The organism is Stenotrophomonas sp. YJH_SMC_40 (genome assembly GCF_059368615.1).
The window spans coordinates 338,837-396,507 of the sequence record NZ_JCAFRX010000006.1; the positions used below are offsets into that span (position 1 = coordinate 338,837).

The following is a 57,671-nucleotide window of genomic DNA, read 5'->3' on the forward strand; positions in this document are numbered from 1 at the left end:
AGAATCTGCGCAAGCGCGCCGGGCTGGCCCAGTGACGCCGCGACCGAACTGGCGTCGGGTGCGCCAGCGCCAGCCTGCGCGTTCGCGTAACCAACCACCACGCCACGGTACAGGCCCCACAGCAGGCCGCTGACCAGGCTCAGGCCGAACAGGGTGACAGCGGCGATGCCCAGGTCGATGAAGAACCCCGCCAACGGCGAAACGGCACGCGGCGCGGCAGAAGCCGGCGGAACCGGGGGCGGAGCGGAGACCGGGGCGGATGCTGACATCAGGTACCTGTGTTCAAGAGTCGAAGGCCGGCGCGCCTCCCCGCGCGCCGGCCGTGTCCCGATTGTGTCAGATATCCAGGTTTGCGACCTTCAGCGCGTTGTCTTCGATGAAATCGCGACGCGGTTCGACGACATCGCCCATCAGGGTGCTGAAGATCTGGTCGGCTGCGACAGCGTCCTCGATACGCACCTGCAGCAGTCGGCGGGTTTCCGGATTCACCGTGGTGTCCCACAGCTGCTCCGGATTCATTTCACCCAGACCCTTGAATCGCTGGATCTGGCGGCCGCGCTTGGCCTCCTCGAGCAGCCAGTTCTGTGCCTTGGCAAAGCTGTCGACTTCGATCGACTTGGCGCCGCGGGAAATGGTCGCGCCTTCGCGGACCAGACCGTGCAGCAGCTTCGATGCCTGGTGGATCGCGCGCAGTTCGCCGCTTTCGAAGGCCGACATCGGCAGCACCTGGATGTGCTGTTCGCCCATGTGGCGACGGGTCACCAGCACAGCGGCCGGGCGCTCGTCGTTGGCTTCCTGCAGTTCCAGCGTGAAACGCGGGCTGCCCAGGCTGCCCTGGTTGAGGCGCTTGGCCAGTGCATCCAGGCCCTCGCCTTCGCCGGCAGCGCGCAGGCTTTCCAGGTCCATCGGTACGAAATCGACCAGCGCTTCAAGCAGGTTGCGGTCGTAGCGATGTGCGTTGCGCTCGATCGAATCCAGCGCGGCCGCGTAGGCCAGCAGCAGCTTTTCCAGCGCAAGGCCTTCGATGCCGGGCTCGCCGGTGGCCGGCACCAGCGCAGCGTTTTCCACCGCGCTGCTGGCCAGGTAGCTGTCCAGCGCCGGGTCGTCCTTCAGGTACAGCTCCTGCTTGCCCTGCTTGATCTTGTACAGCGGCGGCAGGCCGATGTAGACGTAACCGCGCTCGATCAGCTCCGGCATCTGACGGTAGAAGAACGTCAGCAGCAGGGTGCGGATGTGGGCGCCGTCGACGTCGGCGTCGGTCATGATGATGATCTTGTGGTAACGCAGCTTGTCCGGGTTGTACTCGTCTCGGCCGATGCCGGTGCCCAGCGCCGTGATCAGCGTGCCGACCTGGTCGGAGGACAGCATGCGGTCGAAGCGCGCGCGTTCCACGTTGAGGATCTTGCCGCGCAGCGGCAGCACCGCCTGGTTCTTGCGGTTGCGGCCCTGCTTGGCCGAGCCACCTGCCGAGTCACCCTCGACGATGAACAGTTCGGACAGCGCCGGATCCTTTTCCTGGCAGTCGGCCAGCTTGCCCGGCAGGCCGGCGATATCCAGCGCGCCCTTGCGGCGGGTCAGGTCGCGGGCCTTTCGCGCCGCTTCACGTGCGCGCGCGGCGTCGACGATCTTGCCGGCGATCGCCTTGGCTTCGTTCGGGTTCTCCTGCAGGAACTCTTCCAGGCGCGCACCGAAGGCGTTTTCCACCGCCGGACGCACGTCGGAGCTGACCAGCTTTTCCTTGGTCTGGCTGGAGAAGCTCGGGTCCGGCACCTTCACCGACAGCACCGCGATCATGCCTTCTCGCATGTCGTCGCCGGTCAGGTTGATCTTGGCCTGCTTGGCGATGCCGTTCTGCTCGATGTAGTTGTTGAGCACACGGGTCAGCGCACCGCGGAAACCGGCCAGGTGGGTACCGCCGTCCTTCTGCGGAATGTTGTTGGTGAAGCAGTACATCGTCTCCTGATAGGAGTCGGTCCACTGCAGCGCCACATCCACGACGATGCCGTTGTGCTCGCCGGTGACTGAAATGACGTTCGGGTGCAGCGGCGTCTTCAGCTGGGCCAGATGCTCCACGAAGCTGCGGATGCCACCCTCGTAGTGGAAGTCATCGCGACGGCCGTCGCCACGCTCGTCGGCAAGGACGATCTTGACGCCGGAGTTCAGGAACGACAGTTCGCGCAGGCGGCGGGCCAGGATGTCGTAGTGGAACTCCACGTTGTCGTGGAAGGCGACGGTGGACGGCCAGAAGCGCACGGTAGTGCCGCGCTTGGTGGTGGTTTCCAGCTTGGCCAGCGCGGTCACTGCGGCGCCGTTGCTGAATTCCTGCTGGTAGTGGAAGCCGTTCTGGAACACGTCCACCAGCAGCTTCTGCGACAGCGCGTTGACCACGCTGACGCCGACGCCGTGCAGGCCGCCCGAAACCTTGTAGCTGTTGTCGTCGAACTTGCCGCCTGCGTGCAGGACGGTCATGACGACTTCGGCTGCAGACACTTCGCGACCGAGCTTGGCACTCATCTGCTCGTGCTTGCCAGTCGGGATACCACGGCCGTTGTCGGACACCGAGACCGAACCGTCGGCGTGGATCGTCACCGCAACGTGGTCGGCGTGGCCGGCCAGCGCTTCGTCGATCGAGTTGTCGACGACCTCGAACACCATGTGGTGCAGACCGGTGCCGTCATGCACGTCACCGATGTACATGCCGGGACGCTTGCGGACAGCCTCCAGGCCTTCCAGGGCGGTAATGCTGTTGGCGTCGTAATTGCCGTTGTTTGCCGGGGTGTTCTGTTCGTCGCTCATTGCGCTTGCCGTAGGCTCCGCAGGTCGGCCACCGCTTGGAGCGATGTGCCGAGAATGAAAGGATTCCAACCCGAATTATACCAGCCGGGGTCGAGCGGCCCTGGTGTGCCCACTATGGCACAGCCACGATCTGTGCATGTTCCACGTGGAACCGGGCGATGTGGGTCAGGTCCAGCAGCGCCGCCGGGGTTTCGGTAGCGGTGATGAAGATCTGTGCCGGCCCATTGAGCAGGCGCTCCAGCACCCGCGCCTGATGGGTGCGATCCAGCTCCGAGGCCAGATCGTCCAGCGCGATCACCGGCCATTCGCCGCGCTGTTCCGCATAGTCCTCGGCCTGCGCCATCAGGCAGGCCAATGCCGTCAGCTTGGCCTGACCACGGGACAACGCATCACGCCCCGGAATGCTGTGGAAATCCACACTCCAGTCTGCCCGGTGTGGGCCGACCGAGGTATAGCCGGCCTGCCGGTCGCGTTCCCGGGCCAGAAACAGGGCATCGGCCAAGGGAAGCTCATGCCGCCGCCAACCTGGGCTCAGTTCCAGACCCTGGATGCCGAGTTGCGGAGCCAGGCTGGCGGCCAAGGCCACCGTGCGCTGCTGCAGACGCTCCAGGTAGTGCTGACGGCGGCTGGTCAGCGGTTCCCCGGCCTCGGCCAGCTCGTGATCCCAGGTATCGAGCATCCGCGACGGCCCGCCCTGCTTGAGCAGAGCATTGCGCTGCTTCAGCGCCCGGGAATAGCGGCGCCACAGGGAGAGAAAATCCGGTTCCACGTGGAACAAGCCCCAATCGAGGAAGCGACGGCGAGGTTCGCCCCCCCCACTGACCAGTGCATGGCTCCCCGGCTCGAACGTCACCACGGCCAGCGCTGCGCAGAGATTGCCCAGCTGCGCGACATCTTCGCCGTCCAATCGCCCCTTCCAGTCCTGGCCACTGTGGCGCAGCCCGGCCTTTCGGCGGTGCGGCGGGTGATCGGCACGCTGTTCGTCCCATTCCACGAAGATTTCCAGCGCTTCCTGGCCCTGGCGCACCAGACCGTCGCGGACCCGGCCACGGAAGCTGCGCCCGTAGGCCATCAGGTGCAGGGCTTCGAGCACGCTGGTCTTGCCGGCACCGTTGTCGCCGGTCAGCAGGTTCAATCCAGGCTTGGGCGACAGGTCCACCGCGCTGAAGCGACGCAGTTGGTGCAGGGCGAGGCGGCGGATAAGCATGGGGCGCGAAAGACCATCCGCACGAGGCGGTAGTGGGGCAGGGAATCCATCAGCTTACTGCATCGGTCAAGCCAGCCGTGGCGCGCCAGACATCGCCACTGTGCTGAAGCCTCCGCCTGGCAACCCTACGCGTGTTCCACGTGGTGGCGCTCCCTCATCTGGGCTCGCCTGGGTCTGGATATGCCCGGGAATCCTTGAATTCTGAGCGGCGGCGCAGGGTACAGGCCTGCAGATTTCAGCGATTTCAGCCTCATTCCGCGAGCATCGCCAGGTGCCCCCGACGGTGGGTTGCGCGAACACCGCGCGGATTTCTTGAAATCTACGATGCGATGCCGTGGAGGGTTCCACAGATTTCAAAGAATTCAGCCCGTTCGTTTCACGCTGTCCACAGCGGGACTGTATGACTTATACACAAGGTATGGGCAAACTGTGGATAAAAAAGCCCTTTTGCCCGACCTGCGAAACTATCCACAGGTTCCCCCCCAGCCTGAGGGGCCTCTATACAGGGGGTTTCAGCTGCATAAATATCTTAAAAATCAATTGGATAATGCATTTTTCCACGAAATCTGGGCCTACCATCACCACCAGGCTTTAGATTTATACCCAGATTTAGAAGCTAGGCCAGCTCTGATCCGGCCCCAACCACGCCTGTGGACAGTGACGTCTGCAGATGAAGCAACCACTGCGATAGCGGATGCGATCCGCTTCATCCATCCGACCAGATTGGGTCACCTGCAATCAGGCTGAAGACCCGGAACTGCGTACTCGATCGAAGTTGGCTGGGCAGCGCCCAGGTCAGCAACCTGGATTCCTACCGCGCAGGGCCGATTGCATCGGAGGGGCAACCAAGAACAATCGGCAAGCAGCAATCTCGAGCAAGACATTCGTCCAGACCTGGAGATTCCGCGAACTCCGATGCTCCACGTGGAACCTGCAAAAAAAAACGCCCGGGGAGATCCCGGGCGTCCTTCGGTTCCACGTGGAACAGGCTGCTGTCAGAGACGCAGCGGCATCACCACGTGACGCGACTTCTCGCTGCTGGATTCACGAACCAGCGCAGAAGAGTTGGAATCGCGCAGCTGGATGATGACCTCCTCATCGCGCAGCGCGGAGAGGGCGTCCAGCAGGTAGTTCACGTTGAAGCCAATGGCCAGATCACTGACCGTGGTGTCGGCTTCGATCTCTTCCTGGGCTTCTTCCTGTTCCGGATTGTGCGCGCTGATCTTCAGGTTGCCCGGCGAGACTTCCACGCGGATGCCGCGGTACTTCTCGTTGGACAGGATCGCGGCGCGCTGCAGCGAGGCACGCAGTGCTTCACGATCAACCTTCACTTCGCGGTCGGCACCGATCGGAATCACCGCTTCGTAATCCGGGAAACGACCGTCGATCAGCTTCGAGGTGAAGGTGACATCGTCGCGCTTGACGCGCACGTGGCTGCGGCCGACTTCCAGTTCGATCTCGCGATCGCCGCTCTCCAGCAGGCGCTGCAGTTCGGTCACGCCCTTGCGCGGCACGATGATCTGGCGCTTGGAACCGCTGGGCTTGGCCAGATCGGTTTCACACAGGGCCAGGCGATGGCCGTCGGTGGCGACCGTGCGCAGCGCATCGCCGCGCAGGTCGAACAGCAGGCCGTTGAGGTAGTAGCGCACGTCCTGCTGGGCCATCGCAAACGCAGTGCGCTCGATCAGTTCCTTCAGGGTTGCTTCGCCGATGGCCACGCGCTCGGTGGCTTCCACTTCGTCCACCGACGGGAAGTCGTTGGAGGGCAGGGTGGCCAGGGTGAAGCGGCTGCGGCCGGCCTGCACGGTGATCTTGTCACCGGTCTGCGAGACGGTAATCCGGCTGCCGTCGGGCAGGGCGCGGATGATCTCGAACAGCTTGCGGGCGGGAATGGTGGTTTCGCCGTCCTGGGCGTCTTCAACCGCGATCCGCGACACCATCTCCACTTCCAGGTCGGTACCGGTCAGCGACAGCTGGCCGTTCTGCACCTGGACCAGGAAATTGGCCAGAACCGGAAGGGTCTGGCGGCGTTCGACCACGTTGACGACCTGTGCCAACGGCTTGAGAAAGGCTTCGCGCTGCAGTGTGAAACGCATGTGGTTCCGTGCCCCTATGCTTTAAAAAATGTGGAATAAATCAAAAGCTTGGTGGTGCTGGTAGAGACAGAATCGCTGGAAAACAACGCTAAGTCTTTGTAAATAAAAGGATTTCAGGCATCGAAACCCTCTGTATTACCGACCCCCAGGGGGTGGGGAAAGCTGTGGATAAAACCGACGCGATTTCAAACGCCATTTTTATCCACAACGTGTCCCGCGCTTGCTACCGGATTCTGCACCGTTTTGTGCGATGACGCCTCATCGGCATCCGTGCATCATTCGCTCAGCTTCCGGATCAGCTTGTCCCAGTCCTCGCGGAGCTTGCCGTCGGTTTCCATCAGGGTCCGGATCTGGCGGCAGGCATGCAGCACCGTGGTGTGATCGCGACCGGCAAAGGCATCGCCGATCTCGGGCAGGCTGTGCTCGGTCAGTTCCTTGGTCAGGGCCATGGCGACCTGGCGCGGGCGTGCCAGCGAGCGGGTCCGACGCTTCGACAGCAGATCCTTGATCTGCAGGCCGTAGTAGTCGGCAACGGTTTTCTGGATGTTGGGAATGCTGATCGCCTGCTGCTGGGCGCGCAGCAGGTCGCGCAGGGTTTCCTGGGCGAATTCGGTGGTGATCGCGCGGCCGGTGAAATTGGCGCGGGCGGTCAGGGTATTGAGCGCGCCTTCGAGGTCGCGCACGTTGGAGCGCATCTTCTTGGCGATCAGGAACGCAACATCATCGGGAATCTCGGCACCGCGTTCGCGTGCCTTGGCCAGCACGATCGCGGCGCGGGTCTCGAAGTCCGGCGGTTCGATCGCGACCGACAGGCCCCAGGCAAGCCGCGACTTCAGGCGCGCTTCCAGGCCCTCGACTTCGCGCGGATAGCGGTCGCAGGTCAGGATGATCTGCTGCTTGCCATCGAACAACGCGTTGAAGGTGTGGAAGAACTCTTCCTGGGTGCGGTCCTTGCCGGCGAAGAACTGGATGTCATCGATCAGCAGCGCATCCACCTGCTGGAACTGGCGCTTGAACTGATCCATGGTCTTTTCCTGCAGGGCCCGGATCATCGCGCTGAAGAACTGTTCCGAACGCAGGTACAGCACCTTCGCGCCCGGATTGGCCTGGCGCATGGCGTTGCCGGCGGCGAACATCAGGTGGGTCTTGCCCAGGCCGGTGCCCCCGTACAGCAGCAGCGGGTTGTGCGCGCGGTCGCCCGGCTTCTGCGCCGCCTGGAAGGCGGCGGCCAGGCCCAACTGGTTGCTGCGGCCTTCGACGAAGTTGGCGAACGTGTAGTGGTTGTCCAGGTTGCCGGCGAACGGCACCTGCGGTTCGCTGGACACATGCGCCGACGGCGTGGAAACCGGCGCGTTCTGCGCCTCCACAGGGCGCGGGCGCGAGCCGATTTCAAGAAAAACGTCGCTGAAACCGGCGAAGTGCGCCAGCAGTTCGCGGATCCGGGCCAGGTACAGCTCGCGGACCTGGTCGACGATGAAGGCATTCGGTGCATACAGCACCAGGCTGTCCACGCGCAGATCGGCCTGCAGTGGCTTCAGCCAGGTATGAACGTCTTCCGGCGGGAACTCCGCTTCGAGGCGCTCGAGACTACGGGACCAAGCATCCATCAGCAATAATCGTCCGGTGGCCGGGGCATGGACGCGACAAGGCGCCCAAACACAGGCCTGAAAGGGGGGAAATGGATGGCTCAGACTACCACCGAGCGCCCGCCTTCGGAATGCTTGTCCCCTACTTATTCACAAAAACATCCACAGCTATTGCACAGCCCGGTGAATTCGCGTAGCTGCCAGGGGTTGACTTGGGGCAGGGTACCTCTCTAGAATTTCCGGTTCTTTCCGTCCCATTCATACGAGAGGCCCCCAATGGCCACGAAGCGCACCTACCAGCCCAGCAACCTCAAGCGTAAGCGCGACCACGGCTTCCGTGCCCGTATGAAGACCGCTGACGGCCGCAAGATCCTGTCGCGTCGCCGCGCCAAGGGCCGCAAAGTCCTGAGCGCCTGATTGCCATGCCGCACCCCGCGGCAGACGCAATCCCTTCGACAGTGAATACTGCAGACCCGCGCAAGCGATTCCCTCGCTCTGCGCGGGTTCGCACGCGTGCCGAATACTCAACGGTCTTCAACGGCGCCCGCCGTGTGTCCGATCCGCTGATGACCCTGCACTGGCTGCCGGCTGACCGGCCGGCCAGGCTGGGTCTGGCGGTTTCCCGCAAGGTTGATCCGAACGCCGTCGGGCGTAACCGGATCAAGCGCGTCCTGCGCGACATCCTGCGTCAGACACGTACCGACATCCAGCCAGGCGACTTTGTCGTCGTGGCTCGTAGTGCTGCGCGTTCCGCCAGCAACGACGAGATCCGCCAGGCCTTCCTGCGCCTGCTGCGTCGCCTGCGTGCATTGCCCACGCCGGGCGTGGACGGCACAATGCCGCCGCCTGATGGCATCGCAACTCCTTCTTTGACCGAGCCGGCATCGCGTCCCGGCCCCGCCGAGCCTGTCCGCTGATGAACCAGACCCGCGTATTCCTCATTTTTGCCTGGCTGATGGTGGCCGTGCTGCTGTGGATGGAGTGGAGCCGTGAAAAGGCTGCTCCGACCCCGGCACCAACCACCACGTCGGCCCCGGCCGCCGCACAGAGTGTTCCGGGCGCGAACCCCGGCGCCATCCCCAGCGCCCAGGTGCCGGGCGCCACCAGCCAGGCCGCCGCACAGGCCCAGGCCAGCGCTACCCCGGCCAGCCAGCGCGTGACCGTCACCACCGACGTGCTGCGCCTGGTGCTCGACGGCGGCCGCGTGCTCGACGCCGAGCTGCTGCAGTTCCCGCAGACCAAGGACGAAGGCAGCCCGCCGGTCCGCCTGCTGACCGAAGACCCCGCGCACCCGTACAGCGCGATCAGTGGCTGGGCCAGCGAAGACAAGAACACCCCGGTCCCCGGCGCCGACGGCTTCAAGCTGGTGGGTGACACCAAGGACTTCGTGCTGGCCAAGGGCCAGAACGAGCTGCAGATCCCGTTCGTGTGGACCGCCGACAACGGCGTGACCATCAAGCGCACCCTGACCGTCTCGCGCAACGAGTACGCCGTGCGCTTCAAGGACGAAGTCAGCAACGCTGGCGCCGCGCCGTGGAACGGCTACGTCTACCGCACCCTGGACCGCACCCCGACCATCCTGTCGCGGAGCATGACCAACCCCGATTCCTTCAGCTTCAACGGTGCCACCTGGTACGACAACGACAAGAAGTACCAGCGTCGTGCGTTCAAGGACTACCTGGAAGACGGCACGCTGAACCAGAACATCACCGGCGGCTGGCTGGCGATGCTGCAGCACCACTTCTTCACCGCCTGGATCCCGCAGAAGGACCAGACCGCACACTACGTGCTGTCGCAGGTGGCTGGTCGTGACCTGATCGAAGCGCGTGGCCCGGCCTTCACCGTGGCCCCGGGCCAGTCCACCAGCACCGAAGCCCGCCTGTGGGTCGGCCCGAAGCTGGTCAACCTGATCGCCAAGGAAGACGTGCCGGGCCTGGACCGCGTGGTCGACTACAGCCGCTTCTCGATGATGGCGGTGATCGGCCAGGGCCTGTTCTGGGTGCTGAACCAGGTGCACAAGCTGGTCGGCAACTGGGGCTGGGCGATCGTCGGCCTGGTGGTGCTGCTGAAGCTGGTGCTGTACCCGCTGTCGGCAACCCAATACAAGAGCGGCGCCAAGATGCGCCGCTTCCAGCCGCGCATCGCGCAGTTGAAGGAACGCTATGGCGACGACCGCCAGAAGTTCCAGACCGCGATGATGGAGCTGTACAAGAAGGAAAAGATCAATCCGATGGGGGGCTGCCTGCCGATCCTCATCCAGATGCCGATCTTCTTCGCCCTGTACTGGGTGCTGGTCGAATCGGTCGAACTGCGCCAGGCGCCCTGGTTCGGCTGGATCCAGGACCTGACCGCACGCGACCCGTACTTCATCCTGCCGGTCATCAACGTGGCAGTGATGTGGTTCACCCAGAAGCTGACCCCGGCACCGGGCATGGACCCGATGCAGCAGAAGATGATGCAGTTCATGCCGCTGGTGTTCGGCGTCATGATGGCCTTCATGCCGTCCGGCCTGGTCCTGTACTGGGTGGTCAATGGCGGCCTGGGCCTGCTGCAGCAGTGGTGGATGACCAAGCGCCATGGCGGTGAGCCGGTCCCGGCCACCACCTCGCCGGCCCCGGTCAAAAAGAAGTAATCCCGACCTGTAGAGTCGACTGTTAGTCGACTGGCAGTAGAGCAGTCGACTAACAGTCGACTCTACTACCGCCCCGGTCGATGAGAAGCCCGCCGCAAGGCGGGCTTTTCGCATGCGGCGTTAGAATCGCCGGCACACCGTTCCTCCCACCTTCGAGTCCACCATGCAGCGTGCGTCGTCGTTCCGCCTGTTCCTGCCGTCGCTGTTGTTGACCCTGGTCGTTGCCGGCTGTGGCGACAAGGACGCGAAGGCGCCGGCGACCACGGTCACCCAGCCCAGCGCGCAGGCCGCGGCCGCCGCCGATCCCGCCGCTGCACCGTTGCTGGCCGCGCTGCAGAAGCAGCTCGACGGCTACCGCCGCATCATCGTGCTGCTGGCCGACGAGGAACAGCAGTCGGCTGCCGACCGCGGTACCTCCACGCGCGTGGGCCAGCAGCTGTTCCACGATGGCCTGGAACAGCGCACGGCCATCGCCGCGCAGTTCGACACGCTGCTGCGCGGCTCCAGTCCGCAGCGCTTCGCCACCCTCGGCACCGTGCTGGACTACATCGAGTCGGCGCCGGAACTGTTCGACGCCGACCGCCTGGCCTTCCGCGAAGTGCTGCGTGACCTGCATGAACGGGTCGGCACCGATTCGTCGCTGCCGGCAGTGAAGCTGCACCAGCGCATCGGTGAAGACCTGGAGGCGCTTGATGAGATCGAGCGCAACTACAACCAGGAACTGACCCGCATCTTCAGCCGTTTCGAGCGCACCCGCGCCATCGAACTGAAGCGTGAGAAGTGGGACGACTACATCGCCCACCTGCACAAGGACTACAGCCGCGAAGCGATCCTGCGCGACTATGGCGTGATCGAGCCGTACCCGATGTCGATGAAGGACAGCGACCGCGAGATCTTCGGCCGCGACCTGCCGGCCAAGACCGTTGTGCTCACCTTCGACGATGGCCCGCACAAGGCCTACACCGATGAAGTGGTGGCCATCCTCAAGCGCTACGACGTGCCGGGCGTGTTCTTCGAAGTGGGCCGCAACCTGGGCAAGGTCGAGGCCGACGGCAAGGTCAGCCTCGGCCCGATGGCCAGGATCAGCCGCAACCTGATGGAAGAGGGCTATGCGGTCGGCAACCACAGCCTGACCCACGCCCAGCTGTCGCGCACCACCGGTGACGCGCTGCGCCAGCAGGTGCTGGACACCGACACGCTGCTGAAGGATGTCAACAGCAAGCGCGCGCCGCTGTTCCGCTTCCCCTATGGCGCACGCAATGCCGAAGGCCTGCAGCTGCTCAACGAAGCCGGGCTGAAGTCGATCATGTGGAACATCGACTCGATGGACTGGGCCGACCCGGTGCCGGAATCGATCGTCCAGCGCGTGCTCGACCAGGTGAACAAGGAACAGCGCGGCATCATCCTGTTCCACGACATTCACGATCGTGCGGTGAAGGCGCTGCCGCAGATCCTCGACCGGCTGATCGCCGATGGCTACCAGTTCGCTGGCTGGAACGGTCGCGACTTCACGGTCGCCCGGGCGCGCAAGGGCGATACCGGTGCCGCCACCGTCACCACCGGCTACGAGAAGTCCTGGGCGATCGTGGTCGGCATCGACAACTACGCCAAGTGGCCGAAGCTGGAGTACGCCAGCCACGATGCGCAGGCGGTGGCCGATACCCTGACCGGGCAGTTCGGCTTCCCGTCCTCGCAGGTGATCGTGCTGAAGAACGAGCAGGCCACGCGCAACAACATCCTGGCTGCCTTCCACGACCGCCTGGCCGATGACCGCACTGGCAAGAACGATCGCGTGTTCGTGTTCTTCGCCGGCCATGGCGCGACCCGCCAGCTCGCCTCCGGGCGCGACCTCGGCTACATCATCCCGGTCGATTCGGACCCGAAGGAGTTCGCTACCGACGCCATCGCGATGACCGACATCCAGAACATCGCCGAGAGCATGCAGGCCAAGCACGTGATGTTCGTGATGGATGCCTGCTACAGCGGCCTGGGCCTCACCCGTGGCGGTCCATCGTCGTCGTCGTTCCTGCGCGAGAACGCGCGGCGCAGCGCGCGGCAGATGCTGACCGCCGGCGGTGCCGACCAGCAGGTGGCCGACGCCGGTCCGAACGGCCACTCGGTGTTCACCTGGGTGCTGCTGCAGGCATTGGCCGGCAAGGGCGACCTCAACGGCGATGGGCTGATCACCGGTACCGAACTGGCCGCCTACGTTGCGCCGGCCGTCTCAGCCGTTTCACACCAGACCCCGGCCTTCGGCAGCCTGCCCGGTTCGCAGGGCGGCGAGTTCGTGTTCCAGGTGCCGGACAGCCAGGAGTTCCTCAATGCCGATACGCGCCAGTTGACCGCCGATGCGATCGCACTGAACAACAAGGTTGAAGCCGCCAGCGAAGCCAAGGGCAGCCAGGCGCCGGTGACGGTGGCCGACCTGCAGGGCGGCAAGGCCAAGCTGGTGGTGCCCACTGCGGGCCCGGCGTCGGATCGCCAGCGCGCGCAGCAGGCCAATGACCGCGGCCTGCAGCTGTACCGCGAGAAGCAGTACGACGAGGCGGTGGCGCAGTTCACCGAGGCACTGAAGCTGCGTCCGGACTTCGCCCAGGCCGCCAACAACCTCGGCTTCGTCTACTACCGCCAGCAGCGCTATGCCGAAGCGGCGCGCTGGCTGGAGAACACGCTGAAGATCGACCCCTCGCGTGCAGTGGCCTATCTCAACCTGGGTGATGCCTACTTCAACGCCGGCGACAAGGCCAAGGCCAAGCAGGCCTACACCACCTACCTGGCCTTGCAGCCGCAGGGCAGTGGCGCGGCACAGGCGCGCGCACAGCTGGAGAAGCTCTGAGCCATGAACGACGCGATCCGCACCGACACCATCGTCGCCATCGCCAGTGCCCCTGGCGCCGGCGGTGTCGGCCTGCTGCGCCTGTCCGGCCCGCGTGCTGCGGCCATCGCCAATGCACTGGGTGCACCTGCACTGCGTCCGCGCCACGCGCACTACGCGCGCCTGCGTGATGCCGAAGGCGAGGTCATCGACGATGGCATCGTGCTGTGGTTCCCGGCACCGAACAGCTTCACCGGCGAGGAAGTGGTGGAACTGCAGGGCCACGGCAGCCCGGTGCTGCTGCAGCAGCTGGTCGCGCGCTGCATCGCGCTCGGCGCGCGCCAGGCGCGGCCGGGTGAGTTCAGTGAACGGGCATTCCTCAACCGCAAGCTCGACCTGGCCCAGGCCGAGGCCATCGCCGACCTGATCGCCGCAGGCGACAACCGCGCCGCGCGCGCGGCACGTCGCTCGCTGGATGGCGTGTTCTCGCGCCGCATCGACGCCGTGGTCGAGCAGCTGGTGCTGCTGCGCATCCACGTGGAAGCGGCCATCGACTTCGCTGACGAACCGCTGGATACGCTCGGTGGCGCGCAGGTGCGGTGTGGGCTGGAACAGGCGCGCAGCGATCTGGCCCTGCTGCGCCGCGATGCCGAACGCGGCCGTCGCCTGCGCGATGGCCTGCATGCGGTGCTGATCGGTCCGCCGAACGCCGGCAAGAGTTCACTGCTCAACGCGCTGGCCGGCAGCGAACGCGCCATCGTCACCGACATCGCCGGTACCACCCGCGACACCCTGCGCGAGACCATCCGCCTGGACGGCCTGGAGCTGACCCTGGTCGACACCGCCGGCCTGCGCGACGGCGGTGACGCCATCGAACGCGAAGGCATGCGCCGCGCCCGCGTGGAAATCGAGCGCACCGACCTGGCGCTGATCGTGCTGGATGCGCGCGATCCGGCGGCCGGCGAAGCGGCGCTGGGCGAGGCCGTGGCGGCGGTGCCGCACAAGGTCTACATCCACAACAAGTCGGACCTGCTGGAGGCGTTGCCGTCGCTGGACGATCCGGACCGCGTGTTCGTTTCGGCCGCCACCGGCGCCGGGCTGGACGATCTGCATGCGCGTCTGCGTTCGATTGCTTCGGCCGGGGCAGGGGAGCAGGTGGATGGCGAGTTCTCCGCGCGCACGCGCCATGTGGATGCAATCGAACGTGCGCAGGAACATGCGCAGCGCGCCGATGGCGAGCTGGCGCACGAGCACCTGGAGCTGGCCGCCGAGGAACTGCGGCTGGCGCATGACGCGCTGGGCGAGATCACCGGGCAGATGAGTGCCGATGACCTGCTGGGCAGGATCTTCTCCAGTTTCTGCATCGGCAAGTAAGCCATGGTAGTGCCGGCCGCTGGCCGGCAACCCAGCCGAACGAGCTCCTCGGGATCGCTACGGGGTCGGATCCCCTGCGGGGATCCGACCCCAGGTCCCCCACCTGTCACATTGCCGCCGCATACTGACGCCCATCACATACCGCTTGGGGAAGTCGCAGTGAAGTCGTGGGGTTGTGCGTTGCTGTTGTCGCTGGCCGTGGCACCATCGGTGGCCATGAGTGCTGAATCCTCCACCCCGGCCGCGCACAAGGTGTCGGTCTATGGTCATCGCGGGGCGAGCGCGTTGCTGCCCGAGCACACCTTGGCCGCCTATGCGCAGGCGATCGCCGATGGCGCCGACTACATCGAGCCGGACCTGGTGATGACCAGGGACGGAGTGATGGTGGCCCGCCACGAGAACGAGATCAGCGGCACCACTGATGTGGCCTCGCATCCGGAATTCGCCAGCCGCCGCACCAGCAAGGTCATCGACGGCCAGAAGGTGGACGGCTGGTTCACTGAAGACTTCACCCTGGCCGAGCTGAAGACCCTGTACGCGCGCGAGCGCCTGCCGGAACTGCGCAGCACCGCCTATGACGGCCAGTTCCGCATCGCCAGCCTGGACGAGATCCTCGCGTTCCTTGTCCAGCAGGCCGGGCGTGCCAACCGTGGCATCGGCCTGGTGCCGGAGATCAAGCATCCGACCTACTTCCAGTCGATCGGCCTGCCGATGGAAGACAAGCTCCTGACCGCGCTGCGTGGCAATGCCTATACCAACGTCGGCCCGGTCACTATCCAGTCGTTCGAGACCGCCAACCTGCGCTACCTGCGCGGCAAGATCCCGCGCGGCAGCAACATCCGCCTGCTGCAACTGCTGTGGAAGGGCGACACCCAGCCGGCCGACATCGCCAAGGCCGGTGGCAAGCTGACCTACGCGCAGATGATGACGCCGGCAGGACTGAAGGACATCGCCAGCTACGCCGACAGCATCGGCCCGGAACTGCGCTCGATCATTCCGCTGGATGCCAAGGGCGCGCTGAGCACTCCGACCACGCTGGTACAGGACGCACATGCAGTGGGCCTGATGGTGATTCCGTACACCTTCCGTCCGGAGAACCACTTCCAGGCCAGCAACCTGCGCAAGGGCGCCGACAATGCGCGCAATGCCGAGGGTTCGATTGCCGAGATGCGTGCCTATCTGGCCACCGGCATCGATGCCTTCTTCACCGATGACCCGGCACTGGGCCGACAGGCGGTGGATGGCATGGGCGCAGCGGGGAATGCGGCGAACTGACGGACTCTGGTAGATGCCAACCTTGGTTGGCACACAACATCCGCCGACCAAGGTCGGCCACTACCGGATCATGAGGGTGCCGGCCAGCGGCCGGCACTACCGGGGCATTTTCAGCCGCGCGGCTCGTCCGGCCGGCGGAACGGAATCACCACGTAGTCCTGGCCTTCGCGCGGCTGCCACAGCACCGGCACGCGCTGCGGTGACGGCGGTTCCAGCTCGTCGTCGGGTAAAGGTTCGACGTCTTCTTCTTCGTCTTCCCAGCTGTAGCGTGGGCGCGGCGGCAGCGGGTCGGCGTTGCGGAACAGCAGCGCGGCGATGATGCCGGCGAAGGCGCCGCCCATGTGCGACTGCCAGGACACGCCGTCGGCGTGCGGCAGGATGGTCATCAGCATGCCGCCGTAGAACAGCATGCCGATCAGGCCGGTGGCAATCGCTGCACGGTCGCGGCGCAGCAGGCCCAGGCTGGCCAGCAGGAACATCAGGCCATGGGTGACGCCGCTGGCGCCCAGGTGCACGCTGCCCGGATTGCCCAGCATCCACGCACCGATGCCCGAGCCCAGCCACAGCAGGGGCAGGGCGCGCACGGTGGCTTTCGGGTAGACGCTGCCGGCCAGCGTGCCCAGGATCAGGATCGCGATGCTGTTGGCGGCGATGTGCTCGACCGAGGCATGCAGCATCGGGCCGCCGATCAGGCCAAGCAGGCCCTTGGCTTCCAGCGGCGCGACCGCCCAGGGCCGCCAGTCGAAGGTGCCCTGCAGGGCGAACACGGCCACCAGCACCAGCACGGCGGCCAGGCTGAGATTGAACGCCCGCAGGATGCGCGAGCGGTCATTGCGGGGGGCCGGCAGGTCGCCAGCGGGCAGGGGCGCGTTGTTGTCCATACCTCAGCAATGGCGGTGACTGGCGCGAAACCAAGGCCACTGTTGCGGGAGAGTGGGTGCGGCCGGCGGGACAATCCCGCCGGCCGCGTCTTCCCACCGCTCAGGCTCAGGCGTGGCCCGAGCCTTCCTTCGGCGGGTACTTCAGGCTCAGCACCACGGTGGCGGCGATGATCACCGCGACCACGCCCAGCGACACCGGGGTCGGGATCTTGAACAGGTCGATGATCATCATCTTGATGCCGATAAAGCCCAGCACCAGCGCCAGGCCATACGGCAGCAGGTGGAAGCGGTCGGCCATGCCGGCCAGCAGGAAGAACATCGCGCGCAGGCCCAGCACCGCGAACACGTTGGAGGTGAGCACGATGAACGGGTCGGTGGTGATCGCGAAGATCGCCGGGATGCTGTCCACGGCGAAGATCACGTCGGTGACCGCGATCAGGATCAGCACCGCGAACAGCGGGGTGAACCAGCGCACGCCGTCGCGCTTCACGCTCAGTGCGTTGCCGGCATAGTCCGGCAGCAGGCGCAGGTGCTTGCGCATCCAGCGCAGGGCGGGATTGGTTTCCAGGTCCGGCTCCTGGCCGGCGGCGAACCACATCTTCCAGCCCGTGAACAGCAGGAAGGCGCCGAACACGTAGAGCAGCCAATGGAACTGGCTGATCAGCACGCTGCCGGCGAAGATCATGATCGTACGCAGCACGATCGCACCCAGGATGCCGATGATCAGCACCTTCTGGCGCTGCTCCTCCGGCACCGCGAAGTAGCTCATGATCATCAGGAACACAAAGATGTTGTCGACCGCCAGCGCCTTCTCGACCAGGTAGCCGGTCAGGAACTCGAGGCCGACCTTGTTGGCCACCACCTGGCCGGCGGTTTCATTCAGGTAGTACCAGAGGCCCGCATTGAACAGCAGGGCCAGCGCGACCCAGCCGATGGACCACCACAGGGCCTCCTTGAAGGTGACCTTGTGCGGCCCACCATGGCGCATCAACACGAGGTCGACCAGCAGGGCGATGACCACCACCGCTGCGAAGCCGCCCCACAACCACACGTTACCGATCGTCTGCATTGGGAATGTCCGTTGGAAAGATGAATGCCAGGCCGGACGGCGAGGATCTGCAACGGAGGATCGGGAGGGGGATCCAGGGACAGAGCTTCGCCAGTACGGCGAAGGTCTCGCTCGCAGTTCCAGTCGGCTGGAACTGCCGTTGCACCGGAGCCTGCGGGCTCGAAATGACGGCGACAACGTCTGGGAGCTACTCCCCTTCTGGCGCCGATTCTGCCGTCTGGCCCCGCCGCCGTCAAATGGGGAGGCCAGGGGTCGGATCCTCAAAGGGGCTCCGACCCCATTGTCGCCACACTGGGGTCAGAGCCCCTGCGGGGATCCGACCCCCGGCGCCCGGTTTACAATGGGTGGATGAATACCCCCCTTCCGATTGTCCGCCTCAAGAATGCGTGGCGTTCCAGCCACCCGTGGATCTTCCAGAAACTGGTCGAGAAACCGACCGTCCGGCCCAAGCCCGGTTCCATCGTCGACGTGGTCGGCATCGATGGCGAGTTCATTGGCCGCGGGTTCTACAACGGGCACTCGCGCATCGCCGTGCGCATCCTCGAAACCGACCAGAACGTGCCGGTCGATGCCGGCTGGTTCTCGCGCAAGATCGCCCAGGCGGTGTCGCTGCGCCGTGAGGTGCTGAAGCTCGACGCGGTCTCCGACGCCTGGCGCGTGGTGCACAGCGAAGGCGACGGCCTGTCCGGCCTGGTGGTGGATCGCTACGGCGACCTGGTGGTGGTCGAGTTCTTCGCCGCCGGCATGTTCCGCCACCGCGAATGGATCTACGACGCCCTGCGCGAGCAGTTCCCGGGCTGCCGTTTCCACAGCTTTGCCGACGAACACGTGCAGAAGCAGGAGAGCTTCGACTTCCACGGCAACACCACCACCGAAGCGTCGGTGATCACCGAGTACGGCATCAAGTTCCGCGCCGACCCGGCCGGCGCGCACAAGACCGGTTTCTTCGCCGACCAGCGCGAGAACCGCGAGTGGCTGAGCCAGCAGGTGGAAGGCAAGAGCGTGCTGGACCTGTGCTGCAACACCGGCGGTTTCGCCGTGTATGCCGCTGCGCGTGGCGCTTCGGAAGTGGTCGGCATCGACATCGATGAGGACGTCATCCAGATCGCCAAGGGCAATTCGCGCCTGAACAACGTGCGCCCGAAGTTCATCCAGTCCGACATCTTCCCGTGGCTGCGCGACGCCGCCAACCGCGGCGAGCAGTACGACGTGGTGATCCTGGATCCGGCGAAGATGACCCGCGACCGCGACCAGGTCATCACCGCGCTGAAGAAGTATCTGGACATGAACAAGCTGGCGCTGGGCGTGGTCAAGCCGGGCGGCCTGTTCGCCACGTTCTCCTGCACCGGCCTGGTGGCCGAGGACCAGTTCCTCGACATGCTGCGCCGCGCGGCCTATTTCTCCGGCCGCACGATCCAGATCCTGAAGGTCGCTGGCGCCGGTCCGGACCATCCGTTCATGGCCCACGTGCAGGAATCGCGTTACCTGAAGGCCGTGTTCTGCCGCGTGGTCGACTGACCGCAGGACGATGTAGAGGCGAGCCGCGCCACCTGATCCTGGGGGCGCCATTGTTTCGAACGCATCGCAATGCGCGGGAAGCTGGCCGCTGGGCCGTGAATACGATTCATGCTCGACTCGCGGTGCCTGGCAGCCGAGCGTGAGCCCGACTCTACAAATCTGCTGGCTGCAGCGCTATGGTCGGGCTCTTCCCATTGCCGGTGAGAGCCCATGCCATCGTTGCGCCACCTGTCCGTCGTGCTTGCCCTGGCGCTGTGTGCGCCGCTGTCGGCTCATGCCATCGAGTTCAGCGCACAGGAACTGGCCCGCGCCAAGGCCCTGCAGCAGCGCCTGATCACACTCGACAGCCATCTGGATACGCCGGCCAATTTCGGCCGGACCGGCTTCGACATCGAGCAGCGCCACGACCGCAACGCACTCTCGCAGGTGGACTACCCGCGCATGGTCGAGGGCGCGCTGGACGGTGGCTTCTGGGCCATCTACACCGATCAGGGCGACCGCAGCCCAGCCGCGCACCTCGCCGAGCGTGACCATGGCCTGCAGCGGCTGCTGGAGATCCGCGAAATGCTGGCCGCCAATCCCGAGCGTTTCGCGCTGGCATTGACCGCCGATGACGCTGCGCGGATCAAGGCCGCCGGCAAGCGCGTGGTCTACATCAGCATGGAAAACGCCAGCCCGCTGGTGGAAGACCCCAGCCTGCTCTCGTTCTACCACCGCGCCGGCCTGCGCCTGCTCAGTACCGTGCACTTCGCCAACAACGAGTTCGCCGATTCGGCCACCGACCCCAAGGGAGCGGAATGGAAAGGCCTGAGCCCGGCCGGCAAGGACCTGGTGCAGCAGGCGGTGAAGCTGGGCATCGTGATCGACCAGTCGCATGCGTCCGACGCGGTGTTCGATGACCTGCTGGCAATGATGCCGGTGCCCTTCGTGCTGTCGCACAGCTCAGCCAAGGCGGTCTACGACCACCCGCGCAATCTTGATGATGCGCGCCTGCGCAAGCTGGCCAAGGCCGGCGGCGTGATCCAGGTGAACGCCTATGGCGGCTACCTGATCGACACGGCGAAGACGCCCGAGCGCAAGCAGGCCGAGGAAGCGCTGAGCAAGCAGCTGGGTGGCTGGGAAGGCATGGGCATCGAGCAGGGTGTTGCCCTGCTGAAGGCCGAACAGGCGCTGGACCACGAGCACCCGGTGCGCCATGCCAGCCTCGACGACTTCTTCGCCCACTTCGAGCACATCCTCAAGGTGGTCGGCCCCGAGCACGTGGGCATCGGCCTGGACTGGGATGGCGGCGGTGGCCTGAGCGACCTGCCCGATGTCAGCCAGCTGCCGAAGATCACCGCGTGGCTGCTGCGCAAGGGTTACACCGAGCAGCAGATTGCCGGCATCTGGGGCGGCAACCTGCTGCGGGTGATGCGCCAGGCGCAGGACTACGCGGCAAAGCAGGGCGGTTGAAACGCCCTGCGGTCGTGCCGGCCGCTGGCCGGCACGACCGGTGATCCGTTTACTTCGCGATCAGTGCGTGGCGGCGGCTGTACAGGAAGTACAGCACGAGGCCGACCACGTTCCACAGCAGGAAATACAGCTGGGTGGTGTGCGGCAGGCTGAGGAACAGGTAGATGCAGCCCAGCGCGGCCAGCGGGCCGACCACGAAGGCCAGCGGCGTGCGGAACGTGCGCTCGCGGTTCGGCTCGCGCAGGCGCAGCACCACCAGGCAGATGCCGACGGCGGTGAACGCGGCCAGGGTACCGGCGTTGGCCAGCGCGGCAATCTCGTCCAGGCGCGCCACACCGGCCAGCGCCGACACCACCACTGCGGTGAACAGCGTGGTCGCCACCGGCGTGCCGGTGCGCGCGTTGACCTTGGACAGGCCACGCGGCAGCAGGCCATCACGGCTCATCACGAAGAAGATGCGGCTCTGGCCGTACAGGAAGGCCAGCAGCACGGTCGGCAGGGCGATGATCGCGATCACGCCGATCACCATCGCCGCGGTCGGATGGCCCAGCTGGCGCATGATCAGCGCCAGCGGCTCGGCGCTGTGGCCAAACACGGCGTAGCTCATCGCACCCACGGCGGCCAGCGCTACCAGCACGTAGACGATGGTGCAGCCGATCATCGAACCGATGATGCCGATCGACAGGTCGCGGCCCGGGTTCTTGGTTTCCTCGGCGGCGGTGGAGATCGCATCGAAGCCGTAGAAGGCGAAGAAGATGATCGCCGCCGCTGCCATCACGCCGTGCTCGACGCCATCGGGGCCCATCGACTTGGCGAAGCCATACGGCATGAACGGCTGCAGGTTGGCGCTGTCGAAGGCGGGCAGGGCCACGGCCACGAAGATGGCCAGCGCGATCAGCTTGAACACCACCAGGATGGCGTTGAGGGTGGCGCTTTCCTTGGTGCCGGCCATCAGCATGCCGGCCACCAGCCAGGTGATGATGATCGCCGGCAGGTTGATCATGCCGCCTTCCACGTGCGGGCCGGCCGCCAGCCAGGCCGGCAGGTGCACGTTCCAGCCGAACTGGGTGTGGACCCATTCGAGGAAGCCGACGAAGTAGCCGGACCAGCCCACCGCCACCGTACTCACCACCAGCGAGTACTCCAGGATCAGGCTCCAGCCCACCACCCAGGCGAACACCTCGCCCAGCGCACTGTAGCTGTAGGTGTAGGCACTGCCGGCGGCCGGCATCATCGTCGACAGCTCGGCGTAGGACAGCGCCGCGCAGGCACAGACCGCACCGGCGATGGCGAAGGAGATCAGCACGGCCGGGCCGGCCAGGTTGGCACCGACGCCGATCAGCGTGTAGATGCCGGTACCGACGATGGCGCCAATACCCAGCGCGATCAGGTGCGGCCAGCTGAGCGTCGGGATCAGACGCCTGCCGGCTTCGTGGACGGTGACGGAATCTAGGGACTTGCGCCGGAACAGGGACATGCAGGCCTCGGAAGGGGTGACTAAGAACGACAAGTTCCCGAGTGTGACCGAACGCAGCGCAGCATTACCACTGACGGGGGTCATGCATGGCGGGGCGCGCGCTGCACCCCGGCCACGCTGCCGGAATCGGCACAAATGCTGGCAGGGTTCGAAATGATTCGATCCCTCAAGGCGAGCCCGGAGGCGATTGAAGTACGAGAGCAGGGGCCAGATCGATGCTGACCCGCTGCGGATCGACCACCGGCGCCGCACCTTGGGTTCTCAACTGGGCCACCAGCACTTCGAAGCCATGCGCGCGGCCGAACGCGTGCTCGTCCAGGGTCAACGGCAGCAGCTGCAGGAAGTCGAATCGTCCCGATGGCAGTTGCTGGGGTCCCGGAAAGTGCAATGACGGAACGAAGACGGCCGCCTGCAGCATGCTCCCTGCGTGATCCACCGGCCCCCCCAGCTTCAGCCGGTCCCATGGCGCCAACGGATTGCCGGGCATGCGTGAGTGGCACAGCAGCAGGTGGTACGCGGTGAACCAGCGCAAGGTGGTCAGCGCCCACGTCGCTTCATCCTGCGTCTCAAGCATCAGTTCGATGCCCCACCCCGAATCTCCATCTTCGTGCCGCCCTTCCCAGGGGTTGGACAGGCCGGTGCTGACATAGATCCAGTGCCGTCGATCACCGTGCGGAGGGCACGCATTGACGCCGACATGCAGCCAGCGCGGGTCGATCTGCTCCTGCTTGAAGACGTTGCGCAGCAGATCCATGTCGAGGGGGTAGATCCCCGGTCCGGTATCGCCGAACAACCGCCGGTACAGCGTCTCCTCCCGATACTCCCAGCTGCGCTCCAGCAGGGTGTCGTCGTCGATGGTGCTCACTCAGCTACCCTGCCGGGCCAGCGGCAGCCGTCTTCCTGCCAGGCTTCGGGGTCGTCGTGGAAGGTGGTGCTGCGGCCATCGCGGGCGCGTTCGTAACGCAGATCCAGCACCAGGGCACCCTGCGTGCTCAGCAGGTAGCGGCCGTTGAGGCGTCCGTCGATGCGTTCTTCCCAGACGCTGTCGAACTGGTACGGGCGATCTTCGGCCAGCACCGTGGTCTCCATCGAGATCCGGTGCAGGGGCAGGCGCTCGCGCTGCCCGGCGTAGCGCACATCGGCCCGGCCGTCTTTCAGCCAGCGCCATTCCAGGTGGATGCTGTCATTGCGACCGCCGCTCAGGCAGCGATGGTCCTGCACGGTGGTGCCAGAGGCGGTGCCGGCGAGCAGTAGTGCGACCGCGGTTGCCAGCCAGGCCTTCATCCGTTCAACCCCAACCGGATGCCGAACCCGACAAGGAACAGGCCGGCCACCCGGCGCAGCGCATCGCTGATGCGCGGATGCTGGATCAACCGGCGGCGGGCCAGGTTGCCCACACCGATCAGCATCGAGCAGTAGGCGATGCTGACCACCAGGATGATCCCGGCCAGCGCCGCGAAGGTGGCGATGCCCTGGTGCGCCTTCGGATCGATGAACAGCGGCAGGAAGGCCATGTAGAACAGGATCGCCTTCGGATTGAGCAGGCTGACCAGGATTGCCTGCTGGAAATAGCGGCCCGGCTGCATGCGGATCGGGCCAGCATCACCGCCCTCGTGCTTCGGCGTACGCAGCAGGCTGATGCCCACCCATACCAGGTAGGCCGCACCCAGGTACTGCACGGCGTGGAACACCAGCGGGTTGGCCTTCAGCAGTGCGGCGACACCGGCCAGCGCCAGCCACATCAGGATCTGATCGCCGACCAGCAGTCCGGCCAGTGCGGTGTAGCCGCCGCGCACGCCGCCACGGCCGGTGGCGGTCAGCAGGGTGAAGGTGCCGGGGCCGGGCAGGGCGAGAAACACCAGCACGGCGACCAGAAACGTCCACAGGTCCTGGATGCCCATCCACGGCATGGCGGTGTTCTCTCTTACGGGGGGCCGCCATTGTCGGCCAGCACCGGGGTGGGCGACAGGGGGCGGGGAAGTCCATCGGGCATGCCAGACAGCAGCGGTTGCAGGTGCTGGCGCAGCTGCGCGTGCAGCTGCCGCACCGCCGGCGAGAACTGCTTGCGATGCGGGCACACCAGCTGCAGCGGAATGTGGCTGCCGACGCCGTCGAGCAGCAGCTGCAGGCGCCCGGCCAGCACGTCTTCGCGCAGGTCCAGCCAGGATTTGTAGGTGATGCCTTCGCCGGCCACCGCCCAGCGCCGCACCACGTCGGCGTCGTCGCAGACCAGCGGGCCGCGCACCGGGATCACGGTGCGGCGCCCGTCGACCTCGAACGACCAGCGATCGTAGGCGCGGCCACTGAGCTGGTAGACCAGGCAATCGTGCTCGCGCAGTTCGTCCAGGCGCACCGGCGTGCCCCGTCGCTGCAGGTAATCGGGCGACGCCGCGAGTACACGGCGGTTGCCTTCGAGCAGGGGCAGGGCCACGTAGTTGGCGTCGTCGAAGTGGCCGATGCGGATCGCCACATCGACCGGATCGCGGAACACGTCGGCCACTTCATCGGACAGCCGCAGGTGCAGGCGCAGCCGTGGATGGGCGGCTCGGAACGCGGTCAGCCACGGCAGCAGCAGGTTGCGACCGAAGTCCGACGGCGCCGACAGCTGCAGCGTGCCATGCAGTTCGGCGTCCTCGCCCTGCACGCGGGCCCGCCCTTCGCGCAGGGTAGCCAGCACCTCCTGCGCATACGGCAGGTACAGCGCGCCCTCGCCGGTCAGGCGCAGGCTGCGGGTGGTACGCACGAACAGGCGCAGGTCCAGTTCGCGTTCCAGCCGCGCCACGGCAGCAGCGACCTGGCCGGGTAACAGATCGGCCTCGCGGGCCGCCTGCGAGAAGCTGCCCAGTGCGGCCGTGCGGACGAACAACTGCAGGTCGTCGAAGCGGATCATCTTCATTACCGGAGTGAAAGTGCTGCCCGATTCTGCGCCTTTCTGAGCGACCGTGCGCGGCGCAACCTGTGCACTCCTTCCCCAACTGGACCGCTGCCATGCGCGCCATTGCCTACACCCACGCCGGCCTGCCGATCGACGACACCCGGGCCCTGATCGATATCGAACTGGAACTGCCGCAGCCCGGCCCACGCGACCTGCGGGTGGCGGTGCGCGCGGTGGCGGTGAACCCGGTCGACACCAAGGTCCGCCGCGGCGTGGCCACCGACGGCCCGCGCGTGCTGGGCTGGGACGCGGTCGGCATCGTCGACGCGGTGGGCAGCGAAGTCACCCTGTTCCAGCCTGGCGACGCGGTCTACTACGCCGGCGTGATCGACCGCCCGGGCAGCAATGCCGAGTACCAGCTGGTGGACGAGCGCAGCGTCGGCCGCAAGCCGGCCAGTCTCGACGATGCGGCCGCCGCCGCGCTGCCACTGACCGCGATCACGGCCTGGGAGCTGCTGTTCGACCGCCTGCGCATTCCGGAGGGCGGCGGTGAAGGCCAGACCCTGCTGGTGATCGGTGCTGCTGGCGGTGTCGGTTCGATCCTGGTGCAGCTGGCGCGGAAGCTGACCAGGCTGACCGTGATCGGCACCGCCTCGCGTCCGGATACCCAGGACTGGGCGTACGCAATGGGCGCACACCACGTGATCGACCACAGCCTGCCGCTGGCCGAGGGACTGGCACGGCTGGGCATCAGCGAGGTGCAGCACGTGGCCAGCCTGACCCACTCCGACCAGCACTACGCGCAGATCGTGGAGCTGCTGGCGCCGCAGGGCCAGTTCGGCCTGATCGACGATCCGGGCCAGGTGGACGTGATGGCGCTCAAGCGCAAGGCACTGTCACTGCACTGGGAGTCGATGTTCACCCGCCCGCTGTACAAGACCGCGGACATGCAGCGCCAGCACGACCTGCTGAACCGGGTGGCCGAGCTGATCGATGCCGGCGTGCTGCAGACCACCCTGGGCGAGCATTTCGGGCGCATCGACGCGGCCAACCTGCGGCGCGCGCATGCGCTGCTGGAGAGTCACCGCGCCAAGGGCAAGATCGTGCTGGAAGGCTGGTAAGGCCGGGTCGTTCCCGCGCCCTTGGGGTCGCTCTTGGGATCAGATCCCTTTCCCCCGGGAAAGGGATCTGACCCCTGCCTCAGGCCACGCCGTTGTCGACGTGTTCGGCGAAACCGGGCTGCTGGCGCAGGCGTTCGAACCACGCCGCGAGGTGTGGCAGCGCGGGCTTGTGGCCGGGTGTGCTGCGCCAGCGCTGGGTCGACAGCCCCAGCACGATATCGGCGAGGGTAAAGGTGTCGCCCGCCACATAGCCGTCGGAAGCGGCCAGCTGTGCATCAAGCACCCCCATCAACCGGTTCCACTGCGCCAGGCTGGCCTCGGCGCGGGCATCGTCCGGGTAGTCCGGATGCTGGCGCACGCGCGCCATGAACACATGGCGCCAGGCGCTGTTGAGGTCGCTGGACTGCCAGTCCATCCACTGCTCCACCCGGGCCCGGGCCTGCGCTGCTGCGGGCAGCAGGTCGTCACGGCCGGCGCGGGCAGCCAGGTAGCGGCAGATGCTGTTGGACTCCCACAGCACGAAGTCGCCATCGCGCAGCACCGGTACCTGCCGGTTCGGATTCAGTGCGGCCAGCAGGTCCGCGGGTGGCGCAGGCTCGTGGCGCAGGGGCAGATCCAGCCCCGCGCACAGCCACAGGACCTTGCGCACGTTGATGGAGGTGGGCTTTCCGTACAGAGCGAGCATGGTTCTGGCGCAGCAGCTGAGACTCCGCCAGCCTACACTTGCCCCATGCAAACCGAATATCTGCTCATTGGCGGCCTTCTATTGGCCGTGCTCATCCTGCAGCTTGTCGCCCTGCTGCGCCGCCCGCCGCACGACCGCCTCGAACAGGCGGTGCGTGAGGAGGCGCGCGCCGGTCGCAGCGAGCTGCGCGAACAGCTCGATGGCTTTGCCCGCGCGCTGACCGATCTGTCCACCCGCACCGACCAGCGCCTGGACCTGCTGCGCGAGGCGCTGGGCGAGGACGCCCGCAAGGCGCGTGCCGAGGCGGCGGAGAGCCAGCAGCGTGGCGCCGCACTCATGGGGCAGCGCCTGCAGGAACTGCGCGGCCAGCTGGAAACCTTCGGCCAGCAGCAGGAAGCGCGCATCCACGCCTTCGGCCAGCAGCTGCAGGAACTCACCGGGCGTACCGACACCCAGCTGGGTGCGTTGCGCCAGACCTTGGTCGATGACGCGCGCAAGGGCCGAGAGGAAGGCGCGCAGTCGCAGCAGCGCCTGACCGAAAGCCTTGGCCTGCGCCTGCAGGAACTGACCCAGCGCAACGAACAGCGCATCGCCGAGATGCGCGCCACGCTGGAAGAGCAGCTGCGCGCGCTGCAGAACGACAATGCGCAGAAGCTGGAGCAGATGCGCCACACCGTGGACGAAAAGCTGCAGTCGACGCTGGAAACACGCCTGGGCAACTCCTTCAAGCTGGTTTCCGAGCGCCTGGAACAGGTGCAGCGCGGTCTTGGCGAGATGCAGCAGCTGGCCACCGGCGTTGGCGATCTCAAGCGTGTGCTGACCAACGTCAAGAACCGTGGCAGCTGGGGCGAAGTACAGCTGGAGAACATCCTCGAACAGACGCTCACCCAGGAACAGTACGCGCGGGCAGTGAAGGTACGCCCGGACAGTGGCGAGATGGTCGATATCGCGGTGCGCCTGCCGGGCCGCAGCAGCGACGACACGCCGGTGTGGCTGCCGATCGACTCCAAGTTCCCGCGCGAGGACTACGAGCGCCTGCTCGACGCGCAGGAACAGGGTGACGCCGACGGCGTGCGCCTGCAGGGCATCCAGCTTGAACGCGCGGTGCGCGTGCAGGCCAAGTCGATCTGCGACAAGTACATCGCGCCGCCGCACACCACCGACTTCGCGGTGATGTTCCTGCCAACCGAAGGCCTGTATGCCGAAGTGATCCGGCGCCCGGGCCTGGTCGACCTGTTGCAGCGCGAGCACCGCGTGGTGGTGGCTGGACCGACCACGGTCACCGCGCTGCTCAACAGCCTGCAGATGGGCTTCCGCACGCTGGCCATCGAGCAGCGTTCCAGCGAGGTGTGGAGCCTGCTGGGTGCGGTGAAGAGCGAGTTCGGCAAGTTCGCCGGCATTCTCGAGAAGGCCGAGAAGCAGATCACCACGGTCGGCCGCAGCATCGGCGAAGCCAGCCGCAAGACGCGCACCATCGAACGGCGCCTGCGCGGCGTGGAGTCGCTGGCGTCAGAGCAGGCGCAATCCCTGCTGGGCGGCCTGGCCGATGCTGATGCCACGGCCGAGGACGAAGGCAACGAAGGCGACGACGGCGACGACGGCGACGAAGCCTGAGCTACGTCGACACGCCGCCTGCATGGTCGATGCGTATGCTGGCGGCCTGTCCTACTGGATCAGGTAACGCCATGCGCCTGCGCCTCTGCACCAGTCTCATCCTGACCGCGCTGCTTGTCGCCTGCAGCAGCGCACCGCCGGCTGCCAATCCGGCGGCGGCACCTGCCGCAGCCACCAGCCCCGAAGCGGCCGAGGCCTACCGCGAAGCGCGCGATGTGGACTGCCAGGCCGCTGGCGGCACCCTGCAGCGGCTGGGCCGGCTGCAGCGCGAACAGTGCGTGATTCCCTACGCCGATGCCGGCAAGGCCTGCAGCCGCAAGAGCGACTGCACGGGCCAGTGCCTTGCCGGCGGCGAAGTGGCCGTTGGCAGCCCCGCCACCGGCACCTGCCAGCGCGATGCCCGCCAGAACTTCGGCTGCCGCCAGCGCATTGATGAGGGCAAGGCGCAGGGCATGATCTGCGTGGACTAATCGTAGTGCCGGCCGCTGGCCGGCAGCCTCATGAACCCTTGCGAACGATCGCACGATTGCCGGCCAGCGGCCGGCACGACCGACATCGCGCGGCGCTATGCTGGTGGGCCATTCCCCGCTGTTGCCGGAGCCCCCGCGTGAGCACTTCGATCCAGGACATTTCCCTCACCACCATCGACGGCCAGCCGTCCTCGCTTGCCGACTACCAGGGCAAGGTACTGCTGCTGGTCAACGTCGCCTCCAAGTGCGGCCTGACCCCGCAGTACGAAGGCCTGCAGGCGCTGTATGCGGAAAAGCACGCACAGGGCCTGGAAGTGCTGGGCTTCCCGGCCAACAACTTCCTCGGCCAGGAGCCGGGCAGCGAAGCGGAGATCCAGCAGTTCTGCCAGCTCACCTACGATGTCAGTTTCCCGATGTTCTCCAAGATCAGCGTGGCCGGTGACGACACCCACCCGCTGTACCAGCAGCTGATCGCTGCGCAGCCGCAGTCGATCGGCGAAGGCCCGCTGCGCGAGCGCCTGGCCAGCAAGGAGATTCCGATCCACGCCGCGCCGGCGGTGCTGTGGAACTTCGAGAAGTTCCTGGTCGGCCGCGACGGCAAGGTCATCGCCCGCTTCGCCCCGGACGTGGCGGCTGACGACGCGCGCCTGCGCGAAGCCATCGAAGCCGCGCTGGCTGCCTGATCGGCCGGGGTCGGATCCCTTTCCACGGGAAAGGGCTCCGACCCCACCCACGGCGCCAAAGAAAAACCCCGCCGAGGCGGGGTTTTTCATGCGTCGCTGACAGGACTCAGTGCGTCCACTGCGGCATCGGCATCGCATCGACCGGGATCGGCGAATTGGCGTCGTCGTGGCCACGCTCGCGCTTGCTGCGCAGATCGTTCTCGATCTGGTAGTTGCGACGCTGCATCCATGCATCGCGCACCAGCGAGTACTCGTCCACGGCAGTGTCACGCAGGTCGTCGATCGCCAGCAGCTGCGCGCGGGTATCGACCAGCTGCAGGCCCTGCAGGCCGATGCGGACCTTGTCCTCTTCGATACGGCGGATCGGCGACAACGGAATGTCGCCGGCCAGGCCGAACACGTCGCGCACGGTACGCGGGCCGAAGAACGGCAGTTCCACGTAGCGCGAACGACGCCAGCCCCAGGCACCCAGGGTCTGGCCGAAGTCCTCATTGCGGCGCGGCACCATCGCCTTGCTGGCCGGATCGAACAGGCCACCGATGCCCAGCGTGCTGTTCATCAGGAAGCGGCCGAGGCTGTCCCACGCATCGGCACCGCGGCCCTGCAGCAGCTGGTTGGTGATGGTCACCGGCGCGCGCAGGTTGCTGAAGAAGTTGCTGACGCCGGTGCGGGCGAAGCGCGGCACCACGTGGGTGTAGGCGGTGGCCAGCGGACGTGCGACGCCGCGGTCGACCGCATTGTTGAACTTGTGCACCTTGCGGTTGAACGGTTCCCACGGATCGTAGGCCGCTGCGTTGGTGGTGTTGCCGGCACCGCCATAGAGGGCATCGAAGTCGTCATCGCCACCGGGCGCGGTGGCGGCTGAGGTCTTCGCCGCGCTGCCGTCGCCGCTGTCGGTGGGCGCAGCCGGCGACGATGCGGCAGCAGCCGGCGGATTGGCCACCGGCGCGACCGGAGCAGCGTCAGCCGTGCCGGCATCGGTGGCCGCGACGGCGGGCGAGGTGGAAGAACTGGCCGGGACCACGGTGCTGGCTGCCGGTGCATCGCTGCGCGCGGGCTTGCCGGCACAGGCGGTGAGGGCGGTGGCCAGGACGATCAGGGGGAGAGTGCGCACGACGTTCATGTCAGCTCGCAGCAGAAGTAGCGTTGAAATCCAGGTTGGGCGACAGCCGGTAGGCCGCGCTCAGTTCGTTGTAGCCAGCCGGCGCGCCGGTGATCACCAGCGGATGGCCGGCCTTGCGCGCACGTGCCGCCAGCTCGGCCAGCAGGGCCAGGCCGGCGCTGTCCACGCGTTCGACCTCAGCCAGATCCAGCCGTGCCAGCTTTGCCGGCAGGGCCTGCAGCTGCGGCCATAGCGCGATCACCGCAGCGCGGTCGAGCACCCCGCGCAGGCGCAGGGTGTCGCCTTCCAGCAGCGCCAGTGCGTTACTTGCCATTGCCCGCGGGCCCGGCCTGCATGCTGCCGCTGTGCAGCTCGCTGGCCACCTGCTTGATGCCCTTCTGGCGCAGCGGGGTGTCGAACTGGTTGCGGAACGTCTGCACGTAGGAGATGCCTTCGATGTTGACGTCGAAGATCTTCCACTGGCCGTTCACGTTGCGCATCCAGTACTCGACAGGGGTCGGCTCGCTGCCGGCACGCACCAGCTCGGTGCTCACGCGCACGCCGCGGTTGCCCGGCAGCGGGCTTTCACCCTTCAGGCGGAAGCTCGGCTTGCCCTGGATGTTGAGCAGGGTCGAACCGTAGCGCTGCATGAGGCTGTCGGCCATGGCATCGGCGAACAGCTTGATGTCGGCATCCGAGGCACCACGGGCGTGCGGGCCCAGCACCAGGCGCGCGGCATAGTCGCGGTCGAAGGTGCGGTTCAGTTCGCTGTCGATGTAGTTGCGCAGGCTGGCCGGGTTGCTGCCGAATTCGCTCCTGCGCTGCTGCAGGGTGGTGAGGATGCGCGTGCTGGCATCGATCACCACCTTGCCGGCCTGGCCCTGCGCCGCGGCAGCGGCGGGGGCGGCGGCCTGGGCCTGGGCGAGGAACGGAGTAGCCACCAGCAGCGCCGAGGCGAGCAGGGCCGGGATCAGTTTCATCTTCATGGTTGCGGTTCCGTTGCAGGCGCCTGCGCGCCATCGTTGGGCTTCTGAGCAGCGCCGCCACCGGCGCCGCCACTGAACATGTACTTGCCGACCAGCTGGATCAGGTCAACCGCCGGCTGGGTGAAGACAATTTCGTCGCCGGCCTTCAGCACGTCCGGATCACCGCCCGGCTGCAGTCCGATATAGCTCTCGCCGAGCAAACCACTGGTGAAGATGCCGGCCGAGGTGTCCGCCGGCAGGTCCTTGACCTTGCTGTCCATGCGCAGGGTCACGATCGATTCGAACTTCACCGGGTCCAGGTCGATGGAGGCGACCTGGCCGACGGTGACGCCGCCGATCTTCACCGGCGCCTGCTTGCGCAGCTGGCCGACCTGGGAGAAGCGCGCCTTCAGCTCGTAGCCCTGGCTGCCCCAGCTCCAGCGCTGGTTGGTCGAGGCCACCGCCAGCACCATCAGCGAGGCCAGGGCCAGCAGCAGGAAAGCGCCGACGGAGAATTCGAGTCTGGGACCGCGGATGGCCATGTGGATTACCTGATCGAGTCGTGGTGGCCGCGCGCGCCTGCGCACCGCCGGTGGAGGGGTTAGGTGAACAACATTGCCGACAGAACGAAGTTGAACATCAGCACCAGCAGCGAAGCGTTGACCACTGCACGGGTGGTCGCCACCGACGTGCCTTCAATGGTCGGCTCGGCATGGAAACCAACATAGGCGGCGACCAGCGCGGCGGTGCCGCCGAAGATCGCCGACTTCAGCATCGCCACGCCGAAGTCATCCCAGAAATCGACGCTGTTGCGCAGCGCCGACCAGAACACGCCATTGTCCAAGCCCAGCACGTGCACGGCCTCGAAGTAGCTGGCACTGATCGCCAGCGAGCAGAAGATGCCGGTCAGCAGCGGCACGGTCAGCACCGCCGCCCAGAAGCGTGGCGCCACGGCCTTGGCCACCGGGTCGATCGCCATCAGCTCCAGCGCCTTGATCTGGTCGGTGGCGCGCATCAGGCCCAGCTCGGCGGCGATCGAACTGCCGGCGCGGCCGATGAACAGCAGCGCAGTCAGCACCGGCGCCAGTTCGCGGTACAGCGACAGGCCAAGCAGGGTCGACAACGCGTCGGCCGCGCCGAAGGTGGTCAGCGTGCGGTAGCCCTGCAGGGTCAGCACCAGGCCGACGAAGGCGCCACCGACGGCGATGATCGGCAGCGAGCGCGCGCCGATCTTGTAGATCTCGCGGGTCAGCTCGGCCAGGAAATCACGGGTCGGCAGGGAACCGCGCAGCACGGTCAGCGAGAACAGGCCGGCGCGACCCAGCGAGCGGGTGGCTTGGACGAACGGCATCAGGCAACCCTCGCGCGTGGCGCGGCATCGAACGGAATCGGGCCATCCGGCTGGCCATGCAGGAACTGCCGCAGCAGCGGATCCTGGCTGGACTGCAGTGCCTCGGGCGTCCCCTGGAACACGACGCCGCCATTGGCGATGGCGATCACCTGGTCGCAGATCGGCAGGGTCTCGTGCACGTGGTGGCTGACGATGATGCTGGTCAGGCCCAGGCTGTGGTTGAGGCGCTGGATCAGGCTCATGATCACCCCGGAGGCGATCGGGTCCAGCCCGGTCAGCGGCTCGTCGTAGATCATCAGCGGCGGGTCCAGCGCCAGCGCACGGGCCAGCGCCACGCGGCGCGCCATGCCGCCGGACAGTTCGCGCGGCCAGGCGTCGGCGGCGGCCAGCAGGCCCACCGCATGCAGCTTCATCTCCACCAGCCGGCGCAGCACGGCGGCCGGCAAGCGGGTATGCGTACGCAGCGGCAGGGCGACGTTCTCGGCCACGGTGAGGTCGGTCAGCAGACCATTGCCCTGCAGCAGCACGCCCACGCTCTTGCGCATCTCCAGCAGCGCGCTGCTGTCATGCGGGATCGGCTTGCCGAACAGGGTGACGTCGCCGGCCACCGGTCGCAGTTCGCCGGTCAGCGCCGCCAGCAGGGTCGACTTGCCGCTGCCGGAGGGGCCGAGCACGGCGGTGATACTGCCCTGCGGCACCTGCAGCGACACGTCACGCAGGATCGTGCGTCCGCTCCGGTCGATGCGGACGTTGGACAACTGCACCAGACTGGAGGTGGAAGCCGACATGGGCACCATTAACGTTTTTTAGACATCGAAGGATCGGGCCAGCCGGCTGAACATAAGCAGACTGGACGGTCCAGTATTGTTGCACGGCAGGGCGGGGCGCAGGCCGGGACAATCGGCCGGCAGCCCGGAACAATCCGTACCGTCGATGGGCCGACCATTGAATACTGCCTGCCGTCCTGCACACTGTGCATGATGAGTGACCCAGGCAGCGATTTCCGCCTCTACCATTCCAACTCGCTGGACGTGCTGGCCGCGCTGCTGGCGCGCAACGTGCGTGCGCCGGTGCCAGGCCAGCCGTTGTTGGCGCCGGAACTGGTGTTGATCCCGCAGGTGGCGATGCGCCGCTGGCTGCAAGCGACACTGGCCGCCGAATTCGGTGTCGCCGCCAACCTCGAATTCCTCACCCCGGGCGAGTTCGTGGCCCGCGCGCTGAAGGCCAACGTCAGCGGCGAGCAGGACGATCTGGACGCGGCCGGCTTGCACTGGAAGCTGTACCAGGCCCTGCGCGACCCGACATTGCTGGCGCAGCCACCGATGCGTGCGCTGCAGTCCTATCTTGCCGGCGGTGACGCATTGAAACCCTGGGCGCTGGCCGGCGAGCTGGCCTCGGTATTCGAGAAGTACCAGGCGTGGCGCCGTGACTGGCTGCTGCGCTGGGCAGCCGGTGCCGATCCTGCCGACCCGCAGGCGATCCTGTGGCGCACCATCACCCAGGGCCACGACTACCGCGCGCGCCGCATCCAGGAATACCTGGACCGTTTCGAAGGTGCCGGCCAACCGCTGCCGAAGGGCTTGCCACCGCGCATGTCTGCGTTCGCAACGCTCAACATCTCGCCCGACGTGCTGCGGGTGATGGCCACCCAGGCGCGGGTGGGCGAACTGCATTTCTATATGCCTACCCCGGTGCAGTCGTACTGGGGTGACCTGCAGACGCTGGCCGAGCGCCTGCGCAGCGGCGCACCGGACCCCTTCGGCGAAGCGGCCGGCGAGAACCGCCTGCTGGAAGCCTGGGGTGCGGCCGGGCGCGACTTCATGGCGGTGCTGGGCAGTTACGAGGTGGTGCATCCGGCCGGCGAAATCGCTGCCTATTCCGATCCGGAGGAGGACACCCGCCCGACCCTGGACGAAGGCGGCCTGTCCGACAGCCTGCTGCATCGCCTGCAGCGTGACCTGTTCCACCGCCGCGCGCTGCCCTCGGGCGAGCTGCGCGACGGCCTGCGCAGCGACGACCCCAGCCTGCAGGTGCATGCCTGCCATACCCGCCTGCGCGAGCTGCAGGTGCTGCACGACCAGCTGCGCAGCCTGCTGCAGGACCCGCGCTTCGACCCGCCGCTGCAGGCGCGCGAGATCGCGGTGCTGGCGCCGGACATCGATCCCTATGTGCCGTACCTGGAAGCGGTGTTCGGCGGTCGCGGCGGCGAGGAGGAACACATTCCGTATGCGCTGGCCGACAGCAGTCCGCTGGCCGGCGAGCCGTTGGCCGATGTGTTCGTGCACCTGCTGGGCCTGCCGGTCTCGCGCTTTGGCTTGAACGAAGTGCTGGACCTGCTGGCCAGCGCGCCGCTGGCCGAGGCGGCCGGGCTGGAGGCGGTGGACTTCGACCGCCTGCATGGCTGGCTGCAACAGGCCGGTGCACGCTGGGGCCTGGATGCGAAACACCGCAACCAGCACCAGGCACCGGCCGACGACGCCTACACCTGGCAGTTCGCGCTGGATCGCCTGGTACTCGGCCACGCCACCGGCAGCGAGGCCGACCTGGCCGGCGTGGCGCCGTGGATCGAACTGGAAGGCGGTGCGCTGGACGCGCTGGACCGGCTGCTGCGCCTGCTGCGCGTGCTGGCCATCTACCAGCGCCGACTGGGCGAGCTGCTGACCCCGGCGCAGTGGCGGCAACGCCTGCTGTCGCTGCTGGATGCACTGCTGCCCACCGCGCCCAGTTCCCCCAACAGCCAGCGCGCGCTGGAGCGCCTGCGCAAGCTGCTCAACCAGTTCGCCGACGATGCCGCCAAGGCCGGCTTCGAGGAAGGCGTGCCGCCGGAGGTGGTGCGCGCGCACTTCGCCGGCGCGCTGGGCGAGGCCGATACGCGCGCACCGCTGCTGACCGGTGGCATCAGTTTCGGCCGCATGGTGCCGATGCGCCTGCTGCCGTTCCGGGTGATCTGCGTGCTCGGCCTCAATGATGGCGATTTCCCGCGCCGTGACCCCGCTGCCGGTCTCAACCAACTCACCGCCGAGCTGGATACGCCGCGCCGCCGTCCGGGCGACCGCTCCACCCGCGAGGATGACCGCTTCCTGTTCCTGCAGCTGTTCGCCGCCGCGCAGGAGGTGTTCTATCTCAGCTATCTCGGCGCCGATCCGCGCGATGGCAGCGTGCGCGAGCCGTCGGTACTGGTCAGCGAACTGATCGATGCCGCCGCCGCGTATCACCTCGATCCGCCTGCAGCGGCCCGTGACTTCACCGTGCGACATGCCCTGCAGCCGTTCTCACCGGCGGCGTTCGGTGATGGCGATCCACGTCGCTTCAGCTATCGCCGCCAGTGGCATCCGGCCGCCGGTCGTCTCACCGGCCAGCGCGGCGGCCTGCAGCCATGGTTCGATGCTCCATTGCCGCCGCCGCTCGACGATGCGGTGGAAGACGAAGTCGCGCTCGATACCCTGCGCCGCTTCCTGTGCGACCCGGCCGGGCAGTTCCTCGCACAGTCGCTGGGCCTGCGCCTGGCCGACGACGTCGAGGAAGTCGATGACCTGGAACCGCTGGTGCTGTCCTCGCGCGGGCCGGAAAAACGCAGCGTGCAGGCCGCGGTGGTACGTGCCACGCTCAGCGGCGATACCGAGCCGTTGTACCCGCGACTGCGCGCGCGCGGCCTGCTGCCGTCGGGTCCATTGGGCGAGCGTCAGTTCGAGGTGGAACAATTGAAGACCCGCCCGTATGCCAGTGCGTTGCTGGGCTGGATGCAGGGCGAACCGCTGGAAAGCCGTCGCTACGAAGTGGAGATTGATGGCGTGCGCCTGCATGGCCGCGTGGCCGATCGCCATCCCGAAGGGCTGGTGCGCCTGCGTGCGGGCACACTCAATGGCAATGCAGTGATCCGCCACGGCCTGGACTGGCTGCTGGCGAACGCTGCGGGCGATACGCTGCCGCTTGTGCAGTTCCATGATGGCGGCGACGCCGGTCCCGGCCCGCATGTACTGCCGGCACTGAGCGTTCCCGCTGCACGTGCGGCGCTGCGTGCGCTGCTGCAGCTGCGCCAGCGTGGCCTGCGCGAGCCGCTGCGCTTTGCCCCGTACACCGGCTGGGTGCTGTACAACGCGCCGGCAGAAAAGCAGCGCAGCGAAGGCTGGAAGCAGTGGCACGGCAGCGACCGCAGCTGGGGTGAATCCAGCAGCGACGCCTGGCAGCTGCTGCTGCGCGGTGCCGACCCGTTCGCTACCGATGCCAGCTACGCTGACCTGCTGCGCAACAGCCAGCTGGTCTTCAGCGCGGTGCGCGAAGGCCGCGCTCTCGGCGCCGAAGCACGCCAGGAGGGCGACGCATGAACACCGCCATCGCCGAAGACGGCCTCGAATCCCTCAGCCGCGATCCCTATCTGGCGCTGTCGCTGGAGGGCATCCGGCTGATCGAAGCCAGCGCCGGCACCGGCAAGACCTTCACCCTGGCCACGTTGTTCACCCGCCTGGTGGTGGAGCAGGGCCTGCGCATCGGCCAGATCCTGGCGGTGACCTTCACCGATGCCGCCACGCAGGAACTGCGCAAGCGCATCCGCGAGCGCCTGGCGCTGGCCGCGCGCCTGGTCGACATGGAAGCGGCCGACGGTGAAGCACCGGAGGTACGATTGACGCGCGACGTGCTGCAGCGCCATCTGCAGGGCGGCACCGAGAGCGCCGCCGCACTGAAACGCCGCCTGCAGGTGGCCGCAGACGAGATCGACCTGGCGTCCATCTTCACCATTCATGGTTTCTGTACCCGCGTGCTGCGCGAGCATGCGCTGGAAAGCGGCCACACCTTTGATCCGCCGGAACTGCTGGCCAGCGACCGTGAACTGCTGGAGGAGCTCGCGGCCGATCTGTGGCGCGTGCATGCCAACGACCCGGCCACGCTGGAGCCGCTGACCTGGCTGTGGTCCAGCCCCGACGCGCTGGCCGCCGATCTGCGCGCGCTGCTGGGCACACCGCCGCTGCATCCGCTGCCACGGCCTGCGGCGCTGGCCGATCCACGCCCGGCATTGCAGAGCGCGGCGGAAGCCCTGTCCGCAAGCGTGCGCGAGCATGGCGAGCAGTTCTTCATCGACCTCTGCGATGCCGTCGACAACAAGTGGCTCAACGGCGTGTCATACAAGCTGGGCTGGCTGCACCCGCTGGGCCGGCAGCTGCTGGCCTGGGCCGAGCGCGCCGACCCGCGCGAGCTGCTGGCCAGCGATCGCCTGCCGGCACTGCTGCCGGAGGTGCTGGCCGACAAGACCAACAAGAAATTTCCTGATCGCACGCCGTCGTCGCCATTGCAGGCGCCGTTGGCGCGCTATGTTGCGCTGCTGGCCGAACGCGATGCCTGGCTGCGTGGCACCGCGCTGGATTTCCTGCACACGCTTCGCGCCGAAGCCACGCAGCGCCTGCAGGCGCTGAAGCGTACGCGCCGGGTACAGACCTACGACGATCTGATTGATGGCGTAGCGCTCGCCCTGGAAGGCCCGCAGCGGCTGACGCTGGTCAGGCAACTGCGTGCGCAGTACCGCATCGCGCTGGTCGATGAGTTCCAGGACACCGACGATCGCCAGTGGGGCATCTTCCACACCGTGTTCGGCGATTCGCCGGAGGTGCGCGAACTCGACCTGGCGCCGGCGCTGTTCCTGATCGGCGACCCCAAGCAGGCGATCTACGGTTTCCGCGGTGGCGACATACACACCTACCTGAAGGCCAAGCAGGTGGCGCAGCAGGCGCCGGTGCTGGACCAGAACTTCCGCTCGCGACCGTCTGTGTTGCGCGCGTTGCAGGCGCTGTACGACAACGGTGGCGAAGACGCCTTCCTCGAACGCGACATCCGGTTCGAGCCGGTGCGGCCCGGTGGCGTGCGCAGCGATGCGGACTACCTGCGCGACGGCCAGGCCGCCAAGGCACTCACCCTGCGCGTGCTGCGCAGTGGCGGTGACAAGGCGATGAGCGCCGATGCCTCGCGCGATGCGGCGACCCAGGCCTGCGTGGCCGCGATTCACCAGATCCTGGTCGATGCGCGCACGGGCAATGCCGTGTTGCGTGAGCGACCGGTGCAGCCCGGTGATATTGCGGTGCTGGTGCGCTCGCATCGCGAGGCCACCCTGGTACAGCGCGCGCTGGCCGCGGTCGGCATTCCCGCGGTGGCGGCCGGCAAGCAGAGCCTGTTCGCCACTGCTGAAGCCCGCGACCTTCGTGCGCTGCTGCTGGCACTGCTGCAACCGGCCGACGAAGGCCGCCTGCGTGCAGCGCTGGCCACCGTGCTGCTTGGCCAGCGGGCCAGCGCGATCGCGGCAATGGAACGCGAAGGTGACCTGCAACGCGGGTTCCAGGCACAGCTGCTGCATTGGCGCGAGCGCTGGCAGCGCGGCGGACCGTTCGCAGTGATTGCCGATGTCTGTGCCGCACAGGGTGAACGCCTGCTGGCGCTGATCGATGGCGAGCGCCGCCTGACCAATTACCTGCAGCTGGGTGAACTGCTGCAGGAGGCCTCGGCGCAGGCGCTGGGCATGCATGGCCTGCTGGACTGGCTGCAGGGGCAGATGGCCAGTGCCGACCAGGATGACGAGCAGCAGCTCCTGCGCCTGGAGTCGGATGCGCGCCGCGTGCAGATCATCACCCTGCACAAGAGCAAGGGCCTGGAGTATCCGCTGGTGTTCCTGCCCTTCGTCGGCATCGACGGCGGCGCGCCGAACACCGCCTCGCACTGCACCGTGCACGTTGGCGGCCAGCGCCAGCTGCACTGGAAGCTGGACAAGGACGAGGCCTGGGAAGCGGCCAACGCGCAGCGTGAGCGCGAGCAGCGTGCCGAGGATGCGCGCCTGCTGTATGTGGGACTGACCCGCGCCGAGCATGCGCTGTGGATCGCCGTGGGTGATCTGGCCGGGCTCGGCAAGACGCGGCTGGCGCCGCTGCTGGGTGACCTGCAGGCGCTGCGCGGGCTCGCCGATGTGCACATCGATGACAGCGAGGCGCCGGCCGCGCTGCCGCAGCTGGCGGCCGAAGTGGAAGGTGACCTGCCGGCGGTACGTGCACTGACCCGGCGCGTGCCGCATGACTGGTGGGTCTACAGCTTCACCCAGCTGGCGCATGCCGATGCGGGCGCTGGCAGTGATATTGAAGCCGCCGCGACCGAGCTGCCGGCACCGGCCGCCGATGAACCGGCCGGCCCGGAACTGCCGCTGGAACCGGCGCTGCCCGAACCCACCGCCGTCGTCGAAGACAGCGCGCCGATCGACCCGCGCTTCATGGGCAGCCGCTTCGGCAACGTGCTGCACGAGGCGATGGAGAACGTCGACTTCGCTGCCTGGGGTGACTGGCAGCCGGGCCGGGAAGCGCCCGAGGGACAGGCCGAGGTGCTACGCAAGGCGCTGCATGACGAAGGCTATGCCGACGTCGACCTGGACGATGGCGTGGCCGTGCTGGTGCCGCTGGTCGGCCACACGCTCACCGTGCCGCTGCCCGAAGGCGGCGCCCTTTACAGCCTGGGCGAAGGCGAGCGGCGCGCGGAAATCGACTTCCATTTCGCCATCGAGCCGACCACGGTGCCGGCGCTGCTGCAGGTGCTGCATGCCCACGGTGTTTCCAGTGGTCGTCGAGGCTTCGGCCAGCGCCGCCGCCTGGAAGGGCTGATGACCGGCATGATCGACCTGACCTACGTGCGCGACGGGCGCTGGTACGTGCTCGACTACAAATCCAATCGTCTGCCCGGCTACAGCCAGGACCTGCTGGCCATCGCCATGCGCCACAGCGAGTACGACCTGCAGGCGCTGATCTATACCGTGGCCCTGCATCGCTGGCTGCGCTTCCGCCTGGGCGCGGCCTACGACTACGAGCGTGACATGGGCGGCATCCGCTACCTGTTCTGCCGCGGCCTGGATGGCACCGGCAACGGCGTGCACGTGGACCGCTTCCCGCTGGCGCTGGTGGATGCACTGGATGCGTTGTTCGCCGGTGGCGAACAGGCCCAGGCCGAACTGGCCGCACGTGCCCGTGGGGCCAGCGCATGAGCCTGCTGAAGGAACTGCACCAGAAGGGCCTGCTGCGCACCCTCGACCACGCGTTGGCGACCAGCCTGATGCGGCTGCGCGGCGACACGCCGGAGAGCGTGGCGCTGGCGGCGGCGCTGGCCTCGCTGGCGGTGGCGCAGGGCCACGCCGCATTCGACCCCGCGCAACCGCAGCGGTTGCTGGAAGGCGTGCCCGAGTGGCCTGCCGCGCAGGACTGGCTGGCGCAGCTGCGTGCATCGCCGTGGGTAGCGACGCCGGACCAGGCAGAGGCCATCGCCGAGGATGCGCCGCTGGTGCTGGAAAACGGCCTGCTCTACCTGCGCCGCTACCGCGAGTACGAACGGCAGTTGGCCGCCGGGCTGCAGCGCATCGGCCGGCATCCGCTGCCGGCACCGGACATGGCAGCGCTGGCACCGTTGTTCGCGCAGCTGTTCCCGCAGGCATCGGGCAGCGAGGATCACCAGGCCCGTGCCGCCGGCGTGACCCTGCGCCATCCGCTGGCGCTGGTGACTGGCGGCCCCGGCACCGGCAAGACCACCACCATCGCGCGCCTGTTGCTGCTGCTGGCGGCGCAGGCCCGGCACGCCGGCCAGCCGCTGCCCGAAGTGGCGCTGGCCGCGCCTACCGGACGCGCCGCCGAGCGCATGGCCGAGAGCCTGCGTCTGGCCGTGCAGCGCCTGCAGGAGAACGGCGTGGACCCGGCGCTGTGCGCGGCATTGCCCAGTACCGGCACCACCCTGCATCGCCTGCTCGGCGTGATCCCGGATTCGCCGCGCTTCCGCCACCACGCCGACAACCCGCTGCCGGTGGACGTGGTGGTGGTCGACGAAGCCTCGATGATCGATCTGCCGATGATGGCCAAGCTGGTCGACGCGATCGCCAGCGGCACCCGCCTGATCCTGCTTGGCGACCCCGATCAGTTGCCCTCGGTCGAAGCCGGTGATGTGCTCAGCGCGATCCTGCGCGCCAGCGGTGATGGCATCGGCACCCGCGCCGATGATGCGCAGGCACTGCAGGGTCTGTTGGCACCGGCCACGTTGCAGCCGCAGGCCACGCCGCGCGCCTTCGCCGGCCGCCGCGTGCAGCTGCAACGTGGTTACCGGCAGAGCGATGCGCTGGACCTGGCACCGCTGGCGCATGCCGTGCGCGAGGGCGACAGCGGTACCGCGCTGCAGCTGCTGCGCAGTGGTGAACTGGCCGGCGTGCATTTCCACGAAGGCGAAGCCGATCCACTGCGCGGCCAGCGCGAGCACCTGCTGGGCCATTGGCGTGCGTTGGCCGACGCCGCCGATCCGGTGCTTGCCCTGCAGCAGGCCGGGCGACTGCGCGTGCTGACCGCGCTGCGCGAAGGCCCGCAGGGTGCGCGCGGGCTCAACAGCCGCATCGAACAGCTGCTGGCTGGCAACACCCCGGGCTACTTCCAGGGCCGCCTGCTGCTGGTCACCGAGAACAGCTACCGGCACCGCCTGTTCAACGGCGATATCGGCATCTGCCTGCGCGATGGCAGCGGCGCGATGGTGGCCTGGTTCCCTGGCGACAGCGTCGACCAGCCGCGCGCCTTCCACCCGGCCGCACTGCCCGCGCACGAAAGCGCCTTTGCGATGACCGTGCACAAGGCGCAGGGCTCGGAGTTCGATGAAGTGTGGTTGCAGCTGCCGCGCCAGGACAGCCGCGTGCTGTCGCGCGAGCTGGTCTACACCGGCCTGACCCGCGCCCGCCAGGTGCTGCATGTGGCGGGCAGCGCAGAGGTGCTGCAGGCCGCGTTGAAACGCCACGCCAGCCGATTGGGTGGCCTGGCCTGGCGGCTGGGTGCGGAAGCGGTGGCCGAAGCACCGGCGCGCATCGAACAGCCCACGGTGCAGGGCCAGTTGTTCTGAATCGGGGTCGGATCCCGTTCCCATCGGGAACGGGATCTGACCCCTTCACCTGATCGCCAGGCAGAAGCAGTCGAGCATGGCTCGACTTTACAACAGCGTACTTCGATCATTCCGACGTTCATCCACGCATGCCGGGATCTACCGTGTCGACCAAGGTCGACACCCACCAGAGCAGAACGCCGTGCCGGCAGATCGCAGGAAACTGTCGAAGGCGGGGTGGGTCCGGGTGCGGGGGCGTGAGCCGCATGGGCCCGAGGCATGCCTCGGGCGGGTTGGGCAGGACGCCCAACCCCGGTCTTGCCGTGTGCGCAGGACAGCGCACACGAGCAAGCGGCGACCAAGCTTACATGGGTGAGGGCGCTTTGCTTGCGAAGCACTGCTTCGCAAGCGCCCGAACGCACAGCCGCCAGCGGCTGGGCCGGGCCCCGGAGGGGGACTTGCAGCGTCCCCCTCAACCGGACCCACCCCGCCTACCCACGGATAGCACGCATTTGACGTTGCCGTTGCCGTTGATTCGGCAGGTGCAGGGCGCAGCCCTGCCGCCCCCGTCATTCAGCGATCAGTACCAACCCATCCGGGAACACGATTGCCGCTTCATCGGCACTCACGTCGAAGAAGCCCACGCCGTGCTTCTCGGCCAGGTCCTGCACGCGACCGTGCGCGCGCTCGGCCACCGAATAGGCAAACGCGCCGTAGATCACCTCGCGGCCGATGCTGTACTCGGTCACCTCAGCACGGTCGTCATCGTCGTTGCTCAATGGGCCGTTCATCGGCGGGAAGTCCTGCGCCATCTCCGCGAACCACGCCTGCAGCGACGGGCTGCTGACTGCCGGGTCGTCGTACTCGTGGCGTTCGTTCCACTGCGTCTGCTTCTCGAACCAGGCGATGAAGGCCGCCGCCTCGCGCGGGGCGATGCTGGCGTCGAACACCATCATGTCGTAACTCATTGGAGCTTCCTGTGCAGAGCAGGGGTCAGAGCCTTCGCCCGGGGCGAAGGATCCGACCCCGGCGCGGGGTCTGTGGCTGCGCAGGGTATCGCGCTACGGCTGTTCGGCTGCACTCATCGCCAGGCCCGGCGCCAGCGCCTTCGCCTCCGGGAACAGCGCGAAGCGCAGGCCGATCAGGCCCATCAGCGCCTCGTCGCGTGCCTTGCAGGCGGCTACGCTGCCGACCCGTCCCAGCGAGGTATCCAGCCGCTCGCGCAACGCGTCGGCCGCCACAATCGGCTTGCGCGCGGCGATCTGCCGTCGGTAGTGCACAGCGACCTCTTCCAGAATGTGCTCGACCGCCTCGCGGCTGCGCTCGGGCAGTTCCAGCCGGGCGCGGCGCAGCTGCAGGATGTTCAGGCCGATGCGTGCTTCATTGAGCATGTCCACCGAGGCGATGTCGCTGCCTTCCGGCGTCGCCGCCAGGCGCGGCGCGAGCAGGCCCAGCAGGTCAAGCATGCGCGCGGCGAAGCGCTGGCGGTCCTGCTGGCCACGACCTTCGGCGGCTTCGGCCAGCGTGGTCCAGCCCTGCCGCACCAGCCGGCGCGCGGTCCACTCGGCGCCCACCGAACGGAACAGGCGGGTCATCACCACCGCAAAGCCAATGCCGATGAACATCGCGATGGACGAGTTGAGGAAGGTCTGGATGTTGGCGCTGTAGGTGTTCTGCAGGCTCAGCAGCGCGGCCAGGTTCACCGTCAGCGGCAGCGCGAACAGCGCGCTCTTGGGGTGGTGCAGCATCAGCCCCAGCGGCAGGAACGCCACCGCCAGCACCAGCGCCAGCAGGCCGAAGTCGTGCACTGCCGGGAACACGCCGAACAGGTACACGCCGGCCACCACCGAGGCGACCATCGCCCACACCAGGAACGACACCATGCTCGGTGCCGGATCGTCCTGCGCGGCGAAAAATGCGGCGGTCACCGCGGCCATCATCGCGCCGTTGCCGCCGCCTTCCCACCCCAGCGCGATCCACAGCACGCAGTAGCTCATCAGCGCCGCGCCGGCACTGAGCGCGGAGAACAGCGCCATGCCGTAGTCGACGTGCTTGTCGGCGGCCACGCGTTCGGTGCGGATGCGGTAGTGCGCACGGTCCAGCGGCGCGGTGCCCTGGTCGATCGCGTGCTGCAGGGTGCGGCAGTCCTGCCACAGGTCCACCAGTTCCTCCAGGCGCAGCAGCAGGCTGGCCAGCTGCAGGTGCTGCAGGTCGCGGTCCACCTGCGGCTTCAATGCACTGATGCGCGCGCGCAGGCGCGCGTATTCGCTGGCGTTGGTCGGGCCATCCAGCCAGTCGTGGATGTCATCGACCAGTGCCGGCAGCCCCTCGGGCAGGTCCTGGCCGTCGCTGCGCAGCGCACTCAGGCGGTCGGCAATCGAGGACAGCACCGGCAACAGCAGCAGCATGCGCTCGCGCAGCCGCTCCATCGACACGGCCGAACCGGCATGGCGCGGGTCGTCGCGGCGCAGGAACTCGATCAGCGCCTCGAACTGCACCAGGTCGGCGGCGAGCCGGTTGCGCGGCGCGTGCGCGCGGCCGCGTTCGAGGATCTGCCGGCACCACTGCGCCGCGTCCTCCATCCAGTTGCCGATGCGGGCGCGCAGCATCGGGCGTACCGAGGCCGGGAACAGCAGCGAAGCAAACAGCACTGCCACCACGGTGCCGAGGATGATCTCCTCGCTGCGCGCCACCACGGTGTCGAAGATTGTCTCCGGCGAGGTCACGGCCGGGAAGCCGATGAAGGCGGTGGTGTAGCCGGCCAGCAGGAACGCGTAACCGCGCGGGCCGCGGTTGAGCAGGGCCATGAACAGGCACCCGGCCAGCCAGATCGACATCGCCGCGCTCAGCACCAGCGGCGTTTCCACCAGCGCCGGCAGCACCAGCAGGGTGGCCAGGCCGGCCACCAGGGTGCCAACGATGCGGTACACGCCCTTGGCGCGGGTTGGGCCCAGCAGCGGCTGGCTGACGATGTACACCGTGCCCATCGCCCAGTACGGGCGCGACAGGTTGCCGGCCATGGCGATGTACAGCGCGGCCACCGCGGCCAGGTAGGTCTTGATCGAGAACAGCCAGGCCTGGCGATCGGTCAGCGCGTTCATGGCTTACTTCGCCGAGGCCTGTGCGGTGGACGGCGCGGGCGGGGCAACCGATGCCTGCCAGCCGCCACCCAGCATCAGGAACAGATGGATCTGGTCGCGCGAGACCTGCGCTTCGGCGGCGGCCAGGGTGGCGTCGCTGGTGGCCAGGCTGCGGTCGGCATCCAGGCTGGACAGGTACGGCGTACGGCCACCCTGGTACAGCCGGCGGTTCTGCTCGGCGGCCAGTGCGGCCTGCTCCTGCGCGATGCGCAGCGACTGCAGCCGGCGCAGGTCCTGCGCATAGCGGTCCAGCGCGGTCTGGGTCTCGCGCAGCGCCTGCAGCACGGTGTGGTCGAACTCGGCCAGCGCGGCATCGGCACCCGCCTCGGCGGCGTGGATGCGTGCGTGCGTGCCGGACGACGGCAGCGTCCACGAGATCAGCGGGCCGATCGACCACTGCTGGGTCATCGGCGTGCCGAAGTCTTCCAGCAGGCCGGCGGCACCCACCGAGGCACCCAGGCGGATGTCCGGGTACAGCTCGGCGGTGGCGACCCCAATCCGCGCCGTGGCCGAGGCCAGCTTGCGCTCGGCCTGGCGCACGTCCGGGCGGCGCTGCAGCAGCGCCCGGCCATCACCGACCGGCAGCGGCTGTGCCAGGCCGGGGGCGTGCGCACAGTCGATCACGCCGGCTGGCAGCTGGCCCGGGGTTTTCCCAAGCAGCGCGGCCAGCGAATAGGCGGCCGCCGAACGCTGCGCGCGTAGCGGCGGCAGTGCCGCCTCCAGCAACGCTACCTGCGCATTGGCGCGGGCCAGTTCCGGCGGCGTGCCGCGGCCGGCCGCGATCAGGCGCTCGGTGACCGTGCGGCTGCGCTGCTGCAGCTGCAGCGAATGCTCGGCCACGTGCAGTTCGTGGTTGGCGTGGCAGATTTCCAGGTAGCTGTCGGCGACCTGCGCGACCACGCTGACCTGGGCCAGGTCGCGCGCCGCAGCAACCGACTGCTCGTCGGCACGCGCTGCCTCGGCGCCGCGCTTGAGCTTGCCGAACAGGTCGAACTGGTAGCTGACCGCGAACTTGCCATCGGCCAGGTTGATCACCGGCAGCTCGTGCTCCTGCAGGAACGATTCGGCCGACAGCTGCGCGCGGCTGACGCCGGCCTCGGCCTCGTACTCGAAGCCACCGGCGTCCAGCGCCTGTTCGTACACCGCCGCGGCACGACGCAGGTGTGCATCGGCGGCCTTCAGTTCCACGTTGTCACGCAGTGCCTGGGTGATCAGGCCGTCCAGCACCGGGTCGTTGTACAGCGACCACCAGCGGTCGGGCAGCGCCTGGTTGGCGGCAATCTGCGGGTTCTGCGTATCGATGAAGGCCGCATTGGCCTCCGGGCGCTTGAACGCCGAGCCTTCCGGCAGTGCATAGTCCGGGCCGACGGTTTTGCACGCGGCCAGGCTGACCAGCGCGACGATCAGACCGAGACGGGGCAGGGCGGCGTTCACAGGCCCGCCTGTGTCGGCGCGGTGCCGGCCTTGTCGTTGTGCGGATGGCGGCCGGTGTCCACGGTCACCGTGGCGGTACGGCCGGCGATCAGTTCCACGCCCTTGGGTACTTCGTCGATGGCGATGCGCACCGGAATGCGCTGTGCCAGCCGCACCCAGTCGAAGGCCGGGGTCACGTTCGGCAGCAGGGTGCTGCCGTTGCTGCGGTAGCGGTCCTCGATGCCGGCGGCGATGCTCTCGACATGGCCGCGCAGCGGTGCCGATTCGCCCATCAGGCGGATGTCCACGCTCTGCCCCGGGGCCACGCCGCGCAGGCGGGTTTCCTCGAAGTAGCCATCGATGCGGAACGAGCCGGTATCCAGCAGCGCCAGCACCGGCTTGCCGGCCACCACGTAGTCGCCCACGCGCAGGGTGCGGTCGTTGACCCGGCCATCGGCCGGCGCGCGCACCTCGGTGCGGTCCAGGTTGAGCTCGGCCAGGTCGACCGCCGCCTGTGCGGTGGCCAGCGCCGCCTGTGCGGCCTGCAGCTTGGCGCGGCGCACTTCGGCGTCCTCGGCGGCGACCAGGTCCTGCAGGCTGCGGTCACGGCCGATCTCGCGGCGCAGCTGCGCCACCGATGCCTGGCGCTCGGCCAGGTTGGCGCGAGCCTGCTCCAGCGCGATGCGGTAGCGGGCGCGATCGACCACGAACAGCAGGTCACCCTTCTTCACCGCCTGGTTGTCGGCCACCTGCACCGTTTCCACCAGCCCGGACACGTCCGGCGCCACCTGCACCACGTCGGCACCGACATGGGCATCGCGGGTCCACGGCTCATCCATGTAATAGACCCACAGCTGGCGCAGCACCAGCAGGGCGACGATCACGGCTGCGCTGGTGAGCAGCACCGGCAGGGTCTTCTTCACGATCTTGTTCACGATTGCATCCAACGCAGGAGGTGGAACAGCAGGCCAAGCACGATCCCGTACAGGGCCAGGTTGAACAGCGCCGGGTGCCATACGTGGCGATAGGCGCCGGCACGCTGCAGCAGCGCGTGCAGGCCGCTGTTGACCAGGTAGGCCAACAACATCAACCCGAGCAGGGTCGGGACGAACACTCCGTGGAGACTGAATTCACCGGGCATCGGTAGGGGCGGGGGGCGAGGTGGGGGGAAGGGGAGGGAAGGAACAGCGAAACAACGGCAACGGGCAAAAGCCGCTGGCGTGTGCACGGCAGCGGCGGTGTTCGGGGGCGGCGGTCTTACGTGATGCGGTCGGCGGCCTCGGCCAGCAGGCGCCATGCCTTCAGCACGGCGTGCAGTTCATCCATGGAAAGCTCGCCGAACACGTCCTGGCGCAGGCCGATCAACTGGTCTTCCAGCTCGCTGACCAGCGCATGGCCCGCGTCGGTCAGCCACAGCAGGTTGGCGCGGCGGTCGCTGGCATCGCTCTCGCGGCGGACCAGGTCGCTGGCGCACAACTTGTCCAGCAGGCGCACCAGGGAGGGTCCTTCCATGCCCAGCTGCTGCGCCAGCGCCACCTGACGGATGCCACCGCCGGAGCGGCCGATCATCAGCAGCGGCATGGTGCAGGCGGTGGAGATGCCGTAGCTGCCGAGCCGGCTGTCGGCCAGGCGCTGCCACTGCCGCCCTGCGTACAGCAGGCCGGAGCTGAGCTGCATCTGCAGCACGGTGCGCTCGTCGAGGGGTCGGTCCATAAGAGATAGATAGGATACTACTAATTTCATTCCTATCAATAGGTTTTTCTGAATGGGGGGCGTAGTGAGGAAAGCGTTGCGCCTGCTTGGTGTCGGGTGGGGCAGCGGGGGCCGGGCGGTGCAGGACACGCCGTGAACCCCCCTCCGGGGTCCGGCCCAGCCGCTGGCGGCTGTGCGTTCGGGCGCTTGCGAGGCATGCCTCGCAAGCGCCCGAACCCTTGGGGGCGCGGCCGCAGCATCCATGCCGCGGACGGTCCTGCCCCGCCCAGCCCCCGCTGCCTTCCCATCCCCCCGCGAGCGCGGTGGGTTGGCTCTTGGAAGCAAGAGCAGAAGCAGTGCGGACCAACGGTCCGCACCCACCAAAGCACAAGACACCACAGCAGCGGCGCGCTGCTTCCGAAGTCATGAACCCCGCTTTTGCCCCCGCTTTCGGGCGGTCCGGCCGCGCCCGCGGGAAACTGTCAGGGATGGGGAAGGGCGGCAGGGCAGGACCGTGAGGCGCATGGATGCGCCGACCGAGCCCCCATGGATGGGTTTACGGCGTGTCCTGCCCTGCCGCCCTTCCCCATCCAGACCCGTAACAGGCAGGCGCCGCCAGACCCCCGATGAACCCGACCAACAGGACGACCCACCCCCCGGTCGGGTACGATGCTCGCCCCCCGTTCGGGACGCTGTACGCAATGAGCAAGAACAACGAAAAGGCCGCCCCGCAGGGCGACGTGACCCAGGACCAGGCCGAGGATGCCGTGCGCACCCTGCTGCGCTGGGCCGGCGAGGACCCGTCCCGTGAAGGCCTGCTGGATACCCCCCGCCGTGTCGCCGAAGCCTATGGCGACTGGTTCAGCGGTTACCGCGACGACCCGCGCGCCTACATGGAGCGTACCTTCGAGGAAGTGGCCGGCTACGACGAGCTGATCGTCCTGCGCGACATCGAGTACGAAAGCCACTGCGAGCACCACATGGCCCCGATCATCGGCCGCGTGCACGTCGGCTACCTGCCGGCCGGCAAGGTGGTGGGCATCAGCAAGCTGGCCCGTGTCGTCGAAGCCTACGCCCGCCGTTTCCAGGTGCAGGAGAAGATGACCGCGCAGATCGCCCAGTGCATCCAGGATGTGCTGCAGCCGATCGGCGTCGGCGTGGTCGTCGAAGGCGCCCACGAGTGCATGACCACCCGCGGCATCCACAAGCGCGGCGTCAGCATGGTCACCTCCAAGATGCTGGGCAGCTTCCGCGACGACGCGCGTACCCGCGCCGAGTTCCTGCGCTTCATCGAAGTGGGCGGCAAGCGCTGAGCCGCTTGCCCGCACCACGCCGGCTCCTGCAGGCCGGCATGCCCACGGCTGTCCACGCGGCAGCTGTGCATGGCGGTTTGTCCCTGTCAGCCCTACAGACTTCTTTCGCTGCATGAAGCATCGCGAACGCATTGCCCGTTACCGCCACCTGCGCGAACAGCCCCAGTGGAAGCTGCTTGCCGCCGACCACGCTCCGGAAATCATCGGCCTGCTGCAGGGCCTGCTGATGGACGGCGAGCGCACGCTGCCGTCCTCGGTACTGAACGAGCGACTGCAGCGCGCGCTGGACCAGCTGGCCGGCGATGAACTCTCGCGCGAGCTGCCGCGCACCGCGCAGGCCTACATCGCGCACTGGCTGGCCCAGGGCTGGCTGGAACGCCGTCTGCCCGAAGGCGCCGACCAGGAGCAGTACGAGCTGGCGACCGCGGCACTGCAGGCGATCCGCTTCGCCGACGGCCTCGAGCAGGCCCGCGTGGCCGCCACCGAAAGCCGCCTGGCGCTGGTCATTGAACAGCTCTCGGCGCTGGCTGCGCAGACCGAAGCCGATCCCGATGCGCGCCTGTCCGCGCTGCACGACGAGCGCGACCGCATCGATGCCGAAATCGCCCGGGTCGGCACCGGCCGCGTGGTTGCGCTGGACGGCAAGCGCGCGCTGGAACGCACCCGCCAGATCATCGGCCTGGCCGACGAGCTGACCGAGGACTTCCGCCGCGTGCGCGATGACTTCGAGCAGCTCAACCGCGATTTCCGCGAACGCATCATCGACGACGAGGGCGAGCGCGGCGATGTGCTGTCGCAGCTGTTCGAAGGTGTGGATGTCATTGGCGAAAGTGACGCCGGGCGCAGTTTCCAGGCCTTCTGGCGCCTGCTCAACGACGCCGAACAGAGTGCCCAGCTCGATGCCGCGCTGGAAGCGGTGCTGGCGCGCGGCTTCGCCCGCCGCCTGGACCGCAACGAACGCAACTTCCTGCGCAGCTTCACCAGCACCATGCTCGAGCGCGGTGGCCAGGTACACGACGTCCTGCAGAACTTCGCGCGCAGCCTGCGCGGCTTCGTGCAGAGCCGTGGCTACCTGGAACAGCGCCGCCTCAACCAGTTGTTGAAGCAGGCGCAGTCCGAAGCCCTGGCCCTGCGCGACGAATTCCCCGCACAACGCGGCATCGGCCGCGACCTGCAGCTGACCACCAGCCGACTGCGCTCTTGGTCGCAGTGGAAGCTGCATGATCCGCGCAGCGCCCAGGTCGACGGCAATGTCGAGTACAACGACGCGGCCGCGATCAGCCTGGAGAGCGTCGGCGACCTGGTCGCTTCGTCCGAAATCGACTTCCGCACCCTGCGCCGCGACCTGCACGACCTGCTCGATGCACAGCCGCGGCTCAGCATCGCCCAGGCCCTGTCGCAGCGCGAGGCGCCGCAGGGTCTTGGCAGCGTCATCGGCTATCTGTCGCTGGGCACGCGCTTCGGCAACGTGGTCGCCGGCGAGCAGGAGCTTGCGCAATGGCGTGGTGGCGACGGCCAGGTCCGTCGCGCCCGCATCCCGCTGGTTTGGTTCACCCAGGAGAGACGCCATGAGCTGGCATGAAGATCCCATCGACGCAGCGCAGGCCGACGTGGCGGAAGACGCCTACGAGGCCGAACCGGTGGCGGCCGTGGCGCAGCCCCGCCGTGGCAACGACGTCTATTACCTCGGCGACACCGGGCGCCTGCCGCTGGATGCGCGCCGCGCGCTGTGCCAGCTGCTGATCGGCCCCAGCATCGACCAGCTGCGCCACGCCAAGCTGTGGCCGGCACTGATCCGCAGCGAGGCGGCCATCCGCTCGTCGCTGGCGGACCTGTTCCTGGAGCTGGTGCTCGACCGTGACAGCGGCGTGGCGTTCACCCGCCAGGCCGATACCGAAGACGTCGACGCGCCGGTGCTGCTGCGCACCTCGCCGCTCACCTTCATCGACTCGGTGCTGCTGCTGTACCTGCGCCAGCAGCTGGCCGAAGCCGATGCGCGCGGCAACCGCGCGGTGGTCGCCGATGCCGAAATAGCCGAAGCACTGGCCATCTACGAAAAGAACCTGTCCACCGACCGCGCCGGCTTCAACCGCCGCGTCGCCTCGGCGGTGCAGAAGATGAAGGACAACCACATCCTGACCCGCCTCAGCGGCCAGGAAGACCGCCACGAAGTCTCGCCGGCGCTGAAGCTGCTGTTCTCCGCCGAAGACGTGTCCCAGCTCTCGGCGGTCTACCGCCAGCTGCGCGAAACCCCGGCCGCCGAGGCCTGAGAGACCCGACCATCGCATGGCTATCTCCAAGCACACTCCCGCCCTGTTCAACGAAGGCCTGCCGGACCCGCGCCTGCAGCAGTTCCGCATGCGCCGCCTGCAGGTGCACAACTGGGGCACCTTCAACGGCCTGACCGAAGTGCCGATCGCCGAGCGCGGTTTCCTGTTCGTCGGACGTTCCGGCTCGGGCAAGTCGACACTGCTCGATGCCATGTCCGCGCTGCTGACGCCGCCGGCCATCGTCGACTTCAACGCCGCCGCGCGTGAAGCCGAGCGCAGTGGCCGCGACCGCAACCTGGTGTCCTACGTGCGTGGCGCATGGGCTGACCAGCAGGACAGCGGCACCGGCGAAATCGCCACCCAGTACCTGCGCAAGGGCGCCACCTGGACCGCACTGGTGCTGGAATACCGCGCCGGCGATGGCCGCGTGGTCAGCCTGGTGCGCCTGCTGTGGATCTCCGGCAACGGCACCTCGGCCGGTGACGTGCGCAAGCACTACATGATTGCCGAGCGCCCGTTCGACATCGCCAAGGATCTTGGTGGGTTCGACCTGGACCTGCGCAAGCTCAAGCAGAAGCTGTCCGACCTGCACCACTTCGACACCTTCTCCGGCTACGCCGAGCGCTTCCGCGACCTGCTCGGCATCGACAACGAGATGGCGCTGCGCCTGCTGCACAAGACGCAGTCGGCGAAGAACCTGGGTGACCTCAACGTCTTCCTGCGCGACTTCATGCTCGACACGCCGAAGACCTTCGACGCCGCCGAGCGTCTGGTCAGCGACTTCGCCGAGCTCGATGGCGCGCACCAGGCGGTGGTCACCGCCCGTCGCCAGGTGGAGACCCTGCTGCCGGCACGCGCCTACTACAACGACCTGAAGGAAATGCACCGCCGGCGCGGCGACGACGAAGCCCTCAAGCTCGGCGTCGACAGCTTCCGTGAAAGCCGCCGCCAGGCGCTGATCGAAGCGCGCCTGCGCGAGATGGACGTGCGTGACCGTGGCCTGCTTGGCGAAGAAGCCCAGCGCCGTGCCGCACTGGACAATCACACCGAGCGCCTGGCCGAACTGGAACTGCAGCGCCGCCAGCAGGGCGGTGAGCGCATCGAAGAACTGGAACGCGAGCAGGGCCGCGCCGAAGCCGAGCGCGACCGCCGCCAGGCCAAGCGCGAGCAGGCAAGCCTGGCCGCGCAGCAGCTGGGGGCCGAACTGCCGGACGACGCACACGGCTTCGCCGAACTGGTCGAGCGCGCACAGAACGAGCTGCAGGACCGCCAGCGCGCCTCTTCGGCGCTGGACGATGCGATCAGCGATCGCCTGGGTGGCAAGCGCGATGACGAGCGCCGCTTCGGCGAAGTCCGTGCGGAACTCGAAGCGATGCAGCGCACGCCCTCCAACATCCCGGCGCCGATGCAGAAGCTGCGCGCGCGCCTGGCCGAGGAAACCGGCATCGCTGAAGCGGCGCTGCCGTTCGTCGGTGAACTGATCCAGGTCCGCTCGGAAGAGCAGGGCTGGCAGGGTGCCATCGAGCGCGTGCTGGGTGGCTTCGCGCTGTCGCTGCTGGTCGACGACAAGCATTACAACGACGTCGCCGAGTGGGTGAACCGTACCCACCTGGGCATGCGCTTCACCTACTACCGCGTGCGCCGCAACGATGATGCGTTCGCCCGTGAGCCGTCGGCGAAGTCGCTGCTGCACAAGCTGGAACTGCGCGAACACGTGTTCGAAAGCTGGCTGCGCCGCGAGCTCGGCAAGCGATTCGACTACGAGTGCGTGGATGCCAAGCAGCTGCGCAACGTCGACCGCGGCATCACCCGCGAAGGCCAGGTCAAGCATCCGGGCGACCGTTTCGAGAAGGATGACCGCAGTGCGGTGGGCGACCGCCGTCGCTGGATCCTCGGCTTCAACAACCACGACAAGGTGGGCGCCTTCGAGCGCGAAGCTCAGGAACTGGCCAAGCGCATCGCCAGCTGCGAGACCGACATCGCGCGCCTGCGTGGGCAGCGTGACCGCGACAACGAACGCCGCCTGGCCTGCCACGAGCTGGTCAGCATCAGCTGGAACGAGATCGACATCGCCGCTCCGCAGCAGCGCCTGAGCGACATCGAGGCCACGCTGCGCGACCTGCGCGAAGGCAATGCCGACCTCGCCAAGCTGGCCAAGCAGATCGACGCCGTGCGCGCCGACATCGAGCAGGCCCGCCGCACCTATGAGGACGTCCGCGTCGAGCGCGGGCAGCTGGTCAAGGAACGTGATCGCCTGGACCGCGCGCGCCAGCAGAGCCGTGCGCTGGTGCTGCCGAGCCTGGCCCAGGAGCAGGAAGCCGGCCTTGCCGAGCGCCTGCAGGAGCAGGGTCCGCTCAGCCTGGAAACGCTGGAAGCGCACATGCGCCAGGTCAGCAACGCGCTGAACGAGCAGCTGTCGTCCTCGCAACAGGACCTCAACCGCATCGAGAACCAGCTGATCGGCTGCTTCCGTCGCTTCATCCAGCAGTGGCCGGAGGAATCGGGCGACTTCACCGTGTCGGTGGCCTCGGCCGAGGACTTCCTCGCACGCCTCGAACGACTGGAGCGCGATGGCCTGCCGCAGCACGAAGAGCGCTTCTTCGATCTGCTGCAGAACCAGAGCAAGAACAACCTGCTGGCCCTGCAGCGCCACAGCGCCGAGGCCCGCAAGTCGATCGGCCAGCGCCTGGACGAAGTGAACGCCAGCCTGGAACAGGTGCCGTTCAACCGCGGTACGTTGCTGACCATCGAACTGAGCGACCGTCGTCTGCCGGAAGTGGGCGAGTTCCAGCTGCAGCTGCGCGAAGTGCTGTCGCAGCAGCAGACCGAGCAGCGCGAGCTGGCCGAATCGCAGTTCACCGTGCTGCGCCAGCTGGTCAACCGCCTGGGCTCGCAGGAAGGCGAGGACAAGCGTTGGCGGGAGCTGGTGCTGGACGTGCGCATGCACGTGGAGTTCATCGGCGTCGAGCTGGATGCGGAAACGCGCCAGCAGGTCGAGATCTACCGCAGCGGCGCCGGCAAGTCCGGTGGCCAGCGCCAGAAACTGGCTACCACCTGCCTGGCCGCGGCACTGCGCTACCAGCTCGGCGGTGCCGACAGCCAGCTGCCCAGCTACGCCGCAGTGGTGCTCGACGAAGCCTTCGACAAGGCCGACAACGAGTTCACCGCGCTGGCGATGAACATCTTCGACAACTTCGGCTTCCAGATGGTGGTTGCCACCCCGCTGAAGTCGGTGATGACACTGGAACCGTTCATCGGCGGCGCCTGCTTCGTCGAAATCAGCGGCCGCCACGACTCCGGCGTGCTGCTGATCGAGTATGACGAGGAAGGCAAGCGCCTGAAGCTGCCCGAGCGCAGCCGCCAGCAGGCCAACGAACCGGAAGAAGCCGACGCCTGACCTGGCCGATTGAAGGGGAATGCCGGCCAGCGGCCGGCACTACATGGGCGGGGTTCATGACCCGATCGGATGGGGATGCCGGCCAGCGGCCGGCACTACCCATGGGCGGGGTTCATGACCCGATCGGATGGGGAATGCCGGCCAGCGGCCGGCACTATCGGATGGGGAATGCCGGCCAGCGGCCGGCACTATCCATGGGCGGGGTTCATGACCTGATCGGATGGGGATGCCGGCCAGCGGCCGGCACTACCCATGGGCGGGGTTCATGACCCGGTAGTGCCGGCCGCTGGCCGGCAACCGCGTTCACGCAGCGCGGAACGTATCCCACGCCATCCGCGCGATCAGCACCACCACCAGCCCCACGAACAGCTTGCGGATGAACGGCGTGCCGCCCTTCAGCGCCAGGCGCGTGCCCACCACCGAACCGATGATGTTGGCCGCCGCCATCGGCAGCGCGAACAGCCACAGGATGTTGCCGGTCGGCACGAAGAACGAGATCGCCGCCACATTCGTCGCCAGGTTCACCACCTTCGACGCCGCCGAGGCGCGCAGGAAATCCAGCCCGAAGAAGCGCACGAACAGGAAGATCAGGAAGCTGCCGGTGCCCGGCCCGAAGAAGCCGTCGTAGAAGCCGATCGCCGCACCGATCGCCAGCGCGATCACCAGTTCGCGGCGACCGATCTCCTGCGGACGGTGCAACGCGCCGAAGTCCTTCTTCCACAGCGTGTAGGCCAGCATCGCGACCAGCAGCACCAGCACCAGTGGGCGCACCGCGTCCTTGGGCAGCAGGCTTACCGCGGTGGCGCCGGCGAAGGAGAAGATGAAGGCCGTGCCGGCCGCGAACAACACCGGCTTCCACGGGAATCGCACGTTGCGCGCATAGCGCCAGGCGGCCGCACCGGTACCGAACATCGAACTGAACTTGTTGGTACCAAACAGCATCGCCGGCGTCTGCTGCGGCAGCACCGTGAACAGGCCAGGCAGCTGCACCAGCCCACCACCACCGACGGCGGCATCGACCAGCCCGGCGATGAAGGCGATGACCACCAGCCACCACAACTCAGGGGGAACCAGTTCCAGCACGGCGATCAATCGATATGGGGGCGCGACAGCATACGCCTGTCCTGCACTGGTTGACCGGTGCCCCGCGTGGATCCATCCGCACAACCCGGCGACAATGTCCGCATGAGCCGAAAACCCACCGATCCCTGCCCCTGCGGCCTTCCCGCCGAGTACGCCGCCTGCTGTGGCCGTTTCCATGCCGGTGAGGCCGCCCCCGATGCCGAGCGCCTGATGCGATCACGTTACAGCGCCTATGTGCGGGGGCTGGCGGACTATCTGCGCCAGAGCTGGCATCCGGATACCCGTCCGGCCGAGTTGTCGCTGGATGATGCGCCCGGCCAGCGTACGCATTGGCTGGGCCTGACCGTGCACGAGCACACCGTCACCGGCGCCGACAGCGCCGAGGTGCGCTTCACCGCCCGCTACCGCGTGGGCGGCGGCAGCGCGGTGAAGATGGCCGAGCACAGCCGCTTCCTGCGCGT

Annotated in this window: 46 protein-coding genes (2 of these 46 running past the window's edge); 20 read left to right on the forward strand and 26 right to left on the reverse strand. The window is 67.5% G+C overall.

Annotated elements, in window-relative coordinates:
- The 5 genes from AC5P6X_RS14025 to dnaA all read right to left on the reverse strand — a co-directional run.
- Positions 1–269: the 5' end (the start) of a CPBP family intramembrane glutamic endopeptidase gene (locus AC5P6X_RS14025; RefSeq protein WP_033833516.1), read on the reverse strand. It extends 577 nt beyond the left edge of the window; 269 of the gene's 846 nt are visible here — the first part of the coding sequence; it begins with the start codon at positions 267–269; its stop codon lies beyond the left edge, outside the window.
- Positions 270–336: 67 nt separating this feature from the next.
- The gene (gene gyrB, locus AC5P6X_RS14030; RefSeq protein ID WP_005411733.1) at positions 337–2,796 is read right to left on the reverse strand and encodes a DNA topoisomerase (ATP-hydrolyzing) subunit B; all 2,460 of its coding nucleotides are present in this window, start codon (positions 2,794–2,796) and stop codon (positions 337–339) included.
- A gap of 112 nt (positions 2,797–2,908) precedes the next feature.
- Positions 2,909–4,003, reverse strand: coding sequence for a DNA replication/repair protein RecF (recF, locus tag AC5P6X_RS14035; RefSeq protein WP_329755812.1), 1,095 nt, complete (start codon positions 4,001–4,003; stop codon positions 2,909–2,911).
- A 995-nt stretch (positions 4,004–4,998) separates the two neighbouring features.
- Entirely contained in the window at positions 4,999–6,099 is a 1,101-nt protein-coding gene (dnaN, locus tag AC5P6X_RS14040; protein ID WP_005411731.1) for a DNA polymerase III subunit beta, read from the reverse strand.
- A gap of 275 nt (positions 6,100–6,374) precedes the next feature.
- Positions 6,375–7,706, reverse strand: coding sequence for a chromosomal replication initiator protein DnaA (dnaA, locus tag AC5P6X_RS14045; protein ID WP_005411730.1), 1,332 nt, complete (start codon positions 7,704–7,706; stop codon positions 6,375–6,377).
- A 255-nt stretch (positions 7,707–7,961) separates the two neighbouring features.
- Between dnaA and rpmH the strand changes: the two genes are divergently transcribed.
- From rpmH to AC5P6X_RS14075, 6 genes are all read left to right on the forward strand, one after another.
- On the forward strand, positions 7,962–8,102 hold the full coding sequence (rpmH, locus tag AC5P6X_RS14050; protein ID WP_005411729.1) for a 50S ribosomal protein L34: 141 nt from the start codon (positions 7,962–7,964) through the stop codon (positions 8,100–8,102).
- 5 nt (positions 8,103–8,107) lie between these two features.
- A complete protein-coding gene (gene rnpA / locus AC5P6X_RS14055) occupies positions 8,108–8,602 on the forward strand; it encodes a ribonuclease P protein component (RefSeq protein ID WP_005411728.1) in 495 nt (164 codons plus the stop codon).
- Complete coding sequence (yidC, locus tag AC5P6X_RS14060) at positions 8,602–10,317, forward strand: membrane protein insertase YidC (RefSeq protein ID WP_329755811.1); 1,716 nt, start codon at positions 8,602–8,604, stop codon at positions 10,315–10,317. The genes rnpA and yidC overlap by 1 nt, the downstream gene beginning before the upstream one ends.
- A 163-nt stretch (positions 10,318–10,480) precedes the next feature.
- On the forward strand, positions 10,481–13,153 hold the full coding sequence (locus tag AC5P6X_RS14065; protein ID WP_088435816.1) for a polysaccharide deacetylase family protein: 2,673 nt from the start codon (positions 10,481–10,483) through the stop codon (positions 13,151–13,153).
- A 3-nt stretch (positions 13,154–13,156) separates the two neighbouring features.
- On the forward strand, positions 13,157–14,506 hold the full coding sequence (mnmE, locus tag AC5P6X_RS14070; RefSeq protein ID WP_329755810.1) for a tRNA uridine-5-carboxymethylaminomethyl(34) synthesis GTPase MnmE: 1,350 nt from the start codon (positions 13,157–13,159) through the stop codon (positions 14,504–14,506).
- A 159-nt stretch (positions 14,507–14,665) separates the two neighbouring features.
- Positions 14,666–15,781, forward strand: coding sequence for a glycerophosphodiester phosphodiesterase (locus AC5P6X_RS14075; protein ID WP_005411724.1), 1,116 nt, complete (start codon positions 14,666–14,668; stop codon positions 15,779–15,781).
- A gap of 110 nt (positions 15,782–15,891) precedes the next feature.
- Here AC5P6X_RS14075 and AC5P6X_RS14080 read toward each other — a convergent pair whose 3' ends face one another.
- On the reverse strand, positions 15,892–16,662 hold the full coding sequence (locus AC5P6X_RS14080) for a rhomboid family intramembrane serine protease (RefSeq protein WP_088435818.1): 771 nt from the start codon (positions 16,660–16,662) through the stop codon (positions 15,892–15,894).
- Positions 16,663–16,768: 106 nt separating this feature from the next.
- Positions 16,769–17,731, reverse strand: a complete 963-nt coding sequence (locus tag AC5P6X_RS14085; protein ID WP_005411722.1) for a TerC family protein — start codon at positions 17,729–17,731, stop codon at positions 16,769–16,771.
- Between the two features lie 348 nt (positions 17,732–18,079).
- Here AC5P6X_RS14085 and AC5P6X_RS14090 point away from each other — a divergent pair, with 348 nt between their 5' ends.
- Together AC5P6X_RS14090 and AC5P6X_RS14095 are read left to right on the forward strand one after the other, a co-directional pair.
- A complete protein-coding gene (locus AC5P6X_RS14090; RefSeq protein WP_005411721.1) occupies positions 18,080–19,249 on the forward strand; it encodes a class I SAM-dependent rRNA methyltransferase in 1,170 nt (389 codons plus the stop codon).
- A gap of 210 nt (positions 19,250–19,459) precedes the next feature.
- Positions 19,460–20,701, forward strand: a complete 1,242-nt coding sequence (locus tag AC5P6X_RS14095; protein ID WP_088435819.1) for a dipeptidase — start codon at positions 19,460–19,462, stop codon at positions 20,699–20,701.
- 49 nt (positions 20,702–20,750) lie between these two features.
- Here AC5P6X_RS14095 and AC5P6X_RS14100 read toward each other — a convergent pair whose 3' ends face one another.
- The 5 genes from AC5P6X_RS14100 to AC5P6X_RS14120 all read right to left on the reverse strand — a co-directional run bounded on the left by AC5P6X_RS14100 (position 20,751) and on the right by AC5P6X_RS14120 (position 25,074).
- Entirely contained in the window at positions 20,751–22,178 is a 1,428-nt protein-coding gene (locus AC5P6X_RS14100) for an amino acid permease (protein ID WP_282255134.1), read from the reverse strand.
- A gap of 166 nt (positions 22,179–22,344) precedes the next feature.
- On the reverse strand, positions 22,345–23,043 hold the full coding sequence (locus AC5P6X_RS14105; RefSeq protein WP_049450044.1) for a suppressor of fused domain protein: 699 nt from the start codon (positions 23,041–23,043) through the stop codon (positions 22,345–22,347).
- Positions 23,040–23,462: a hypothetical protein gene (locus AC5P6X_RS14110; protein WP_005411717.1), complete on the reverse strand. Its 423-nt coding sequence runs from the start codon at positions 23,460–23,462 to the stop codon at positions 23,040–23,042. The genes AC5P6X_RS14105 and AC5P6X_RS14110 overlap by 4 nt, the downstream gene beginning before the upstream one ends.
- On the reverse strand, positions 23,459–24,088 hold the full coding sequence (gene leuE, locus AC5P6X_RS14115) for a leucine efflux protein LeuE (protein WP_005411716.1): 630 nt from the start codon (positions 24,086–24,088) through the stop codon (positions 23,459–23,461). Before leuE ends, AC5P6X_RS14110 begins: the two co-directional genes overlap by 4 nt.
- Positions 24,089–24,102: 14 nt before the next feature.
- Positions 24,103–25,074: a LysR family transcriptional regulator gene (locus tag AC5P6X_RS14120; protein WP_227832933.1), complete on the reverse strand. Its 972-nt coding sequence runs from the start codon at positions 25,072–25,074 to the stop codon at positions 24,103–24,105.
- Between the two features lie 92 nt (positions 25,075–25,166).
- Here AC5P6X_RS14120 and AC5P6X_RS14125 point away from each other — a divergent pair, with 92 nt between their 5' ends.
- On the forward strand, positions 25,167–26,174 hold the full coding sequence (locus AC5P6X_RS14125; protein WP_005411714.1) for a zinc-binding alcohol dehydrogenase family protein: 1,008 nt from the start codon (positions 25,167–25,169) through the stop codon (positions 26,172–26,174).
- Positions 26,175–26,253: 79 nt separating this feature from the next.
- Here AC5P6X_RS14125 and AC5P6X_RS14130 read toward each other — a convergent pair whose 3' ends face one another.
- Entirely contained in the window at positions 26,254–26,859 is a 606-nt protein-coding gene (locus tag AC5P6X_RS14130) for a glutathione S-transferase family protein (RefSeq protein ID WP_099481640.1), read from the reverse strand.
- Positions 26,860–26,904: 45 nt separating this feature from the next.
- Here AC5P6X_RS14130 and AC5P6X_RS14135 point away from each other — a divergent pair, with 45 nt between their 5' ends.
- The 3 genes from AC5P6X_RS14135 (at position 26,905) to AC5P6X_RS14145 (ending at position 29,626) form a co-directional block, all read left to right on the forward strand.
- Positions 26,905–28,473: a DNA recombination protein RmuC gene (locus tag AC5P6X_RS14135; protein ID WP_329755808.1), complete on the forward strand. Its 1,569-nt coding sequence runs from the start codon at positions 26,905–26,907 to the stop codon at positions 28,471–28,473.
- Between the two features lie 71 nt (positions 28,474–28,544).
- Entirely contained in the window at positions 28,545–28,943 is a 399-nt protein-coding gene (locus AC5P6X_RS14140) for a hypothetical protein (protein WP_005411711.1), read from the forward strand.
- A gap of 137 nt (positions 28,944–29,080) precedes the next feature.
- Positions 29,081–29,626: a glutathione peroxidase gene (locus tag AC5P6X_RS14145; protein ID WP_049450034.1), complete on the forward strand. Its 546-nt coding sequence runs from the start codon at positions 29,081–29,083 to the stop codon at positions 29,624–29,626.
- Between the two features lie 106 nt (positions 29,627–29,732).
- Here AC5P6X_RS14145 and AC5P6X_RS14150 read toward each other — a convergent pair whose 3' ends face one another.
- Genes AC5P6X_RS14150 through AC5P6X_RS14175 form a run of 6 tightly spaced genes read right to left on the reverse strand, consistent with a single transcriptional unit; the run spans position 29,733 to position 33,832 of the window.
- Positions 29,733–30,749 (reverse strand): MlaA family lipoprotein, encoded by a 1,017-nt coding sequence (locus AC5P6X_RS14150; RefSeq protein WP_005414957.1) that lies wholly within the window; start codon positions 30,747–30,749, stop codon positions 29,733–29,735.
- A gap of 1 nt (position 30,750) precedes the next feature.
- A complete protein-coding gene (locus AC5P6X_RS14155; protein WP_005414956.1) occupies positions 30,751–31,062 on the reverse strand; it encodes an STAS domain-containing protein in 312 nt (103 codons plus the stop codon).
- Positions 31,052–31,714 (reverse strand): MlaC/ttg2D family ABC transporter substrate-binding protein, encoded by a 663-nt coding sequence (locus AC5P6X_RS14160; RefSeq protein WP_049417748.1) that lies wholly within the window; start codon positions 31,712–31,714, stop codon positions 31,052–31,054. The genes AC5P6X_RS14155 and AC5P6X_RS14160 overlap by 11 nt, the downstream gene beginning before the upstream one ends.
- Entirely contained in the window at positions 31,711–32,235 is a 525-nt protein-coding gene (gene mlaD / locus AC5P6X_RS14165; RefSeq protein ID WP_005411706.1) for an outer membrane lipid asymmetry maintenance protein MlaD, read from the reverse strand. Before mlaD ends, AC5P6X_RS14160 begins: the two co-directional genes overlap by 4 nt.
- Positions 32,236–32,294: 59 nt before the next feature.
- Positions 32,295–33,044 carry an MlaE family lipid ABC transporter permease subunit gene (locus AC5P6X_RS14170; RefSeq protein WP_005414955.1) on the reverse strand — a complete coding sequence of 250 codons (750 nt, stop codon included), beginning with the start codon at positions 33,042–33,044 and terminating at the stop codon, positions 32,295–32,297.
- A complete protein-coding gene (locus tag AC5P6X_RS14175) occupies positions 33,044–33,832 on the reverse strand; it encodes an ABC transporter ATP-binding protein (RefSeq protein ID WP_005411704.1) in 789 nt (262 codons plus the stop codon). Before AC5P6X_RS14175 ends, AC5P6X_RS14170 begins: the two co-directional genes overlap by 1 nt.
- A gap of 189 nt (positions 33,833–34,021) precedes the next feature.
- Between AC5P6X_RS14175 and recC the strand changes: the two genes are divergently transcribed.
- Genes recC through recD form a run of 3 tightly spaced genes read left to right on the forward strand, consistent with a single transcriptional unit; the run spans position 34,022 to position 42,923 of the window.
- Positions 34,022–37,369, forward strand: a complete 3,348-nt coding sequence (gene recC / locus AC5P6X_RS14180; protein ID WP_164223166.1) for an exodeoxyribonuclease V subunit gamma — start codon at positions 34,022–34,024, stop codon at positions 37,367–37,369.
- Positions 37,366–41,046, forward strand: coding sequence for an exodeoxyribonuclease V subunit beta (gene recB / locus AC5P6X_RS14185; protein WP_329755806.1), 3,681 nt, complete (start codon positions 37,366–37,368; stop codon positions 41,044–41,046). Before recC ends, recB begins: the two co-directional genes overlap by 4 nt.
- A complete protein-coding gene (gene recD / locus AC5P6X_RS14190; RefSeq protein ID WP_329755805.1) occupies positions 41,043–42,923 on the forward strand; it encodes an exodeoxyribonuclease V subunit alpha in 1,881 nt (626 codons plus the stop codon). Before recB ends, recD begins: the two co-directional genes overlap by 4 nt.
- A gap of 548 nt (positions 42,924–43,471) precedes the next feature.
- Here recD and AC5P6X_RS14195 read toward each other — a convergent pair.
- The 6 genes from AC5P6X_RS14195 to AC5P6X_RS14220 all read right to left on the reverse strand — a co-directional run bounded on the left by AC5P6X_RS14195 (position 43,472) and on the right by AC5P6X_RS14220 (position 49,168).
- Positions 43,472–43,870 (reverse strand): hypothetical protein, encoded by a 399-nt coding sequence (locus tag AC5P6X_RS14195; RefSeq protein WP_099604694.1) that lies wholly within the window; start codon positions 43,868–43,870, stop codon positions 43,472–43,474.
- A gap of 93 nt (positions 43,871–43,963) precedes the next feature.
- Entirely contained in the window at positions 43,964–46,003 is a 2,040-nt protein-coding gene (locus AC5P6X_RS14200; protein ID WP_099604695.1) for an FUSC family protein, read from the reverse strand.
- A gap of 3 nt (positions 46,004–46,006) precedes the next feature.
- Entirely contained in the window at positions 46,007–47,476 is a 1,470-nt protein-coding gene (locus AC5P6X_RS14205) for an efflux transporter outer membrane subunit (RefSeq protein ID WP_329755804.1), read from the reverse strand.
- The gene (locus AC5P6X_RS14210) at positions 47,473–48,390 is read right to left on the reverse strand and encodes an efflux RND transporter periplasmic adaptor subunit (protein WP_005414947.1); all 918 of its coding nucleotides are present in this window, start codon (positions 48,388–48,390) and stop codon (positions 47,473–47,475) included. The genes AC5P6X_RS14205 and AC5P6X_RS14210 overlap by 4 nt, the downstream gene beginning before the upstream one ends.
- Positions 48,387–48,596 (reverse strand): DUF1656 domain-containing protein, encoded by a 210-nt coding sequence (locus AC5P6X_RS14215; RefSeq protein ID WP_010487502.1) that lies wholly within the window; start codon positions 48,594–48,596, stop codon positions 48,387–48,389. The genes AC5P6X_RS14210 and AC5P6X_RS14215 overlap by 4 nt, the downstream gene beginning before the upstream one ends.
- Before the next feature lie 116 nt (positions 48,597–48,712).
- The gene (locus AC5P6X_RS14220) at positions 48,713–49,168 is read right to left on the reverse strand and encodes a MarR family winged helix-turn-helix transcriptional regulator (protein WP_012481667.1); all 456 of its coding nucleotides are present in this window, start codon (positions 49,166–49,168) and stop codon (positions 48,713–48,715) included.
- Positions 49,169–49,848: 680 nt separating this feature from the next.
- Between AC5P6X_RS14220 and folE the strand changes: the two genes are divergently transcribed.
- The 4 genes from folE (at position 49,849) to AC5P6X_RS14240 (ending at position 56,127) form a co-directional block, all read left to right on the forward strand.
- Positions 49,849–50,460: a GTP cyclohydrolase I FolE gene (folE, locus tag AC5P6X_RS14225; RefSeq protein ID WP_004141296.1), complete on the forward strand. Its 612-nt coding sequence runs from the start codon at positions 49,849–49,851 to the stop codon at positions 50,458–50,460.
- A 112-nt stretch (positions 50,461–50,572) separates the two neighbouring features.
- Positions 50,573–52,042 carry a DUF3375 domain-containing protein gene (locus AC5P6X_RS14230; protein WP_005411693.1) on the forward strand — a complete coding sequence of 490 codons (1,470 nt, stop codon included), beginning with the start codon at positions 50,573–50,575 and terminating at the stop codon, positions 52,040–52,042.
- Positions 52,029–52,730 carry a DUF4194 domain-containing protein gene (locus AC5P6X_RS14235; RefSeq protein WP_123959286.1) on the forward strand — a complete coding sequence of 234 codons (702 nt, stop codon included), beginning with the start codon at positions 52,029–52,031 and terminating at the stop codon, positions 52,728–52,730. The genes AC5P6X_RS14230 and AC5P6X_RS14235 overlap by 14 nt, the downstream gene beginning before the upstream one ends.
- A 16-nt stretch (positions 52,731–52,746) precedes the next feature.
- Positions 52,747–56,127, forward strand: a complete 3,381-nt coding sequence (locus tag AC5P6X_RS14240) for an ATP-binding protein (protein ID WP_012481665.1) — start codon at positions 52,747–52,749, stop codon at positions 56,125–56,127.
- A gap of 303 nt (positions 56,128–56,430) precedes the next feature.
- Here the strand turns inward: AC5P6X_RS14240 and AC5P6X_RS14245 are convergent, their stop codons facing one another.
- Positions 56,431–57,210, reverse strand: a complete 780-nt coding sequence (locus tag AC5P6X_RS14245; protein ID WP_005411690.1) for a sulfite exporter TauE/SafE family protein — start codon at positions 57,208–57,210, stop codon at positions 56,431–56,433.
- A 102-nt stretch (positions 57,211–57,312) separates the two neighbouring features.
- Here AC5P6X_RS14245 and AC5P6X_RS14250 point away from each other — a divergent pair, with 102 nt between their 5' ends.
- Positions 57,313–57,671, forward strand: the 5' portion of a protein-coding gene (locus AC5P6X_RS14250; RefSeq protein ID WP_005414942.1) for a YchJ family protein. It continues 34 nt past the right edge of the window; the window shows 359 of its 393 coding nt (coding positions 1–359); its start codon is at positions 57,313–57,315; its stop codon lies beyond the right edge, outside the window.

Bases quoted from the DNA above. Each gene is read 5' to 3' on its own strand.
- dnaN (WP_005411731.1), bottom strand. From the start codon at position 6,099: ATGCGTTTCACACTGCAGCGCGAAGCCTTTCTCAAGCCGTTGGCACAG.
- recB (WP_329755806.1), top strand. From the start codon at position 37,366: ATGAACACCGCCATCGCCGAAGACGGCCTCGAATCCCTCAGCCGCGAT.
- AC5P6X_RS14155 (WP_005414956.1), bottom strand. From the start codon at position 31,062: ATGGCAAGTAACGCACTGGCGCTGCTGGAAGGCGACACCCTGCGCCTG.
- AC5P6X_RS14100 (WP_282255134.1), bottom strand. From the start codon at position 22,178: ATGTCCCTGTTCCGGCGCAAGTCCCTAGATTCCGTCACCGTCCACGAA.
- folE (WP_004141296.1), top strand. From the start codon at position 49,849: ATGAGCAAGAACAACGAAAAGGCCGCCCCGCAGGGCGACGTGACCCAG.
- dnaA (WP_005411730.1), bottom strand. From the start codon at position 7,706: ATGGATGCTTGGTCCCGTAGTCTCGAGCGCCTCGAAGCGGAGTTCCCG.
- mlaD (WP_005411706.1), bottom strand. From the start codon at position 32,235: ATGGCCATCCGCGGTCCCAGACTCGAATTCTCCGTCGGCGCTTTCCTG.
- AC5P6X_RS14175 (WP_005411704.1), bottom strand. From the start codon at position 33,832: ATGTCGGCTTCCACCTCCAGTCTGGTGCAGTTGTCCAACGTCCGCATC.
- AC5P6X_RS14080 (WP_088435818.1), bottom strand. From the start codon at position 16,662: ATGGACAACAACGCGCCCCTGCCCGCTGGCGACCTGCCGGCCCCCCGC.
- AC5P6X_RS14170 (WP_005414955.1), bottom strand. From the start codon at position 33,044: ATGCCGTTCGTCCAAGCCACCCGCTCGCTGGGTCGCGCCGGCCTGTTC.
- AC5P6X_RS14110 (WP_005411717.1), bottom strand. From the start codon at position 23,462: ATGAAGGCCTGGCTGGCAACCGCGGTCGCACTACTGCTCGCCGGCACC.
- rnpA (WP_005411728.1), top strand. From the start codon at position 8,108: ATGCCGCACCCCGCGGCAGACGCAATCCCTTCGACAGTGAATACTGCA.
- recD (WP_329755805.1), top strand. From the start codon at position 41,043: ATGAGCCTGCTGAAGGAACTGCACCAGAAGGGCCTGCTGCGCACCCTC.
- AC5P6X_RS14065 (WP_088435816.1), top strand. From the start codon at position 10,481: ATGCAGCGTGCGTCGTCGTTCCGCCTGTTCCTGCCGTCGCTGTTGTTG.
- AC5P6X_RS14215 (WP_010487502.1), bottom strand. From the start codon at position 48,596: ATGCCCGGTGAATTCAGTCTCCACGGAGTGTTCGTCCCGACCCTGCTC.
- recC (WP_164223166.1), top strand. From the start codon at position 34,022: ATGATGAGTGACCCAGGCAGCGATTTCCGCCTCTACCATTCCAACTCG.
- AC5P6X_RS14085 (WP_005411722.1), bottom strand. From the start codon at position 17,731: ATGCAGACGATCGGTAACGTGTGGTTGTGGGGCGGCTTCGCAGCGGTG.
- rpmH (WP_005411729.1), top strand. From the start codon at position 7,962: ATGGCCACGAAGCGCACCTACCAGCCCAGCAACCTCAAGCGTAAGCGC.
- AC5P6X_RS14120 (WP_227832933.1), bottom strand. From the start codon at position 25,074: ATGAAGATGATCCGCTTCGACGACCTGCAGTTGTTCGTCCGCACGGCC.
- AC5P6X_RS14095 (WP_088435819.1), top strand. From the start codon at position 19,460: ATGCCATCGTTGCGCCACCTGTCCGTCGTGCTTGCCCTGGCGCTGTGT.
- gyrB (WP_005411733.1), bottom strand. From the start codon at position 2,796: ATGAGCGACGAACAGAACACCCCGGCAAACAACGGCAATTACGACGCC.
- AC5P6X_RS14220 (WP_012481667.1), bottom strand. From the start codon at position 49,168: ATGGACCGACCCCTCGACGAGCGCACCGTGCTGCAGATGCAGCTCAGC.
- AC5P6X_RS14150 (WP_005414957.1), bottom strand. From the start codon at position 30,749: ATGAACGTCGTGCGCACTCTCCCCCTGATCGTCCTGGCCACCGCCCTC.
- mnmE (WP_329755810.1), top strand. From the start codon at position 13,157: ATGAACGACGCGATCCGCACCGACACCATCGTCGCCATCGCCAGTGCC.
- AC5P6X_RS14135 (WP_329755808.1), top strand. From the start codon at position 26,905: ATGCAAACCGAATATCTGCTCATTGGCGGCCTTCTATTGGCCGTGCTC.
- AC5P6X_RS14160 (WP_049417748.1), bottom strand. From the start codon at position 31,714: ATGAAGATGAAACTGATCCCGGCCCTGCTCGCCTCGGCGCTGCTGGTG.
- recF (WP_329755812.1), bottom strand. From the start codon at position 4,003: ATGCTTATCCGCCGCCTCGCCCTGCACCAACTGCGTCGCTTCAGCGCG.
- AC5P6X_RS14140 (WP_005411711.1), top strand. From the start codon at position 28,545: ATGCGCCTGCGCCTCTGCACCAGTCTCATCCTGACCGCGCTGCTTGTC.
- AC5P6X_RS14195 (WP_099604694.1), bottom strand. From the start codon at position 43,870: ATGAGTTACGACATGATGGTGTTCGACGCCAGCATCGCCCCGCGCGAG.
- leuE (WP_005411716.1), bottom strand. From the start codon at position 24,088: ATGCCGTGGATGGGCATCCAGGACCTGTGGACGTTTCTGGTCGCCGTG.
- AC5P6X_RS14125 (WP_005411714.1), top strand. From the start codon at position 25,167: ATGCGCGCCATTGCCTACACCCACGCCGGCCTGCCGATCGACGACACC.
- AC5P6X_RS14090 (WP_005411721.1), top strand. From the start codon at position 18,080: ATGAATACCCCCCTTCCGATTGTCCGCCTCAAGAATGCGTGGCGTTCC.
- AC5P6X_RS14130 (WP_099481640.1), bottom strand. From the start codon at position 26,859: ATGCTCGCTCTGTACGGAAAGCCCACCTCCATCAACGTGCGCAAGGTC.
- AC5P6X_RS14230 (WP_005411693.1), top strand. From the start codon at position 50,573: ATGAAGCATCGCGAACGCATTGCCCGTTACCGCCACCTGCGCGAACAG.
- AC5P6X_RS14235 (WP_123959286.1), top strand. From the start codon at position 52,029: ATGAGCTGGCATGAAGATCCCATCGACGCAGCGCAGGCCGACGTGGCG.
- AC5P6X_RS14200 (WP_099604695.1), bottom strand. From the start codon at position 46,003: ATGAACGCGCTGACCGATCGCCAGGCCTGGCTGTTCTCGATCAAGACC.
- yidC (WP_329755811.1), top strand. From the start codon at position 8,602: ATGAACCAGACCCGCGTATTCCTCATTTTTGCCTGGCTGATGGTGGCC.
- AC5P6X_RS14240 (WP_012481665.1), top strand. From the start codon at position 52,747: ATGGCTATCTCCAAGCACACTCCCGCCCTGTTCAACGAAGGCCTGCCG.